Source organism: Burkholderia sp. 22PA0099 (assembly GCF_047497165.1).
Lineage (GTDB): Bacteria > Pseudomonadota > Gammaproteobacteria > Burkholderiales > Burkholderiaceae > Burkholderia.
Window position 1 is genome coordinate 2,452,050 of the sequence record NZ_CP163165.1, and the last position, 56,470, is coordinate 2,508,519.

Annotated in this window: 51 protein-coding genes (2 of these 51 only partly in view); 26 read left to right on the forward strand and 25 right to left on the reverse strand. The window is 67.5% G+C overall.

The window, feature by feature from the left end; genetic code table 11:
• Nucleotides 1-1,247, forward strand: the 3' portion of a protein-coding gene (locus AB4851_RS26290) for an O-acetylhomoserine aminocarboxypropyltransferase/cysteine synthase family protein (protein ID WP_414449427.1). It extends 49 nt beyond the left edge of the window; only the last 1,247 of its 1,296 coding nucleotides appear in the window; the start codon falls outside the window, past its left edge; it ends in the stop codon at nt 1,245-1,247.
• A gap of 99 nt (nt 1,248-1,346) precedes the next feature.
• Here the strand turns inward: AB4851_RS26290 and AB4851_RS26295 are convergent, their stop codons facing one another.
• Together AB4851_RS26295 and AB4851_RS26300 are read right to left on the reverse strand one after the other, a co-directional pair.
• A complete protein-coding gene (locus tag AB4851_RS26295; protein WP_414449428.1) occupies nt 1,347-3,431 on the reverse strand; it encodes an arabinofuranosidase catalytic domain-containing protein in 2,085 nt (694 codons plus the stop codon).
• Nucleotides 3,432-3,624: 193 nt separating this feature from the next.
• Nucleotides 3,625-3,792 (reverse strand): hypothetical protein, encoded by a 168-nt coding sequence (locus tag AB4851_RS26300; RefSeq protein ID WP_414449429.1) that lies wholly within the window; start codon nt 3,790-3,792, stop codon nt 3,625-3,627.
• A gap of 435 nt (nt 3,793-4,227) precedes the next feature.
• Between AB4851_RS26300 and AB4851_RS26305 the strand changes: the two genes are divergently transcribed.
• Both AB4851_RS26305 and AB4851_RS26310 read left to right on the forward strand, forming a co-directional pair.
• Nucleotides 4,228-5,277: a LacI family DNA-binding transcriptional regulator gene (locus tag AB4851_RS26305; RefSeq protein WP_414451954.1), complete on the forward strand. Its 1,050-nt coding sequence runs from the start codon at nt 4,228-4,230 to the stop codon at nt 5,275-5,277.
• Nucleotides 5,274-5,573, forward strand: a complete 300-nt coding sequence (locus AB4851_RS26310) for a hypothetical protein (RefSeq protein WP_414449430.1) — start codon at nt 5,274-5,276, stop codon at nt 5,571-5,573. Before AB4851_RS26305 ends, AB4851_RS26310 begins: the two co-directional genes overlap by 4 nt.
• Nucleotides 5,574-5,595: 22 nt before the next feature.
• On the opposite strand, the gene AB4851_RS26315 is transcribed toward AB4851_RS26310, so the two are convergent.
• The 3 genes from AB4851_RS26315 to AB4851_RS26325 form a co-directional block, all read right to left on the reverse strand.
• Entirely contained in the window at nt 5,596-6,756 is a 1,161-nt protein-coding gene (locus tag AB4851_RS26315; RefSeq protein ID WP_414449431.1) for a porin, read from the reverse strand.
• Nucleotides 6,757-6,897: 141 nt separating this feature from the next.
• Nucleotides 6,898-7,842 (reverse strand): 2-hydroxyacid dehydrogenase, encoded by a 945-nt coding sequence (locus AB4851_RS26320; protein ID WP_414449432.1) that lies wholly within the window; start codon nt 7,840-7,842, stop codon nt 6,898-6,900.
• A 78-nt stretch (nt 7,843-7,920) separates the two neighbouring features.
• Complete coding sequence (locus AB4851_RS26325; RefSeq protein WP_414449433.1) at nt 7,921-8,511, reverse strand: amino acid synthesis family protein; 591 nt, start codon at nt 8,509-8,511, stop codon at nt 7,921-7,923.
• A 142-nt stretch (nt 8,512-8,653) separates the two neighbouring features.
• Between AB4851_RS26325 and AB4851_RS26330 the strand changes: the two genes are divergently transcribed.
• The 10 genes from AB4851_RS26330 to AB4851_RS26375 all read left to right on the forward strand — a co-directional run bounded on the left by AB4851_RS26330 (nt 8,654) and on the right by AB4851_RS26375 (nt 20,573).
• Nucleotides 8,654-10,489, forward strand: coding sequence for a helix-turn-helix domain-containing protein (locus AB4851_RS26330; RefSeq protein WP_414449434.1), 1,836 nt, complete (start codon nt 8,654-8,656; stop codon nt 10,487-10,489).
• Between the two features lie 122 nt (nt 10,490-10,611).
• Nucleotides 10,612-11,595, forward strand: coding sequence for a flavin reductase (locus AB4851_RS26335; RefSeq protein ID WP_414445143.1), 984 nt, complete (start codon nt 10,612-10,614; stop codon nt 11,593-11,595).
• A gap of 27 nt (nt 11,596-11,622) precedes the next feature.
• Nucleotides 11,623-13,134: an aldehyde dehydrogenase gene (locus AB4851_RS26340; protein WP_414449435.1), complete on the forward strand. Its 1,512-nt coding sequence runs from the start codon at nt 11,623-11,625 to the stop codon at nt 13,132-13,134.
• A 31-nt stretch (nt 13,135-13,165) separates the two neighbouring features.
• Nucleotides 13,166-14,254: an LLM class flavin-dependent oxidoreductase gene (locus tag AB4851_RS26345; protein WP_414445141.1), complete on the forward strand. Its 1,089-nt coding sequence runs from the start codon at nt 13,166-13,168 to the stop codon at nt 14,252-14,254.
• A 3-nt stretch (nt 14,255-14,257) separates the two neighbouring features.
• Complete coding sequence (locus tag AB4851_RS26350) at nt 14,258-15,136, forward strand: alpha/beta fold hydrolase (RefSeq protein WP_414449436.1); 879 nt, start codon at nt 14,258-14,260, stop codon at nt 15,134-15,136.
• A complete protein-coding gene (locus AB4851_RS26355; protein WP_414445139.1) occupies nt 15,133-15,489 on the forward strand; it encodes an NIPSNAP family protein in 357 nt (118 codons plus the stop codon). Before AB4851_RS26350 ends, AB4851_RS26355 begins: the two co-directional genes overlap by 4 nt.
• On the forward strand, nt 15,486-16,673 hold the full coding sequence (locus AB4851_RS26360) for a quaternary amine ABC transporter ATP-binding protein (protein ID WP_414449437.1): 1,188 nt from the start codon (nt 15,486-15,488) through the stop codon (nt 16,671-16,673). Before AB4851_RS26355 ends, AB4851_RS26360 begins: the two co-directional genes overlap by 4 nt.
• Complete coding sequence (locus AB4851_RS26365; protein WP_414449438.1) at nt 16,666-17,658, forward strand: ABC transporter permease; 993 nt, start codon at nt 16,666-16,668, stop codon at nt 17,656-17,658. Before AB4851_RS26360 ends, AB4851_RS26365 begins: the two co-directional genes overlap by 8 nt.
• Before the next feature lie 125 nt (nt 17,659-17,783).
• Nucleotides 17,784-18,812, forward strand: a complete 1,029-nt coding sequence (gene proX / locus AB4851_RS26370; RefSeq protein WP_414449439.1) for a glycine betaine/L-proline ABC transporter substrate-binding protein ProX — start codon at nt 17,784-17,786, stop codon at nt 18,810-18,812.
• Between the two features lie 276 nt (nt 18,813-19,088).
• Nucleotides 19,089-20,573 carry an aminotransferase class V-fold PLP-dependent enzyme gene (locus AB4851_RS26375; RefSeq protein WP_414449440.1) on the forward strand — a complete coding sequence of 495 codons (1,485 nt, stop codon included), beginning with the start codon at nt 19,089-19,091 and terminating at the stop codon, nt 20,571-20,573.
• 488 nt (nt 20,574-21,061) lie between these two features.
• Here AB4851_RS26375 and AB4851_RS26380 read toward each other — a convergent pair whose 3' ends face one another.
• The 5 genes from AB4851_RS26380 to AB4851_RS26400 all read right to left on the reverse strand — a co-directional run bounded on the left by AB4851_RS26380 (nt 21,062) and on the right by AB4851_RS26400 (nt 24,843).
• Nucleotides 21,062-21,787 carry a GGDEF domain-containing protein gene (locus AB4851_RS26380; protein WP_414449441.1) on the reverse strand — a complete coding sequence of 242 codons (726 nt, stop codon included), beginning with the start codon at nt 21,785-21,787 and terminating at the stop codon, nt 21,062-21,064.
• Nucleotides 21,788-21,797: 10 nt separating this feature from the next.
• The gene (locus tag AB4851_RS26385) at nt 21,798-22,184 is read right to left on the reverse strand and encodes a DUF1987 domain-containing protein (protein WP_206129001.1); all 387 of its coding nucleotides are present in this window, start codon (nt 22,182-22,184) and stop codon (nt 21,798-21,800) included.
• Between the two features lie 18 nt (nt 22,185-22,202).
• Entirely contained in the window at nt 22,203-22,766 is a 564-nt protein-coding gene (locus AB4851_RS26390) for a SiaB family protein kinase (protein WP_414449442.1), read from the reverse strand.
• A 12-nt stretch (nt 22,767-22,778) separates the two neighbouring features.
• Complete coding sequence (locus tag AB4851_RS26395) at nt 22,779-24,008, reverse strand: SpoIIE family protein phosphatase (RefSeq protein ID WP_414449443.1); 1,230 nt, start codon at nt 24,006-24,008, stop codon at nt 22,779-22,781.
• A gap of 304 nt (nt 24,009-24,312) precedes the next feature.
• On the reverse strand, nt 24,313-24,843 hold the full coding sequence (locus AB4851_RS26400) for an arsenate reductase ArsC (protein WP_414449444.1): 531 nt from the start codon (nt 24,841-24,843) through the stop codon (nt 24,313-24,315).
• Nucleotides 24,844-25,437: 594 nt separating this feature from the next.
• Here AB4851_RS26400 and AB4851_RS26405 point away from each other — a divergent pair.
• From AB4851_RS26405 to AB4851_RS26420, 4 genes are all read left to right on the forward strand, one after another.
• A complete protein-coding gene (locus tag AB4851_RS26405; protein ID WP_414449445.1) occupies nt 25,438-26,616 on the forward strand; it encodes a GGDEF domain-containing protein in 1,179 nt (392 codons plus the stop codon).
• A 99-nt stretch (nt 26,617-26,715) separates the two neighbouring features.
• Nucleotides 26,716-27,150: a MarR family winged helix-turn-helix transcriptional regulator gene (locus AB4851_RS26410; protein ID WP_414449446.1), complete on the forward strand. Its 435-nt coding sequence runs from the start codon at nt 26,716-26,718 to the stop codon at nt 27,148-27,150.
• Nucleotides 27,151-27,267: 117 nt separating this feature from the next.
• Nucleotides 27,268-27,711: an SRPBCC family protein gene (locus tag AB4851_RS26415; protein ID WP_414449447.1), complete on the forward strand. Its 444-nt coding sequence runs from the start codon at nt 27,268-27,270 to the stop codon at nt 27,709-27,711.
• A 54-nt stretch (nt 27,712-27,765) separates the two neighbouring features.
• Entirely contained in the window at nt 27,766-28,305 is a 540-nt protein-coding gene (locus tag AB4851_RS26420; protein ID WP_414449448.1) for a hypothetical protein, read from the forward strand.
• Nucleotides 28,306-28,315: 10 nt separating this feature from the next.
• Here the strand turns inward: AB4851_RS26420 and AB4851_RS26425 are convergent, their stop codons facing one another.
• Entirely contained in the window at nt 28,316-29,029 is a 714-nt protein-coding gene (locus AB4851_RS26425) for a FadR/GntR family transcriptional regulator (RefSeq protein WP_414449449.1), read from the reverse strand.
• 175 nt (nt 29,030-29,204) lie between these two features.
• Here AB4851_RS26425 and AB4851_RS26430 point away from each other — a divergent pair, with 175 nt between their 5' ends.
• The 3 genes from AB4851_RS26430 to AB4851_RS26440 are packed head-to-tail and all read left to right on the forward strand — an operon-like array spanning nt 29,205 to nt 32,112.
• Entirely contained in the window at nt 29,205-29,987 is a 783-nt protein-coding gene (locus tag AB4851_RS26430) for a (Fe-S)-binding protein (RefSeq protein ID WP_414449450.1), read from the forward strand.
• The gene (locus AB4851_RS26435; protein ID WP_414449451.1) at nt 29,984-31,465 is read left to right on the forward strand and encodes a lactate utilization protein B; all 1,482 of its coding nucleotides are present in this window, start codon (nt 29,984-29,986) and stop codon (nt 31,463-31,465) included. Before AB4851_RS26430 ends, AB4851_RS26435 begins: the two co-directional genes overlap by 4 nt.
• Nucleotides 31,462-32,112 carry a LutC/YkgG family protein gene (locus AB4851_RS26440; protein ID WP_414449452.1) on the forward strand — a complete coding sequence of 217 codons (651 nt, stop codon included), beginning with the start codon at nt 31,462-31,464 and terminating at the stop codon, nt 32,110-32,112. The genes AB4851_RS26435 and AB4851_RS26440 overlap by 4 nt, the downstream gene beginning before the upstream one ends.
• A 28-nt stretch (nt 32,113-32,140) precedes the next feature.
• On the opposite strand, the gene AB4851_RS26445 is transcribed toward AB4851_RS26440, so the two are convergent.
• The 6 genes from AB4851_RS26445 to AB4851_RS26470 form a co-directional block, all read right to left on the reverse strand.
• Nucleotides 32,141-32,899, reverse strand: coding sequence for a FadR/GntR family transcriptional regulator (locus AB4851_RS26445; RefSeq protein WP_414445122.1), 759 nt, complete (start codon nt 32,897-32,899; stop codon nt 32,141-32,143).
• 207 nt (nt 32,900-33,106) lie between these two features.
• Nucleotides 33,107-34,354 (reverse strand): L-fucose:H+ symporter permease, encoded by a 1,248-nt coding sequence (gene fucP, locus AB4851_RS26450; RefSeq protein WP_414449453.1) that lies wholly within the window; start codon nt 34,352-34,354, stop codon nt 33,107-33,109.
• 63 nt (nt 34,355-34,417) lie between these two features.
• A complete protein-coding gene (locus tag AB4851_RS26455) occupies nt 34,418-34,756 on the reverse strand; it encodes an L-rhamnose mutarotase (RefSeq protein WP_414449454.1) in 339 nt (112 codons plus the stop codon).
• 30 nt (nt 34,757-34,786) lie between these two features.
• Nucleotides 34,787-35,563, reverse strand: a complete 777-nt coding sequence (locus tag AB4851_RS26460; protein ID WP_414449455.1) for an SDR family oxidoreductase — start codon at nt 35,561-35,563, stop codon at nt 34,787-34,789.
• 13 nt (nt 35,564-35,576) lie between these two features.
• Nucleotides 35,577-36,884 (reverse strand): L-fuconate dehydratase, encoded by a 1,308-nt coding sequence (locus tag AB4851_RS26465; RefSeq protein WP_414449456.1) that lies wholly within the window; start codon nt 36,882-36,884, stop codon nt 35,577-35,579.
• Between the two features lie 190 nt (nt 36,885-37,074).
• Nucleotides 37,075-37,923 carry an amidohydrolase family protein gene (locus AB4851_RS26470; protein WP_414449457.1) on the reverse strand — a complete coding sequence of 283 codons (849 nt, stop codon included), beginning with the start codon at nt 37,921-37,923 and terminating at the stop codon, nt 37,075-37,077.
• A 672-nt stretch (nt 37,924-38,595) separates the two neighbouring features.
• Here AB4851_RS26470 and AB4851_RS26475 point away from each other — a divergent pair.
• Nucleotides 38,596-40,746 (forward strand): M1 family metallopeptidase, encoded by a 2,151-nt coding sequence (locus tag AB4851_RS26475; protein WP_414449458.1) that lies wholly within the window; start codon nt 38,596-38,598, stop codon nt 40,744-40,746.
• Nucleotides 40,747-41,433: 687 nt separating this feature from the next.
• Nucleotides 41,434-43,611 carry a hypothetical protein gene (locus AB4851_RS26480; protein WP_414449459.1) on the forward strand — a complete coding sequence of 726 codons (2,178 nt, stop codon included), beginning with the start codon at nt 41,434-41,436 and terminating at the stop codon, nt 43,609-43,611.
• An 86-nt stretch (nt 43,612-43,697) separates the two neighbouring features.
• On the opposite strand, the gene hutU is transcribed toward AB4851_RS26480, so the two are convergent.
• The 8 genes from hutU to AB4851_RS26520 form a co-directional block, all read right to left on the reverse strand.
• Nucleotides 43,698-45,386, reverse strand: coding sequence for a urocanate hydratase (gene hutU / locus AB4851_RS26485; protein WP_414449460.1), 1,689 nt, complete (start codon nt 45,384-45,386; stop codon nt 43,698-43,700).
• 261 nt (nt 45,387-45,647) lie between these two features.
• On the reverse strand, nt 45,648-46,385 hold the full coding sequence (gene hutC / locus AB4851_RS26490) for a histidine utilization repressor (RefSeq protein WP_414449461.1): 738 nt from the start codon (nt 46,383-46,385) through the stop codon (nt 45,648-45,650).
• Nucleotides 46,386-46,476: 91 nt separating this feature from the next.
• A complete protein-coding gene (locus AB4851_RS26495) occupies nt 46,477-48,087 on the reverse strand; it encodes an HAL/PAL/TAL family ammonia-lyase (protein ID WP_414449462.1) in 1,611 nt (536 codons plus the stop codon).
• A 66-nt stretch (nt 48,088-48,153) separates the two neighbouring features.
• Nucleotides 48,154-48,948: an ABC transporter ATP-binding protein gene (locus tag AB4851_RS26500; RefSeq protein WP_414449463.1), complete on the reverse strand. Its 795-nt coding sequence runs from the start codon at nt 48,946-48,948 to the stop codon at nt 48,154-48,156.
• 26 nt (nt 48,949-48,974) lie between these two features.
• Nucleotides 48,975-49,718: an ABC transporter permease gene (locus AB4851_RS26505; protein ID WP_414445110.1), complete on the reverse strand. Its 744-nt coding sequence runs from the start codon at nt 49,716-49,718 to the stop codon at nt 48,975-48,977.
• 16 nt (nt 49,719-49,734) lie between these two features.
• The gene (locus tag AB4851_RS26510; RefSeq protein WP_414449464.1) at nt 49,735-50,457 is read right to left on the reverse strand and encodes an ABC transporter permease; all 723 of its coding nucleotides are present in this window, start codon (nt 50,455-50,457) and stop codon (nt 49,735-49,737) included.
• A 113-nt stretch (nt 50,458-50,570) separates the two neighbouring features.
• The gene (locus tag AB4851_RS26515) at nt 50,571-51,419 is read right to left on the reverse strand and encodes a transporter substrate-binding domain-containing protein (RefSeq protein ID WP_414449465.1); all 849 of its coding nucleotides are present in this window, start codon (nt 51,417-51,419) and stop codon (nt 50,571-50,573) included.
• 260 nt (nt 51,420-51,679) lie between these two features.
• Nucleotides 51,680-52,570, reverse strand: coding sequence for a LysR family transcriptional regulator (locus AB4851_RS26520; protein ID WP_414449466.1), 891 nt, complete (start codon nt 52,568-52,570; stop codon nt 51,680-51,682).
• Nucleotides 52,571-52,669: 99 nt separating this feature from the next.
• Here AB4851_RS26520 and AB4851_RS26525 point away from each other — a divergent pair, with 99 nt between their 5' ends.
• The 4 genes from AB4851_RS26525 to AB4851_RS26540 form a co-directional block, all read left to right on the forward strand.
• Entirely contained in the window at nt 52,670-53,974 is a 1,305-nt protein-coding gene (locus AB4851_RS26525) for a CitMHS family transporter (protein ID WP_414449467.1), read from the forward strand.
• Nucleotides 53,975-54,029: 55 nt separating this feature from the next.
• The gene (locus tag AB4851_RS26530; protein ID WP_414449468.1) at nt 54,030-55,409 is read left to right on the forward strand and encodes an acyclic terpene utilization AtuA family protein; all 1,380 of its coding nucleotides are present in this window, start codon (nt 54,030-54,032) and stop codon (nt 55,407-55,409) included.
• Nucleotides 55,396-55,710, forward strand: coding sequence for a hypothetical protein (locus AB4851_RS26535; RefSeq protein WP_414445104.1), 315 nt, complete (start codon nt 55,396-55,398; stop codon nt 55,708-55,710). The genes AB4851_RS26530 and AB4851_RS26535 overlap by 14 nt, the downstream gene beginning before the upstream one ends.
• A gap of 140 nt (nt 55,711-55,850) precedes the next feature.
• On the forward strand, nt 55,851-56,470 hold the 5' portion of the coding sequence (locus tag AB4851_RS26540; RefSeq protein ID WP_414445103.1) for an LLM class flavin-dependent oxidoreductase. Its footprint extends 442 nt past the window's final position; 620 of the gene's 1,062 nt are visible here — the first part of the coding sequence; the start codon lies at nt 55,851-55,853; its stop codon lies off the right edge, out of view.

Here is a 56,470-nt window from a genome sequence, read left to right on the forward strand (position 1 = left end):
ATGGCGGCTACCGGCCGGACCCGACGACGCGCGCCGTCGCGGTGCCGATCTACCAGACGGTGGCCTATGCGTTCGACGACACGCAGCACGGCGCGGACCTGTTCGACCTCAAGGTGCCCGGCAATATCTACACGCGCATCATGAATCCGACCCAGGACGTGCTGGAGCAGCGCGTGGCCGCGCTCGAAGGCGGCATCGCAGCGCTGGCGCTGGCCTCGGGGCAGGCGGCCGTCACCTATTCGATTCAAACCATCGCCGAGGCGGGCGACAACATCGTGTCGGCCAGCACGCTGTACGGCGGCACCTACAACCTGTTTGCCCACACGCTGCCGCTGTCGGGCATCCAGACCCGCTTCGCCGATCCGCGCGAGCCCGAATCGTTCGCACCGCTGATCGATGCGCGCACCAAGGCGATCTTCGTCGAATCGGTGGGCAACCCGCTCGGCAACCTCATCGACATCGCCAAGCTGGCCGATATCGCGCACCGCCACGGCCTTCCGCTGATCGTCGACAACACGGTGCCCTCGCCGTTCCTGCTGCGGCCGATCGAGCACGGCGCCGACATCGTCGTGCATTCGCTGACGAAATACCTGGGCGGCCACGGCACCAGCATCGGCGGCGCGATCGTCGATTCGGGCCGCTTTCCGTGGGCCGAGCACAAGGCGCGCTACCCGCGCCTGAACGAGCCGGACGTCAGCTATCACGGCGTGGTCTATACCGAGGCGTTCGGGCCGGCCGCCTATATCGGCCGTGCGCGCGTGGTGCCGCTGCGCAACACCGGCGCGGCAATCTCGCCGTTCAACGCGTTCCTGATCCTGCAAGGCATCGAGACGCTGGCGTTGCGCCTCGAACGGATCACCGACAACGCGCTGCGGGTTGCACACTTTCTGAAGCGGCACGCGCGCGTCGAGTGGGTCAACTACGCGGGGCTGCCCGAGCATCCCGATCACGCACTGGCGCAGCGCTACCTGGGCGGGCGCGGGCCGGGCATCCTGACGTTCGGCGTCAAGGGCGGCCGCGCGGCCGGCGCGGCGTTCCAGGATGCGTTGCAACTGTTCACGCGGCTCGTCAATATCGGCGACGCCAAATCGCTCGCCACCCACCCCGCCTCCACCACCCACCGCCAGCTCTCGCCCGACGAGCTGCGCAAGGCCGGCGTCAGCGAGGAAACCGTGCGCCTGTCGATCGGCATCGAGCACATCGACGACCTGCTCGCCGATCTCGATCAGGCGCTGGCGCACGCCTGAGCGCACGCAATACGGACCCCGAAACGATCGGGCCGCCACCTTCGACGGTGGCGGCCCGATCGGCTGCCTGATCGACTGCCTGAGCGGTACGCCGCGCGATCAGTTGCTCGCGATCGACAGGCTCGGGCAGTAGTGCGTGGCCGACAGATCGTCGTTGACGTTCTGGTTGCCGCGTGCGCCCGATGCGTTGGACGTGCGCGGATCGAGGAACAGATGCGCGTTCGACGAACCGGCCGGCGCGGTGAACGTCATGCTGACCTTCCACCAGTTGCCGACCTTGGTGGCCGCCAGCTGGGTGTTCGGCGAGCCCCACGAGCCGGGCACCACGGTGCCGTTATTGGTGTTCACGACGGTGGCGAACTCCGTGCCGCTGCTGTCGTCGGTCTGCACCGAGAACGCCGGGAAGATCGTCTCGCCCGAGGTGGCCGGCAGGTAGTCGCTGAACGTGTAGCGCTGGCCGCCCTGCACCTTGACCCACTGGTTGATCTGCGCGAACGGGCTGCCGCTCGCGTTGCCGATCACCGCCGCGTGATTGGTGCTGCCGGAAATATCGGTGGTCAGGCCGATCACCGAGCCGCCGCTGCCGGTGAACCACGCCGAGGTGCTGGCCAGCGACAGCGGTTGCGTGACGAGGTTGTTGGTCTGGCAGGCGGCGGCCGTGGTGTCGACCGACGGGCCGTAGAAGCCCTGGATGCTGGTCTGCACCGCGTCGTCCGCCTTGTCCGAACTCATCTTCGTGACGATCGCGCCTTCATAGAACGTGATCGGCGCATCGGAGGCGTCGCCGCCCTCGCCCAGCGACAGCCCGCCTTCCCAACGGCCGATCAGGTGGTGGCCGGTGTCGTTGAAGAAATCCACCGCTTCGGGCGGCACGCCGTCGTACACCGAGGTCAGCGCGCTGGCCGCCGCGTCGCCGCCCTTCACCGAGAAGCGGTTGGCCTGGCCCTGCGGCGAGTATTTCGCCAGCACCGTGACGAAGTCGGCCGTCAGCGGCTGCTTCGGCCCATACAGATAGACGCCCGCCTCGGCATCCACGCCCGGCCAGTTCACGCCGGTGTTGTTCGCCGAATAGGTCGGCCCGCCGTTCTTGTAGCCGGGGCCGTAGCCGAACACGGCCGCATTGCCGCTCGAATACGACAGCCCGAACATCATGCCCTCGATTTGCCCCTTGCTGCCGTTCGCATCCACCAGCACCGAATCGCCCGGGATCGTGCCGCCCGACGGCGCCACCGTGCCGCTGCCCTGGAACTGGCCGCTCGAGTTGTCTTCCATGTTGCCGTAGGTGCCGCAGCAGGCCGAGGTCGAGCCGAACGGCAGCGTCGCGCCGTTGACCATGTATTCGGCGATTTCCGTGTCGCCGATCGACTGGTTGACCGTGCCGATCCGGTTGCGATACGACTGCCGCGCCTGGATGTCGAGCGCCACCGTGGTCCGGCCGCCCGGCAGCGACACGAGCCGGATGGTCGACGGCGATTTGTCGCCCGCGAACGGCAGGTCGTTGCCCACCGTGATCGCCTGATTGGTCGGCGTCGGGTTGTTCAGCAGGCTCGGGAAATTGACCGACGGGCGATGCACCTGCACCGTCAGCTTGGTGCCGTTGGGCAGCGGCAGTTGCGCGAAGCCGGCGGTGACCGGCACGCTCTGGCCGGTGGCGTTGATCGTCAAGGTTTGCGCCTGATTGTTGAGCACGTTCAGCGTGGCCGGCACGTTGCCGTACTTGCCGGACGACTGGAGCGGCGCGACCAGGTCGATCTGGTCGTAGATCAGGTCCACCACGCAGCCGCTCGCGTCGCTGCCGCAGGCCCGCTTGAGCGTGTCGAGGTTGGTCGTGCCGACCAGGTTCGCCGCCACGCCCGAATTGGCCGCGTACGGGAAGATGTTGGTTTGCGCATTGCTGGTGAGATTCAGCACGCGAAACAGCGGGCCAGCATAGCTCTTGGTCAGCAGCCGCGTGACGCTGTGCGCGGCCGAACAGGCCGTGCCGGCCGAGGCCAGCGCGTCGCAAGGCAAGGCCGCGGCGGCGGCCGCGTTACCGGACGTGGCCGCGCCGCTGGTCGAGCTGTCGCTCGGCGGGTTCTGCTTGAGGGACTGCGACACCCCGCCGTCCGAATCGCCGTTACAGGCGGCCAACGCCAGCGTCATGACCGCCGCCACCGCCAGGCCCAATTCGCTTCGCTTCAACATAACCCTACCCTCCGTCCGATCAAACGTTGTGTATTGATAAGTTTTCCGAAATATTCGATACGCGATGCCACTTCACACACTTGCAAGCACTACTGATGAATTTCCTTCAGGCGGACGACCGGCGCGAGGCGGCACGCCGCCCGGTGCGAACACCAGGGCGAGCGGCGCGATGCACGGCGGCGATCGAATCGGGTCAGTCGATGAAACGGATGCGGGAAGGCAGGAACGCCGGCGGCGTTCCCTTGCTGCGCGCCTGGCCGTCAAGCCCCCTCTCCGGCCGCCGCGCGCTGTGTTCGATGTGTGCTGCCGCCCCGCCTTGCGGCGGCGTGACGGCAGCGTGCCGCTTGCCACGGCTTGTCATCCTTGTCTCCATGTCCGGGCGGTGCCGCGGATCAACGTAGTAGGCGATATGTTCTAGCGATATTTGTTGGTAATAATATTTCCTGATGTGCCGACTTTACGAGTCGGGATAATCCCGTAGTCGCACCTGGCACGACTATCGCCGGCAGCCGCGTTGAAATCGACGACCAAGCATGGCGCGGCGGCGGATTCGTCGTTTCGACGCCACGCCGAGCGGCGGCGGCGACCATGGCTTGTGCGGCTGCGTTACCGTGATGGACGCGTCGGACACGGCCATGCGCTACGCTCGATGCTCGGGGGTATCTATGACTAATAATATTAATTCGTTACGGGGTTCATCGATGATCGTATCGATGCAGCGGCAGCCGTCCGGCTGGCCGCGTTCGTTCATGCCGCACCGGTTCTCATGAAGCGCGCCACGCAACGCCGCCCCACCATGACCGACATCGCCAAGCAGGCCGGCGTGTCGCAATCCACCGTCTCGCTGGTGCTCAACAACGCGGTCGGCACCAAGTTCTCGGACGCCACGCGCGACAAGGTGTTGAAAGTGGCCGCCGCGCTCGGCTATCGCTTCGCGACGCGCGTGCCGGCCATGACGCACGGCGGCGAGCGCGACCTGATCGTCTATCTGGCCGACGAGATTTCCACCAGCCCGCACCCGGTGGTCAGCATCGACGGCGCACGCGACGGCGCGTATGTCGAAGGCAAGATGCTTGCCGTGTACTCGACGCATGGCAATGCCGACATCGAACGCCAGGTGCTCGATGCGGTGCTGGCGTTGCCGAACCTGCTCGGCGTGATCTACGCCACCGTCTACACGCGCCGGGTCACGCTGCCGCCCGCGCTGCTGAACGTGCCGGCCGTGCTGCTCAATTGCACGAGCGCCGATGGCGCGCTGTCGTCGGTGGTGCCGTCGGAAGTGGCGGGCGGCCAACTGGCCACCGATCATCTGTTGCGCGCGGGCCATCGACGGATCGGCTATATCAACGGCGAGCCGTGGCAGGACGCGGCGCGCGATCGCCTGAAGGGCTATCGCACGGCACTGGCCACGGCCGACCTTCCGTACGCGCCGGAACTGGTGCGCGAAGGCGACTGGAGTTCCGGCGCGGGTTTCGAGCAGACGCTGTCGCTGCTGCGCGAGCCGCAGCCGCCCACGGCGATCTTCTGCGCGAACGACCTGATGGCGCTCGGTGCGATCGAGGCCGTCAAGCATCGGGGGCTGCGCGTGCCGGGCGACGTGTCGGTGATCGGCTACGACGACCAGGAAATCGCGCGCCACACGCATCCGCCGCTCTCGACCATCGTGCTGCCGAACTACGAGCTGGGCCGCTGGGCCGTGGACATGCTGATGCAGGAGGAGCAGAACCGTGCGGCCGGCGTGCCGGTGCGGCGGCATGCGGTCAAGCTGGACGGGCCGCTGGTCGAGCGCGGCTCGGTGCGCGATCTCGCCGAGGCGGCGGGCACCGACGGGAGCGCATCGCGGTGAAACGCTATCACCGCATCGCGCAGGCGCTCGGCCTGCTGGCGCAGACAGGCTGGTTGATCGCCTATGGTGTGGTCGATACCCGCGCGGCGCAACACGCCGCGTTCAGCGAGGGCGGCCTGGTCCTTTATTTCGGTGTGCTACTGACGGCCGTGATCAGCCTGCACGGCGGGCTCGTTTCGCTGGCGCTGCTGTTGCGCTCGCCTCGCCCCGACGGCTCGGCCGCCGAGGCGAGATGGGCACTGCTGGCCAGCGCGGCGCTGTGGATCGCGATCGCCGCGTGCCTGAGTCGAAACTGAGCCGGCTCAGGCCGCCCCGCGCTCAGAAGCGGTGAATCATGCCGAGCCGCACCAGCGTCTGGTTCTCGCCCGACGACGCGCCGGCCGAGGCCGGCGTGGTCGCGAAGTCGAATGCCGTGCCGGTGTGCGCGCTGACCACGTGCTGATACATGCCCTGCACGTACAACGCCGTACGCTTGCTGAGGTCGTAGTTCACCATCAGCGAGAACTGATGCCACTTCGGCTGGTACGTGCCGATGTTGGCGCTCAGGCGCGCGTCGGTGAACGTGTACGCGCCGAACAGCCACAGGGCCGGCGTGATCCAGTACTTGCCGTTGACTTCATAGTTGTCGAACTTCCACGATTGCCAGCGCCCGCCTACCGGCTGCGTGGCAGCCGCGGCGATATAGGCGCTGGCGGTCGGGTCGTACACGTCCACATGCGAATACGACACGCCGATCTTCGCGGTGGAGAACGTATAGCTGAGGCCCGCCACGATGTTCTGCTCCGACGAGCCGCTGAACGCCGCGTCGCTGCCCACCGCGCCGTTGGCCGAGCCGGCGGAACCGGCCGCGTCGGTGCGCAGGTAGCCGAGCGCCGCGCTCAGGCCGCCCACGCGATACTGCACGGCCGCGCTGTAGAGCCGGTTGTTCGCAAAGCCCGGATCGTTGCTGAAGCCGTACATCGCCTCGGCCTTCAGGCCGCCGAACGTGGGCGACACATACTTGACCGAGTTGTTCACGCGGAAATCGAAATCGGCGTTGTCGTTGTCGAACGGATGCGAGGCCACGTCGCCGCTCACGCCGCCCGCGCCGGTGTAGCCGCTCCACAGGTCGATCGTCGGGTCGTACTGGCGCCCGAAGCTCACCGTGCCCAATCGTTCGGACTGCAATCCAACCCACGCCTGGCGGCCGAACTCGCGCCCGCCCTGCTTCAGCGCCCCGCTGTTCACGTCGAAGCCGTTCTCGAGCTGGAACACGGCGCGGTAGCCGCCGCCGAGATCCTCGACGCCTTTCAGGCCCCACCGGCTGCCGAACGTGTCGCCGCTCTTCATCTGAAACGTGCCCTTGCCGCGCGCGTTGCTCGTGAAGTTCAGGCCTTCGTCGATGATGCCGTACAGCGTCACGCTGCTTTGCGCGTGCGCCACCGCGGCCGTGCCGCCGAACAACACGGCTGCCGCCGTCCATCGTGCTGCAAATCTCATGATTTCCCCTGGGTGGTGTGGTGTGACATGAAGCGAAACGGAAGCCATCGAAAACATTCGGCAGCACGAATCCGCGCGCTCGATGTAACGGCGCGGAAGTTTCTTGCGGGAACTGCCGGTGAGGCGGGTCTTGCTGCCGGCCTAGTAGCCGCGCGATCGATCGACCGCGTCGGGCATGCGCCCGGTGGCGCGATAGGCGGCCACGTTCGCCGCGACCACGGCGGCCGAAGTGGCCACGTCGGTGGGCGCGGACACATGAGGCAGCACTGTCAGCGCCGGATGCGCCCAGAGCGGCGAGGCGGCCGGCAGCGGTTCGACGTCGAACACGTCGAGCACGGCATGCGACAGGTGGCCCGTGTCGAGCGCGGCGAGCAGGTCGCGCGTCGCCACCACCGGCCCCCGGGAAAAATTGATCAGCGCCGCGCCGCGCTTCATCGCGCCGAGCCGCTCGCGATCGAGCAGGCCGCGCGTGGCGTCGGTCAGCGGCACGAGGCACACGACGATGTCGCTGTCGGCCAGCATCCGCATCAGCCCGTCGGGGCCGTGGCAGGCCTGCACGCCCTCGACCTGCTTCGGCGTGCGGCTCCAGCCGGCCACCCGAAAGCCCGCCTCGATCAGCCGTGCCGCCGCGCACGCGCCGAGCGTGCCGAGCCCGACGATGCCCACCCGCGTATCGGCCGGCTTGCGGTACGGGCGCTGCAGCCAGTCGCGCGCCTGCTGCTGCGCGCGGTAGGCCGGCATGTCGCGTTGCAGGTAATAGGTCCACGCCAGCACGGCCTCGGCCATGGTGCGCGACATCTCCGGATCGACCAGCCGCACCACCGGCGGCGCGCCGGGCGGCAGGCTGGCCACCAGTTGTTCGACGCCGGCCCACAGGCTCTGGATCCAGGCGAGCTTCGGCAGCGCGGCCAGCTCGGCCGGATCGGGGCGCGCGACGATCGCGATGGTGCTGCGCGCGCGCTGCGCCGCGTCCGCCTGCCGGAACGGCACGACGGTTTCGTCCGGCATGGCCGCCGCCAGCGCGGCAAGATATTCGGATTCCTGATCAGCCGGCAGGCGGGTGATCAGCGTGATGACGTCGGACATGGCATCGGAACCGCAAAGTAGGAGGAAACCGCCTGGGGCCGCGTCATCCAATGGCGCGGCCCCGGGCGCGGAGCAGGCTCAGGCCTGCGCTTTCTCTTCGTCCATTTCGGCCATGTCCGTGAAGCGGTCGCCGATGCGCGGGTGCGCGCGGCCGCCGTCGGCCGCGCCGATCGCGATCAGGATTTCGTCGGGCGCGGGCGCGTCGGCAATCTGAAACGTTGCCGTCAGGAAGTGCGAGCGCTGGCCGGTGGCCGATTTGTGGATCATCGGCATCGACAGCATCGCGCCGGGGCCGACGCGCGTGTTCGTGAAGCTCAGGAACGTGGTGCCGTTCACCGCCTCGCGGAACATGTTGCCGAAGCGCAGCGTGTGAATCAGCGCCGAGGCATGCTCGATCTCGCCGTTTACGCCCACCACCGCGGCCTTGCCGTAGGCCTGCACGCGTTCGGCCGGCATCAGCGCCACCAGGCGGCTGGTCAGTTCCTTGCCGAGCGTGGGCGCGAGCCGCAGGATCTCGGGGCGCAGGTCCTCGCAGAAGCCCTTGCCGGCCCACGGGTTGCGCAGCACGGCGGCCACCACCACCGTGGTGATGGGCTGCTCGGCGGGCTTGCCGCCTTCGATCATCAGGGTTTCGACAAACGTGGCGATCTTGCGAACTTCGGTATTCATCTGCGTTCTCCATCGGGTGAGTGACGATGGAGCGAATCCTATGTAGCGTGAAATCGAGCGTCTTCCTCCGATTCAGCGGAAGCCCGACTTTTTTGACACTGCGATAAGTCGTATAGTCCGTCACAACCCAAGGGAGGTCTCGATGCCTGACACGCTGGCGCTGATGTCGTCGCTGCGCGACATTGCGAGCCGAATCAGTACGGATGCCGAAGCGGATGCGCTGCTCAACAGCGTGATCGAGCTGGCATGCCGCCACGGCGGCTGGGACATCGGCGCGATCATGAGCGTCGACAGCGCGCACGGTTACGCGCACGTGATCGCGCGGCGCGATCCCACCCTGCTCAAGAAGCCGCTGGCCGACCGCTGGGAGCTGGCCACCAGCCCGGCGCTGGTGGCGCTGCAACGCAACGAGGCGGTGTATATCCGCGATGCGCTCGAAACCACCGAATTCCTCGGCTACCGGCGCGAGGCGCCCGAGCGCGGCTACCGCACCGTGCTGGTGCTGCCGATGGCGAGCCGCGACATCGAGGGCCGGCCGATGGTGCTGTCGGTGTCGTCGCGGCAGGTGGTGGACCTGCCGCCCGAGCTGCTCGCGTTCATGGAATTCATCGTGCACCTGGGCGCCATCGCAATCGAGCGCGCCCATCAGCAGCGCGCCCAGCGCGCGGCCGCCGAGCGCATGCAGCGGATCGCCGCCGTGCAGGGCGCGATGCTCCAGGAGGTGCTGGCCGGCGGCTCGATGGCCACGCTCACGCGCATGCTGGCCGACCTGCTGGAAGCGCCGCTGCTGGTGATCGATTTCTACGGCGGCGAGATGATGGCCTCGCATTCGCCCGACGCCGCGCTCGACGAAGCCGGCTGGCGCGCGCTGCTCGACGGCGACACCGGCCTGCAGATCCGCGCCGACGTGCAGCAGGCGATCGAGCGGCGCGCGCTGCGGCGCGTGCGCTTCGACCTGCCGTCGGGCGCGGCGCTGCATGCCGACATCGAGCCGCTGCAGGTGGATGGCGAAACGGTGGGCGCGCTGCTCGGTTTCGGTTTCGGCGATCGCGAGCCGGGCGAGCTTGGCGAACTGCGGGCCGTGGCGATCGAAAACGCCAAGTTCGCGATGAGCGTGCAGTTGATGCGCGGCGTGATCCGCTTCCGTTCCGAAAACCGTACGCTGACCGAACTGTTCTTCGAGGTGGTCGAACGCCGCTGGCGCGACGAGCAGGACCTGCTCGCGCGCGCGAGCCGCCTGGGCGTGGCGCTGGCGGCGCCGAGCCGGCTGCTGGTGATCGACTATCCGGCGCGCGACGGCGCGGCGCTCGACCGCTCGCACGAGTGCCACCGGATCGCCACGCTGCTGGCCGCGCAACAGAAACTGACGATCCATCCGGTCACGGTGGGCAGCGGCCTGGTGTGCCTGCTGCCCGAGGCGGCGGCGCGCAGCCCGGCGGCGGTGGCCGCGTTCTCGCGCCAGCTGTGCGCGGCGCTGGTGCCGCTGCTCGGCCGCGAGCCGACGCTGGTGGCGGGCGACCTGGTGGCCGGGCTCGACGCGCTGGCCAACGAATGGGACCGCTGCTGGCGGATGATTCGCGTGGCGCGCGCGTTCGGCAAGACCGGCGTGCTCAGCGTGCCCGACCTCGGCCCGCTGCCGATGCTGATCGGCGCGGCCGATTCGTCGGACGTGCGCGCGTTCATCGCGGGCACGATCGGCCCGGTGGTGGCCTACGACGAGCAGCATCGCGCCTCCTATATCGATACCCTCGCCACCTACATCCGCCACGGCTGCCGCAGCCAGGCCTGCGCCGACGCGATGGGCCTGCACGTCACCACGCTGCGCTACCGGCTCTCGCGCATCGGCGAACTGTTCGGCATCGATGTCGAAACGCCCGAACGGCGCTTCTCGATCGAACTCGCGCTGCAACTGCACCAGTTGCTCGAAGGCGGCCACCCCGCCCGCCTCGCCACCCACGCGGCCCACGAGGCCCATTAGCGCGGCGACGTCCGACAGACCGAAGGGGAATCGGCGCGCCTTCTCCTTCGTTCCGCAGGAAGCCATCCCAATTTCCGCCACATACATTCATCTCAACGCAACACTGTTCGAGGTGAATGGCCATGCAAGCGGCAGTATCCGATATCCGCAACACCCTCGACCCGATCGCGCTGCGCCGCGCGTTCGGGACCTTCGTCACCGGCATCACGGTGCTCACCACGATCGATGCCGAAGGCCGCCCGCGCGGCATGACGGCCAACTCGTTCGCCTCGGTCTCGCTCGATCCGCCGCTGCTGCTGGTGTGCGTCGGCAAGGGCGCGTCGAGCTACCCGGCATTCGCGGCGGCCGAGCGCTTCGCGGTGAACCTGCTCGGCGACGCGCAAACCGATGTATCGAACCTGTTCGCCTCGAAGGCGGCCGACAAGTTCGCCTCGGTCAATCATGACGTGGTGCACACCGGCGCGCCGGTGCTGACCGACTGCATGACGTGGTTCGACTGCACCATGCACGACCGCGTGGATGCCGGCGATCACGTGATCCTGATCGGCCGCGTGCAGGCGTTCGGCACCAGCCCGGCCGCGCCGCTCGGCTTCTGCCGGGGCCGCTACGCGCAGGTCAAGGACCCGCTGCCGGCCGGCTGGCTGTCGTCGAACGACATGATCGTGGGCTATCTGATCGAGGCGCAGGGCGATCTGCTGCTGGTGTCCGACGGCAAGGGCGGCTGGGTGCTGCCCACCGCGCCGCGCCGGCGCGCCAACGGCCGGCTGCCGCTGGCCGGCGGCGGCGAGCTGGCGCTGGTGGCCGACGACACCTTCCTCTATTCCGTGTACGACGTGGACGGCCACGATTCCGGCTACCTGATCTACCGGGCGCGCCTGGCCGAGCCGCGTGGCGCGCTGGCGCTGCCGCCCGGCTTCCGCCTGTTTCCGATGGCGAACCTTCCGTACGACGAAATCGAATCGGTCGAGATGCGCGCCATGCTGCGCCGCTTCGTGCTCGAAACCACCGGCGGCGCCGGCTACTCGATCTATCTGGGCGCCCACGACGGCGGACGCGTCGCGGCCGTGGGCGCCGCTCAACCGTGGGCGGCGCGCGCGCCGCAGTGACGAACCGACAGGACTCCGGAACACTTCATGAATACCACCATCGACACCCTGCAAGGCCGGCGCATCGGCAACTTCATCGACGGACGCTTCGTCGAGCCGGCCAGCGGTGAATACGCCCCGAGCTTCGATCCGACCACGGCCCGCCCGTGGTACGAGTTCGCCCAATCGAACGAAGCCGACGTGGACGCCGCCGTGCGCTCGTCGCGGGCCGCGCTGAAGCACCCGAGCTGGCGCCGCATGACCCAGACCGAGCGCGGCAAGCTGGTGCGCCGGCTCGGCGAGCTGGTGCTCGAGCACGCCGACGAACTGGCGATGATCGAGTGCCGCGACAACGGCAAGCTGCTCAAGGAAATGCGCGTGCAGATGCGCGCCATTCCGGATTCCTACCTGTATTTCGGCGGCATGGCCGACAAGCTGCAGGGCGACACGATTCCGGTCAACAAGCTCGACACGCTGAACTTCAACCTGCGCGAGCCGATCGGCGTGGTCGGCATGATCATCCCGTGGAATTCGCCGCTGATGATGCTGACCGGCACGCTCGCGCCGTGTCTCGCGATCGGCAACACGATCGTCGCCAAGCCGTCCGAGCACGCCACCGCTTCCACGCTGGCGCTGGCCGAACTGGCGATCGAGGCCGGCATTCCGCCGGGCGTGTTCAACGTGGTGACGGGCGACGGCGTGCGCACGGGCGATGCGCTGACGCGCCACCCCGGCATCGCCAAGTACGTGTTCACCGGCAGCACCGTCACCGGCCGCAAGATCGCCGGCAACGCCGCGCAGAACCTGGTGCCGTGCCAGATGGAACTGGGCGGGAAATCGCCGCACGTGGTGTTCGGCGATGTGGATATCGAGCGCGCCGTCAACGGCGTGGTGTCGGGCATCTTCGCGGCGGCGGGCCAGACTTGCGTGGCCGGCTCGCGCTGCTTCGTCGAGGCGTCGATCCACGACCAGTTCGTGGAGGCGCTGGTCGAGCGCACCCGCCGCGTGCGGGTCGGCCACCCGATGCACGACGACACCGACATCGGCCCGCTCGCGCTGGCCTCGCAACTCGACAAGGTGCAGCGCTACGTGGCCTCCGGCATCGAGGAAGGCGCGAAGGTGGCGGCAGGCGGGCGCACGCCGGCCGCCGCCGAGCTGGCCGACGGCTGGTATTTCGAGCCGACCGTGCTCACGAACGCCACCAACCAGATGCGCTTCATGCGCGAGGAAATCTTCGGGCCGGTGGTGGGCGTGGTGCCGTTCTCGACCGAGGACGAACTGATCGGGCTGGCCAACGATTCGGACTACGGCCTCGCCTCCGGCATCTGGACCCGCGACATCGATCGCGCGATGCGCTTCGCGCGCGACATCGACGCCGGCACGGTGTGGATCAACACCTATCGCTCGGCGGCCTACATGTCGTCGAACGGCGGCCTCAAGCACAGCGGCTACGGTCGACGCGGCGGCTTCGAGGTGATGCGCGAGTTCTCGCGCGTGAAGAACGTGGTTCTCGATTACTCCGGCGCGATGCACGACCCGTTCGTGATTCGTCTGCGTTGAACGCGCAACCTTCTTCCGATTTGAGGCAAGCATGAAATTCGCCGTATCGCTCAGCATGGAGCGCTTTTCTCCCGACGATTCGATGTCCGACGCCCGCGCGCAACTGCTCGCGCTGGCGCGCGTGGCCGACGCCGGCGGCTTCGAAACGCTGTGGACCGCCGAGCATCACACCATCGAGTGCACGATCTCGCCGAACCCGTTCACGATCCTGACCTGGCTTGCGCAGCACACCGAACGGATCCGGCTCGGCACCGCGACCCTGGTCGCGCCGTACTGGTCGCCGATCCGGCTGGCCGGCGAAGCCGCCATGTGCGACCACCTGACCAACGGCCGGCTCGAATTCGGCATCGCGCGCGGCGCGTACCAGTACGAGTTCGACCGGATGGCCGGCGGCATGCCGCAGCAGGAAGGCGTGGCCTACATGAAGGAACTGGTGCCGGCCGTGCGCAGCTTGTGGCAAGGCGATTACGAGCACGACGGCCATTACTGGAAATTCCCGCTCGCCACCTCGGTGCCGAAGCCGCTGCAACAGCCGCACCCGCCGATCTGGGTCGCCACGCGCGATCCGGCGAGCTTCGACTGGGCGGTGGGGATCGGCGCGAACATCCTGTCGACGCCGCTGTCCGCGCCGGCCTCGGAGGTGTCGGTGCTCGGCGAGAAATTCCGCAAGGCGGTGGCCGACCATCCCGAGCATCCGCGCCCGCGCTTCATGATGCAGCGCCGCACCTGCGTGTACGACCGCCAGGAAGATTGGGAAACGGCGGTGCGCCACAGCGTGGACTACGGCCGCTACTTCGAGAACCTGATGCAGAATATCGGCACGGTGCGCAACGGCTTTCCGGAAGCGGTGCCGTACGAAACCGTGTCGAACCGCGCCAACTACGATCCGCAGGCGGTGCGCGACAACCTGATGTTCGGCACGCCCGACGAAGTGATCCGCAAGCTGAAGATCTACGAAGATGAAGGCGTCGATCAATTCTGCCTGGGCCTGTCGTTCAACCTGCCGTTCGCACTCCAGATGAAAACGCTGCGCCTGTTCATCGACGAGGTGATGCCGCATTTCACGGCGCGCGAGCCGGCCGCCGGCGCGGCCCTGAGCACCACCGCGGCGGGGGCCTGAGCGATGCGCGACGCCCTTCCCGCCGCCCCGCTCTCGGCCATCGACGCGCACTTCGTGCGCGGCGACGTGGCGCTCCACTACCGGCTGCAAGGCGACGGCCCGCGCGCGCTGATCTGCGTGCACGGCGTCGGTTCGTATCTCGACGCGTGGCAGGCCACCATCGACGCGCTCGGCAGCGGCTTTCGCGTGCTGAGTTTCGACCTGCGCGGCCACGGCGGCTCGACGCGCGTGCCGGGCCGCTACGAGATCGACGAGTTCGTCGGCGACGTGATCGCGCTGGCCGATCATGCGGGTTTCGCGCGCTTCGACCTGGCGGGCTTCTCGCTCGGCGGGCTGGTCGCGCAGCGTCTTGCGCTGACCGAGCCGGCGCGCCTGAACCGGCTGGTGCTGCTGTCCACCGTGGCCGGCCGCACCGATGACGAACGCACCCGCGTGCTGGCGCGGCTGGCCGCGCTGCAGGCCGGCGAGCGCGGCGCGCACTACGACGCGTCGCTGTCGCGCTGGCTGACCGAACCGTTCCAGGCCGCGCACCCGCAGTTGGTGGCGGAGCTGCGCCGACGCAACGCCGAGAACGATCCGGCCTGCTACGCGGCCGCCTACCGGCTGCTCGCGCAGACCGATTTCGGCGGCCTGATCGACCAGATCGCCGTGCCCACGCTGATCGCCACCGGCGAGGACGACCTCGGCTCGAACCCGCGCATGGCGCGCTACATGCACGAGCGGATCGCCCGTTCGCAACTGGCGATCCTGCCCGGCCTGCGCCATTCGATCCTCAACGAAGCGCCCGATGCAGTGGCCGCGCTGATGCGCCGCTTCCTGCTCGACGCCACGCTCGATGTTTCGTCGGATGTTTCGCCGGATGTGCAGGAGGACGAACGATGATCGTCGAGGAACGCATCTACAAGATCCGCAACGGCGGCATGGCGCGCTTCCTGGCGCTGGTGCGCGACGAGGCCTTGCCGCTGCAACAGCCGGTGCTCGGCAACCTGCTCGGCTATTTCACCACCGAGATCGGCGTACTGAGCCAGGTGGTGCACTGGTGGGGCTACGCCGATCTCGAAGATCGCCGCGCGCGCCGCCAGCGCCTCGCCGACGACGCGCGCTGGCAGGCGTTCGTGCCGCGCCTGTCGGAGTGGATCGAACACGCGGAAAACCGCATCCTGGTGCCGACCGCATTCTCGCCGCTGCGCGCGCTGCCCGGCGCCGGCGAACCGTCGAAGGAGCTCCGAGCATGACCCCACGCCTGACCATCGAAAACCTGTACAAGGTGTTCACCGACCGCCCCGAGCGCGCGCTCGGCATGCTGCGCCAGGGCGCGACCAAGGCCGACGTGCTGCGCGACACCGGCCAGGTCGTCGGCCTCGACGACGTGTCGCTGAGCGTGCCCGCCGGCGCGATGTACATGATCATGGGCCTGTCCGGCTCCGGCAAATCCACGCTGGCGCGCTGCGTGAACCGCCTCAACGAGCCGAGCGCCGGGCGCATCCTGCTCGACGGCGAGGATCTGTGCACGCTTGACGAGCGCGCGCTGCGCGAGGTGCGCCGCAAGCGCATCTCGATGGTGTTCCAGCATTTCGCACTGCTGCCGAACCGCCGCGTGATCGAAAACGTCGAGTTCGGCCTGAAGCTGCGCGGCATGTCGGCCGAGGCGCGCCGCAAGCGCGCCTCGCAGGTGCTGGAGGTGGTGGGCCTCGGGCGCTGGGCCGAGAAGATGCCGCACGAACTGAGCGGCGGCATGCGCCAGCGCGTCGGCCTGGCCCGCGCGCTCGCCACCGACGCCGACGTGCTGATCATGGACGAGGCGTTCAGCGCGCTCGACCCGCTGATCCGCGCCGAGATGCAGGACGAATTGCTGCGCCTGCAACGCACGCTGAACAAGACCATCCTGTTCATCACGCACGACTTCCAGGAAGCGCTGAAGCTCGGCACGCGCATCGCCATCATGTCCGAGGGGCGGCTGGTGCGCGAAGGCACGCCGCAATCGATCGTGACGGAGCCGGGCAGCGATTACGTGGCCGGCTTCACGCGCGAGGTGGATCGCGCCAGGTTGTTCTGCGCGGAGGCGTCGATGACCGCGCTCGACACGCTGGTGCAACGCGACGGCTGGCGCGTGCTCGGCGACGGCGCGGCCGGCCCGGCGTTCGTGGTGGACGCCGACACGCGCCTGCTCGGCACGCTGGCCCGCCGCGACGCCGCGCAACTGGCCGCGCTGCGCGACGGCGGCGCGCTGCCGCCGCTCGAACGCGGCATCGCCTGCGTGCCCGCCTCGGCGCGCCTGATCGACGCCGCGCCGCATTTCGGCAACCACGGCACGATCGGCGTGACCGACGAAGCCGGCCGCCTGGTCGGCCAACTGGAGGCGGCCCGCGTGCTCGCCCGCATCGGCGCGCAGAGCGCCAACGGAGTCCATCATGCTTAAAGCCGACGACCTGGCGGTGTTCCCCGTCGCGGACTGGATCCAGACCTTCGTGCAATGGGTCGCGCTGCATCTGCGCCCGCTGTTTTCCGTGATCAAGTGGCCGATCCAGAAGCTGCTGGAGGCGAACGTCGATGCGCTGCACGCGCTGCCGTTCCCGGTGTTCGTCGTGCTCGCCGCGCTGGTGGCGTGGCGCGCGGCCGGAAAGGCGATCGGTGCGTTCACGCTGGCCGGGCTGGTGGCGATCGCCGCGCTCGGCGTGTGGGCCGACGCGATGACCACGCTGGCGCTGATCGTCACGGCGATCGTGTTCTGCGCCGCGATCGGGATTCCGGTCGGCATCGCCTGCGCCCGCAGCGAGCGCGTCTGGCGCATCGTGCAGCCGCTGCTCGACGTGATGCAGACCACGCCCACCTTCGTCTATCTGGTGCCGGTGGTGATGCTGTTCGGCGTCGGCACCGTGCCGGGCGAGGTGGCCGTGGTGGTGGCCGCGATGCCGCCGCTGATCCGCTTCACGCATCTGGGCATCCGGATGGTCGATCACGAACTGGTGGAAGCCGGCCTCGCGTTCGGCGCGGACCGCCGGCAACTGCTGTGGGAGGTGCAACTGCCGCTCGCGGTGCCGACCATCCTCGGCGGCCTGAACCAGACGGTGCTGACCGCGATGGTGATGTCGGTGGTGATCTCGATGATCGGCGCCGAAGGGCTCGGGCTGGTGGTGCTGCAAGGGCTCGGCCGGCTCGACGTCGGGCAGGCCGCGATCGGCGGCATCGCCATCGTGCTGCTCGCGATGATGCTCGACCGCATCACGCAGAAGCTGGCGCGCGCCCGCCCCTCGGGCGGCAGCGGCTGGCGCACCGTGCTGGGCCGCTTCGTGCGCGGCGAGCGCGCCGCCCGAAGCGGCGCCGGCGGCACGGCCCCGGCCTCCCCGCCGTCCCATCCGGGCCACCCGCTGCCGCAGGACAGCGACAGCCGGCAGGCGCTGTAAGCGCGCCGCGCCGCACGCCGTGGCATTGCGAAGTTTCGAAGTAAAACCAACCGGCCCGGCACCCCGTGCCCGGGCCATCCGGCGGCAACGCCGGACGACGATCCTACCCATGCAGGAGTGGCTTGATGAAGACGTTGGCGGCAGCATGCGGCGCGGCAGCGCTCGCGGTGATGATGATGGCGGGCCTGCCCGCCGGGGCGCAAACCTTGCCCGGCAAGGGCAAGACCGTGCATTACGCGCAGGGTGACAGTTTCGGGGGCAACTACGTCGCCACCCAGATCGTCATGCAGGGCATCAAACAGCTCGGTTACGACGTGAAGCTGACCACCATGAACACGACGCTGTTCTTCCAGGCGGCGGCGCAGGGTGACGAGGATCTGGCGACCGACGTGAACTTCCCGCAGCGCGAGCTGGCGTTTCGCTCGGTCGAGAAGGACGCGCAGGTGGTGGGCACCGGCATGATCATCGGCGGCGGCATCAACGGCTATCTGATCGACAAGAAGACGGCCGACGCCTACAAGATCACCAACCTCGCGCAGTTGAAGGACCCGAAACTGGCCGCCCTGTTCGGCAACGACGGCCGCGCGCAGTTGATCAGTTGCGACCCGGGCTGGAGCTGCGGCGACGTGGTCGATTACCAGTTGAATCGTTTCGGGCTGCAGAACACCGTGCGGGCCGTGCGCGGCAAGTACGAGGCGCTGATGGTGGATACCGTGGCGCGCGTGCGCCAGGGCAAGCCGGCGTTCTTCTACGCCTGGAGCCCGTCGTGGACGGTCAACGCGCTGGTGCCCGGCAAGGACGTGGTGTGGCTGCCGACGCCCGAGGCCGCGCTGCCGCCGAACGTGAGCAACACCGGCTCGCCGCTCGTCAACGGCGTGCAGGGCTGCGCCGGCAACGCCGACCCGTGCCGGATGGCGATGGCCTCGTGGAACTGGACCTCGGTGGCGAACCGCGCGTTCATCGCCGCGAACCCGGCGGTGCGCGTGCTGATCGAGCAGATCAAGTTCCCGTCGTCGACGTGGTCCGGCTGGGAATACGCGATCAGCCGCAACGGCGGTTCGCAAACGCTGATCCGCAAGCTCGCGACCGATTGGCTCGACGGCAACAAGGCGCAGTTCGAGCAGTGGGTCGCCACGGCGAGCGCCGCGCACTGAAGTGCCGTACGCCGCGCATCGGGCGGCCGATGCGTGGCGCGGGCGTGGGCGACCGTCTGGCGGCACGACGAAGGAACGGCGCGCCCCCGTCACCGCGCAACGGCGGCCCGCTCCCGCCGTCGCGCCTCCGCTGCTGCCGCTGCCACCAATGCCGCACACCGCCACGGCGGAGAAATTTATTCCCCTGATCGGCGATTTCAGAACAAAGTTTGGAGATTTTTTCCGGGCTGCCCCACGTATCATTTCTTCCACTCAGAAAGGGGCAGAAGGCCAGACATGAACACCTTGCATTACCTCGACTACGCCGCCACCACGCCGGCCGACCCTCGCGTGATCGCCGCGATGGCCGATTGCCTCGGCCTCGACGGCGTGTTCGGCAACCCGGCGTCCAGCTCGCATGCGGCCGGCAGCGCGGCGCGCGTGCGCGTCGAACAGGCCCGCCGGCAAGTGGCCGCGCTGATCGGCGCACAGCCCGACGAGATCGTCTGGACCTCGGGCGCGACCGAATCGAACAATCTCGCGCTGAAGGGCTATGCCGAACGGGCGACCGACCGGCGCCACCTCGTCACGAGCCGCCTCGAACACAAGGCCGTGCTCGATACGATGGCGCATCTGGCCAGGCAGGGCCTGGCGGTGAGCCACGTGGCGCCCGAAGCCACCGGCGCAATCACGGCCGATGCCGTGGCGGCCGCCATCGGCCCCGACACCGGCCTGGTGTCGCTGATGCTGGTCAACAACGAGATCGGCACGCTGACCGACATCGGCGGGATCGCGCGCGTGGTGCACGCGGCCGGCGCGCTGCTGCATGTCGACGCCGCGCAGGCGCTCGGCAAGACGGCGATCGACGTGCGGGCACTCGGCATCGACCTGCTGTCGATGTCGGCGCACAAGGTATATGGCCCGAAGGGCATCGGCGCGCTGTACGTGCGCCACGAGATCGCGGCCCGCATCGCGCCGCAGATGCACGGCGGCGGCCACGAGCAGGGCCTGCGCTCGGGCACGCTGGCCACCCATCAGATCGTCGGCATGGGCGTGGCCTGCGAGTTGGCGGCCAGCGAGCTGCAAGCCGAAATCGCCCGTATCGCGGCGCTCAACGCGCGCCTGAGCACGGCCATGCGGGCACTCGGCAACGTGGTGCAGAACGCCGAAGCGGCCACGCGCATTCCGCACACCTTGAGCCTGCGCGTCGACGTGCCGGGCTTCCTGCCGTTCATGCTCGGCGAGTCGCTCGCGGTGTCGTCCACCTCGGCCTGCAATTCGGCGGCCGGCACGCCGTCGCACGTGTTGAGCGCGATCGGCCTCGATGCCGGCGCGGCGGGCCGCACGGTGCGCCTGAGCCTCGGGCGCTTCACGACCGAACAGGATATCGATTTCGCCGTCGCCTGCTTCCGGCAGGCGATCGAGCAATGCCGCGCCGCTGAGGCCAGCGGCTTCACGGCGTCGCGCCAGATCGCGCCGGCCGACCTGAAGGCGATCCGCGACGCGGGCTTCCGCTCGATCCTCTGCAACCGGCCCGATGGCGAAAGCGCCGATCAGCCGGCCTTCGAGACGATCGCCGCCAGCGCCCGCGCGCTCGGCCTCGAGGCACGCTATCTGCCGATCGCGTCGGCCAGCGGCATCGGCGAGCCGGAACTCGATGCGTTCGCCGCGCTGGTCGACACGCTGCCGAAGCCGGTGTTCGCGTACTGCCGCAGCGGCAACCGCGCGAGCCTGCTATGGGATCGGCTCGCCACGCGGCGCGCGGCGGCGGCGCACGCATAAGGCGTTCACGGGGCGCGGGTGCGGGCGTCGCCAAACGCCGGCACCCGCGCCGAACCTGCGGCCGTGCAACGCGGTCCGCCGCTTTTTCCGTCCTTCGTACTGCCGATTCCCTCTTCGTTTTCACGCGCCCCACCCCGGCCTGGATATGTGCGCGGCGCGGCAAGCATGCCTCGTCGGTTTTCACCGGCCCCCTGGTCGTACGCGAGGCGGCATGGCCGGCATGCGGTCGAGCGGCGCGGCAAGACTCTCCCATCGTTTCACCGGCACCGCCCCGCCCTTGGCGCATGCGCAGCGCGGCATGACCGCGCGCGGTCGAGCCGCACGGCAAGTCGGCCAGGGAAATCGGCCCAGAGGAAGATGGGATGCGATGCGCCGCAAGCCGCGGCACGACAGAAAGAGCCGGACAAGCCAGCCATGGGAAACCACGAGAAAAACCGGGAAACCCGAAGAAAAACCCGGACGAGGCAGCCCACGGCCGCCCTCGCCCCTTACTGCTCGGCGAACTCCACGCGATTGCGCCCGCCGCGCTTGGCCCGGTACAGCGCCGCGTCGGCCAGCCCGTAAGCGGTATCGAAGCTGGTACCGGCCACGTTGACGCTGACGCCGAAGCTGGCCGTGATGCGCCGGGGCACCTGCGGCACCGAGAGCGAATCGCTGATGCTCTGCCTCATGCGCTCGGTCAGGTCGGCCGCGTGGGCGAAATCGCTGCGCGGCAGCAGCACCGTGAATTCCTCGCCGCCCACCCGCCCGATGAAACCGAGCTCGCCCACGATGCGCCGCAGGCAATCGACCACGCCGAGGATCACCAGGTCACCGACCGGGTGGCCGAAATCGTCGTTGACCCGCTTGAACTCGTCGATATCGAGCACCACCATCGCGGCGTTGCTGGTGCGCAAGGTCTTGGCGGTCAGCTCGATCACGGCGCTGCGATTCAGCACGCCGGTCAGCGCGTCGTGCGAGGCGCGGTGCGCCAGTTGCTGCGCCAGCGCCTGCATCTCGCGCTCGGCGCGATCGCTGCGGCCGATCAGCCGCCGCGTCTCGCGCATCAGCCGCTCGTAATGCTCGATCAGTTCGCCGAGCGAGCGGCGATAGGTATCGGCATCGGCGTCGCCCGCCAGGTGCGTGGCGCGCGCGCGTTCGAGCGCGGCGCTCTCGTTCTGGAACAGATCGGGCGCGGCGCCCGTGGACGTGTCTCGTGAAGACGTCGAACTCACCTTGCCTTCCTTAATGCGCGACTGGACGATCGGTGAACTCGATGGCGCCGAAATCCGCCTTCAGTTCCTCGCCGAATTCGGCGATCGTCTCGTCTTCCTCGTCGCGATACCAGTTCAACGCCACATGGCTGCCCGACTGGGCGGCCTGATCGAGCGAATCGAAAATGCTGAACAGCATCTTGGTGCTCGAACTGTTGAAATAGGTCAGCGCGACATCGATTGTGATTTCGGCCCCGGAGCTGGCGTCGAGGTACTGACCCAGTTGCTCGATGATGGGGGCATAGAATGCAGCCGCGTTTTCGGGGTAAGACTCGCCCTTGATCGCCAGCTGATGTTGATCGAAACGAAAATCGATCTCAGGCGACGTCGTCGTGGCGGCAATGTAAAGGTTATCCATGGATCGAGTGCCTCCTACTCAGATGATGGCCGTGAGACAAAACAGCGTGATCCCGGAATCGTCGTCACGCGGATAAAAAGCAAATTCCAGCGGCGCGCTGGCATCGCGCGCCATGGTGAGGAAGCCCAGGCCTGCGCCCTTGCTGTCCTCGGGTGTTTCGGCGCGCAATGATACCTTGTATGCCTGCCGAATTTCTTCCAGCGACATGGTGCGCAGCGGTTCGAGCTTGTTGCGCAGGAGTTCGACCTGGCTGGTCGCCACCGGATTGACGCACCACATCACATGGCGGTCGCCGTCCTTCGAGACGCATACCGCGCCTTCCCGGATCGCGCCCTGCCCGTCGCCGCCGGGCTGCAGCGCGTCGAGCGAGTAATGAATGATGTTCTGCGACAGTTCGATGAACGACGAGAACAGCTTGCGGCGTGTCGGGCCGGCCACGCCGGCCACTTCCAGCTGCAACTTCACCACCTCGCCCATCGCGGCGACGATGTTATGGGAGAAGTAACCCTTGTGATAGAACAGCACGTTGCGGCGCTGCGCCAGGTCGAAAAATGCGCTGTCTTGTTCGAGCATGTGAGACATGGTTACGGTTGACTAGATACGGGCACAAAAAAACGTCACGTCGTCGCGGCGCGGCTGCCGGCCCTGCCATTCGGCCAGCGCCTCGTTGATCCGCTCGCAGATCGCCGCCGGGGCAGCATCGCGATGCGCGCGAATCGTGTCGAGCGCGCGGCGGCGGCCGAAGGCGATCTTGCGCGGGCCGCCGATCTGGTCGGTCAGGCCGTCGGTACAGACGAACAGCACGCTGCCCGCGGCCACCGGCAGCGAATGCAGCTTCCAGGCGTAATCGGCGCGGCTGTCCACATAGCCCACGCCCATCCGGTCGGCGGCGACGGTGTCGAACTGCTCGGCGCCCGGCGCGAGGATATGCAGGCCGATCTTCGCGCCGGCGAAATGCAGCACGCTCTCGATGGCGTCGAACCAGAAGAACGCCGCGTCGAGCCCGTCGTCGGATTCCGTGCGCTCGGCCGAACCCTTGGCCTGCCCGAGCAGGCTCTTCACGCTGCGGTTCACGGCGGCCAGCAGCGCCGCCGGGTCGCGCGGGCCGATCTGCTCCAGCTCCTTCGACAGCGAGGCCGACGCCAGCATCGTCATGAACGCGCCCGGCACGCCGTGGCCCGTGCAATCGGCCACCGCGCCGAACCAGCCCTTGTCGTTCGCCGAGAAATGGTAGAAATCGCCGCCGACCACGTCGCGCGGCTGCCAGGCCATCGCCGCGCCCTGCAGCTTCGACAGCGTCTCGCTGGAGGCACTCAGCATCGCGCGCTGGATCACGCTCGCATACTCGATGCTCTGCATCACCTCGCGATTCTTCTCGGCCTGGATCTCGGCCACCGCGCTGACCAGTTGCAGGCCGCTGCCGAGGCCCACGAAGCGGCCCTCGCGCGTCACCACGAACCCGTCGACCAGCGCCTTCTCGCCCGCCTCGACGGTGCGGAACGCCAAGGCCTCGATGCTGATGTCGGCATCGACGATCAACGGCTCCTTGTCCATGAATGCGATGCAGCTCTTCTTGTCGTACAGCTCGCGATGGAACGGCTTGCTCATCTGCGACATGAAGATATTGCGGTTGATCAGGCCGATCGGGCGATCGGCCTCGATCACCGCCAGGCTGCCCATGTCGCGTCGCGACGAGAAGATCTCCATCACCACCGAGTTCGGATCCCCGGCATCGACGCAAGGCACGTCGTGGCAGAGATCGCCGGCCGTGCGCGGGTTTCCGGATGCTGAGGAACGGCGGAACCTCGAGAAAGCAGGATGCATGGCAACGCGGCGGGTGAGGAGGAAACAACGGACGCTAACGAGTCTACGTGTACACAATGTGACAAAACACGTACGACATCGGGTGCATTTGCGAAAGCCCGGAAAGTGGATTTCCGCAAACGTTTCCTATCGTCAGAGGAATTCGAATCGCCCGTGCGCATGGGACTGTCGCGCGTGGCACGTCGAATTTTTTTGTCGACGCGCTGTGGGCCGATCCCGGGTCGCCGTGTGCCCGCAACGGTAAAAAACGGGCAGAAACGGCGGCGACTCGCACATGGGTTTACGGCACGACACGCGCAACTCTTCAGGGTGCGGGCTGAAGTTCGTTCGCCTGATCGATCGCGCCGCCCTGCGCGGCGGTGTCGATCGCATCGCGCTGCGCGTCGCGGCGCATCGAATCGAGCGGCAGCGCCACGAACACGCTCATGCGGCGCAGGATCTGCCGGAACACGCGTTCGAATTCGCGCTGCCGCTCGGCCTCGTTGCCTTCGGCCTTCAACGGGTCCGGGTAATTCCAGGTGCAGAACAGCGGCGCGCCGTGAAAGGCCGGCGCATGTTCCTCGGCCACTTCGGGGCTCATCGAGATGATCACGTCCATGCGCGGTGCGTCGTCGGCCGTGTAGGTCAGCCAGCTCTTGGGCCGCAGCTTGCCCAGATCGCCGATCGTCGCGCGCAGTTGCGCGATCGCCAGCGGATGCACGTCCTGCTCCGGCTCGACGCCGGCGCTGAACGCCTCGAAACGGCCCGGCGCCAGTTGCCGCAGCAAGGCCTCGGCCATGATGCTGCGTGCCGCGTTTGCCCGGCACAGGAACAGCACGTTGAACTTGCGATCCATTTCGCCTCCCAGTTGTCGCGATCAAGTCATCAATCGCACTCATTGTTAAGAGGAAATTTTTCGCGCTCGTGACCGAATTCGGTAATTGTTACTTTTATCATGATTTATCTCATCGATTATTCGATAAATCGAGGGATTTACCTAAGTCCTTGCCTGGCTTGGCTGTCAGATCGGTCATGTGAATGGCCATCGAGCTTCGGCGGCGCGTTCGCCATTGACCGTCCGCTTTCCGCCGCCTGACGATCGGAAAAAATAACTGCCTATGCTTGGCATGCCAGGCACTCAAATCGCATATTGTTTGCAAAATTTGCACAAATCCATGCGCGCGCTGTGGCAAGTCCGGTTTTGACCCCCTACAATCACGCGACGCAGTGTCCTGGCAGCCATCCGGCGAAGCCGCCGGGCCGGGCACCGCACGAACAGGATCACTCAATCAGCGGGATCGAGACCAAGCATGTCCGGGGCAGAACGTCCGACCGGTGAGCCGATGCGTGCTGGCAGCGCCGCGCCCCACCGCGTCGGCCGCTATCGCTCGACGGCCCTGTGCGGACAGCCGGTGCGCCGCCTTGACGATCTGCCGACCTAGCCCACGCCATGCCCAATCCAACCGTCGCCCTGGTGTCGTCCGCGATGATGAGCCTGCTCCTGCTGGCGCTGCTCGGCTCGCTGGCGCACTCGCGCGTGCGCGGCGTGCGGGAATGGATGGCCTCGAACCTGGTGATGGCGCTCGGCTTGAGCCTGATGCTGCTGCGTGGCCACGTGCACGACGTGTTCGTGATCGTGCCGGCCAACCTGCTGATGGCGGTGGCGGCCACCTGCTTCTTCGCCGGCTGCGCGCGCTTCATGAACCGCCAGCCCGGCTGGCCCGCCTGGCTGCTGGCGCTGATCGTGCTCGGCGGCGTGTTGGGCTACTGGCGCTTCGTGGTCGACAACATCCAGGTGCGCGTGTTCGCGGTCAGCATGTATTTCGCCGCCACCAGCCTCGCCACCGTCTACGCCATCACCCGGCCGCGCCAGCCCGGCCGACGCCGCTATCCCTATCTCGCGATCGCCACGCTGGCCGCGTTCTGCGCCGCCATGGAGCTGGTGCGCGGCTTCTGGTTCCTGCATCTGCACGCCGCGTCGTCACCGGCGCTGCTCGCCACGCCGGGCAGCGTGATCCTCTCGACCATCGGTTCCGCGGTGCTGCCGATGCTGTCGATGGCCGCGATGATGCTGGTGCACGACGAGCTGCTGGCCGACGCCAGCGAGGCGTCGAACCGCGATTACCTGACCGGCCTGCTGTCGCGCAAGCGCTTCGAGCTGATCGCGCGCAACCAGTTGAAGAAGCGCACGTCTTGCCGCAAGGTCGCGCTGCTGTTGATCGATTTCGATTACTTCAAGGCGATCAACGATGTATTCGGTCACGCGGGCGGCGACGCCGTGCTGCGCGATTTCGCGGTGCTGGCGCTCGAGAACCTGCGCGCCGATGCAACGTTCGGGCGCGTGGGCGGCGAGGAATTCGGCGTGCTGTTGCCGGGGCTGTCGGAGCGTGAGGCCTGGCAGGTGGGCGAGCGCCTGCGCATCGCGGTGGCGGCGCACACGGCCGATACGCCGTCGGGGCCGTGCCGCTACACGATCAGCGGAGGCGTGGCGGTGGCCGAGGACGGCGACACGCTCGAACGCCTGTATGTGCGTGCCGACCGGGCGCTGTACGACGCCAAGCAGCAAGGCCGCAACGCGATCTGCACGGCGCGCGCGCCGCTCGAACAGGCAGCGGCCGTGCCGGCTTGATGCCGCTCGGTACGCCGGGGCCCGGCCGAACGGGGAACGCCGCTGTCACACAACCCACGCAGCCTATGCAGTCTTCGATCCGGATAAGGTGAGCACGGCATGAATCACGGCCCGTTGAAACTCGATTGCCATTGCGCCACCTTGCGGCAGGCCGCCCGCGCCGTCACGGCGATCTATGACGCACGGCTGTCGCGTCATGGTGTGCGGGTCACGCAGTTCACGATCCTGATGGCGCTGTTTCGCGCCGAACCCGCCTCGATGCGCGCGCTGTCCGACGCACTGCTGCTCGACCAGACCACCCTGAGCCGAACGCTCGCCACGCTGCGCACGCGCGCGCTGGTGCGCTCGCAGCCCGATCAAACGGACCGCCGCGTGCATCTGTGGTGCCTGACGCGCACCGGCCAGGCACTGTACGAAACCTGCCTGCCCGACTGGCAGGAAGCCCAGCGCGAGCTTGAACGCCAGGGCGGCAAGCCCGACCTGCAAGCGTTCAGCGACGGTATCTATCAATTGACCGAAGCGCTGGCCGGTTGAATCCGCCGCACCGATTGTTGATCGCGGGGCAAGGGAAATTCGATCGACGGCGGCTGGCAGCCCGCGCGCCGCGCCCGCATACTCGACGCTCCTTTTCGATCATCAGGACAGCGCACCATGCCCACCCAGCCGAATGTCAGCCAATCCGTCGAGATCGCCGCGCCCGCCGAACGCGTGTGGGCCATCGTCGGCGGCTTCAATGCCCTGCCCGCCTGGCTCGCGCCCGTGCTGGCCTCGCGCCTGTCCGACGACGGCCGCACGCGCCACCTGGAAATCCGGGGCGGGCTGGTGGTGGTCGAGCAACTGCTCGAACACAGCGACGCCGAGCGCCGCTACAGCTACACGATCCTCGAAGGCCCGGACCCGGTGACCGACTACATCGCCACGCTGTCGGTCGAACGCACGGGCGACGCGAGCGCGAAAGCCACCTGGCAAAGCCGCTTCACGCCGAACGATCCGCAGGGCGCGGCGCGCATGATCGCGCACTACGAGGGCTTGTATGCGCTGGGGCTGGCGCGCGTGAAGGCGCTGGCCGAAGGCGAACACGACGCGGCGCGATAAGGCCCGTTCGACAAGATTCCACGACACAATCGCAACGGCATCGAGGAGACCTCCATGAGCCAACTGACGTTCCTGAACACCACGCCGTATATCGCGCAGTTCGTTGTCGCTAAAGGGCAGCAGATCATTGCCCGGCCGCCGGGCCTGGAGCCTCAGGCACGCTTTACGATGGCGGCCAACGACAGGTTCGAAGTCGCCGCCTCCACGCTGATCGACGGCAACACGTATACGTCGGCGCCGGCCACCATCGTCGGCAACGCCAGCTTTCTCGCACAGATCAAGCAGGACGCGCAGCAAGGCACGTACGAATTCGAAATGGCAGTCATGGCGAGCACCGTCGCCGATCAGTGGCAGTTCTATCAAACCACGCTCGGCCCGGTGACGTTCTCGATATCGCAATACGACACGCTGCTGCAAAGCGTGGTCGTGGAGCGTTCGTTCGACGCCCAGACGTTGACGATCGGCGACACGTATTCGTTCTATGCCGTCATCGAAGGCGTCACCACCGCGACGGTCACCACCACGAATCCGAATGCCCAGGTCACGGCGGAAATGGATGCCACCACCGGCTTCTTCACGCTGGCGATTGCCTGAACCGCACTTCTCACATCGCCGTCACCGGCAGATCGGGTTCGAGCTTCTGCCAGACGAAGCCGATATGCTCCACTATCCGCCGCCGCGCCTCCTCGGGCTGGCGCGCGCGGATCGCCTCCCACAAGGCCAGATGCTGCGCGAGGATCTGCTCGCCCACCTGCTCGCGCAAGGCGAACAGGTTGCTGTTGTTCAGCGAGATATGGGTATGCAGCATCTTCGCGAGGCTGCCTTGCAGATGCCGCAGCATGGCGTTGTGCGAGGCGCTGGCCAGCGCCGCGTGGAAATCGCCGTCGAGCCGCGATTCGCGTTCGTGGTCGCCGTCGCGATGCGCGGCCACCATGCCGTCGAGCACGTCCTGAATCCGTTGCAGATCGTCGGGGCCGGCGCGCAGCGCGGCCAGATACGCGGTGGTGCCCTCCAGCATCAGCCGGAATTCGAGCATGTCGGGGCGCAACTCCGGATGGTCGCCCACCAGTTGCCGCCACGGCGAGATCAGCCCCGTCTGCAGGCTTTCCGATACGTAGAAACCCGACATCGGCCGGCTCGTCAGCAGCCCGCGCGCCACCAGCCGCTGCAAGGCCGTGCGCACCGTCGAGCGCGCCACGCCCATCGCGTCCGCCAGCTTGCGCTCGCCCGGAATGCGCTCGCCGGGCGACCAGACGCCCTCCAGCAATTGCGTTTCGATCTCGCGCTGGATGCGGTCGGTCCGGGTGGCTGTCTTCATGAAGGGTCGAGGTAGGTAAACTGGTCGTACCAGTTTGCCGGATCGCCCTCCGGCTGTCGATCATGGCGCTTGTGCAGTCCGACGCACGCGGCACCGCCCCGCGCCCCGGCCCGCGACTCCCCGAACAACACGGCCCGCCCCGACGCGCGCCTCGCATCCCCCGCAGGAGAATTCCATGAAGGTGGCCCTGTTCGTGCCTTGTTTCATCGATGCGCTCTACCCCGAGGTCGGCATCGCGACGCTCGAACTGCTCGAAAAGCTCGGGCTCGACGTCGATTACCCGCGCCGCCAGACCTGCTGCGGCCAGCCGATGGCCAACAACGGCTGCGACGCCGACGCGGCCGGCGCGCAAGCGCTGTTCGTCGACAATTTCGCGGGCTACGACTACGTGGTCGCGCCGTCGTCGAGCTGCGTCCACCACGTGCGCCAGCATCTGACGGCGGCGGGTGAATCGCCGCGCATCGCGGCGGTGCGCGCCAACACCTACGAGTTGACCGAATTCCTGCACGACGTGCTGAAGGTGCGCGAGTTCCCGTGGGCCGCGTTTCCGCACACGGTGGGCCTGCACAACAGTTGCAGCGCGATCCGCCATCTGCATGCGGCCTCGATGAGCGAGATCCCGGGCGAGCCGTGGTCGAAGGCGCGCACGCTGCTCGACGGCGTGCGCGGCATCCGCTTCGCCGCGCCGGCCCGGCCCGACGAATGCTGCGGCTTCGGCGGCACGTTCTCGGTGTCGGAGGCGGCGGTGTCGGTGCGGATGGGCCAGGACAAGGTGCGCGACCACCTGCAGGCCGGCGCGCAGTTCATCGTGTCGGCCGACATGTCGTGCCTGATGCACCAGCAAGGCTGCGCCGCGCGCGAGAAAACGCCGATGCGCTTCCTGCACATCGCCCAGGTGCTGAACGGCATCGACGCCGCGCAACTCGCGCCGGCCGCCGGCCAGGAGGCCCACGCATGAGCAAGCCGACCCGCAACCTCCCCAAGGTGGATCACGCGAAGGCCGCCGAGGCGTTCCTCGCCAAGACCGATCACGTGGCGTTCCATGACCGCCGCCTGTGGGACATCCGCAAGAAGCGCGACGCGCAGGCCGCCTCGATCGAGGAATGGGAAACGCTGCGCGCGCTGGCCTCGCAGATCAAGGAGCACACGCTGTCGCGGCTGGCCGATTACCTCGACCAGTTCGCCACCAACGCCGAGGCGAACGGCGTCAAGGTGCACTGGGCGCTCGACGCCGAGGCGCACAACGAGGCGGTCTATCGCATTCTCGAATCGCATGGCGTGACCTCGCTGGTCAAGAGCAAATCGATGCTGACCGACGAATGCGAGCTGCGCGAATATCTGGCGCCGCGCGGCGTGAGCGTGATGGAGACGGACCTCGGCGAGCGCATCCAGCAGCTCGACAACGAGCCGCCGTCGCATGTGGTGATGCCGGCCGTGCACAAGCTGCGCGGCGACGTGGCCGAACTGTTCGGCCGCACGCTCGGCACCGATCCGACCAATCACGACATCCACTATCTGGCCGAAAGCCAGCGCGTCACCACCCGCCCGGCATTCCTCGAAGCGGGCGCGGGCATGACCGGCTGCAACTTCGCGGTGGCCGAAACCGGCACGGTGGTGGTCTGCACCAACGAGGGCAACGCCGACCTGTCGGCGAACGTGCCGCCCGTGCATATCGTCTCGATCGGCATCGAGAAGCTGATCCCGCGCGTGGCCGACCTCGGCGTGTTCGTGCGGCTGCTGTCGCGCAGCGCGCTCGGCTCGCCGATCACGCAGTACACCTCGCATTTCCGCCAGCCGCGCCCGGGCACCGAGATGCATTTCGTGATCGTCGACAACGGCCGCTCGGCGCGCCTCGCGATGGACGACTTCTGGTATTCGCTGAAATGCATCCGCTGCGGCGCCTGCATGAACACCTGCCCGGTGTACCGGCGCAGCAGCGGCCTGTCGTACGGCAGCACCTACGCCGGGCCGATCGGCGCGATCCTGAACCCGGCCTACGATCTCAAGCGCTTCAGCACGCTGCCGTTCGCCTCCACCATGAACGGCAGTTGCACCAACGTCTGCCCGGTCAAGATCAACATCCACGAACAGCTTTACCGCTGGCGGCAGATCGTGGCCGAGGAAGGCGAGCTGCCGCGCGTCAAGCGCGGGCTGATCAAGGTGGCCGGCAAGCTGCTGGCGAACCCGGCGCTCTATCGCGCCTCGGTGCGCTCGATGCAGACCGCCCTGCACCGCCTGCCGAACCTGGTGCTCTACAACCCGCTGAACACCTGGGGCAAGGGCCGCGCGCTGCCCGACGCGCCGCGCCAGACGTTCCGCGACTGGTACGAAGCGAATCGCGGCAAGGGCGCGACGCCGCCGAACCCTCCCGGCCCCACCGAAGACACGTCGGCCGACGCGAATACCCCGGCCGCCGATAAGGAGACGCAACGATGAGCACCACCCGCGAGGAATTCCTGTTGCGCGTGCGGGCGGCGCAGCGCGTCGCCGTGCGCGAGGACGGTGGCGCGGCACGCGCGCCGTTCGCGGCCGCCAGCGGCGACGATCCGCATCCGTTGCCCACCCTGCCGGTGTTCGACACGCCGCCCGGCGACCGCCGCGAACGCTTCTGCGCGAGCCTCGCGACGATGGGCGGCAAGCACGTCGCGCTCGATTCGGTGCAGGACCTGCCCGGCTGGTTTGCCGAGCGCTTCCCGGGCCATGTGCCGCTGTCGGCCGCGCCCGAAGTGCCGGGCGCCGCGCCGCTCGATCCGGCGCGCGCGCCGGCCTCGCTGCACGAGGTCGAGGTGGGCGTGGTGCGGGCGCGCTACGGCGTGGCGGAAACCGGCTCGGTGTGGTTGTCGGAGGCCGAATACGGCGTCAATGCGCTCGGCTATCTGGTCCAGCACCTGGTGGTGCTGCTCGATCCGGCCGATCTCGTCGACGGCTTGCAGGATCTGTATCGCCTGCCCGATTTCCAAGCCGCGCGCTATGCGGCGCTCGTCACCGGGCCGTCGGCCACGGCCGACATCGAGGGCGTGCTGATCCAGGGCGCACAGGGCGTGCGCTCGCTGACGGTGGTGTGGCTGGCAAAACCGGCCTGAGCGGCCTGAGCGAACCCAGGCCGACAGATCACGCCGACTGCCGCGAAAAGATCCGGATCACCGAATTGAGATGGGTCAGCATCGCGCGGCGCGCGCCCTTCGCGTCGCGCGCCTCCAGCGCGTCGAGAATCGCGCGATGCTCGACCTCGGAGCGATGCGGCATGTCGCGCGGCGTATAGAGCGTTTGCAGGCGCTGGAACAGCAGGTCGTAGCGATGCGCGAGCAACTGCTTGATCATCATCGCGTAGGCCTCGTTGCCGCTGGCCTCGGCGATGCGGATATGGAACAGCCGGTCGCCGGGGTGGGTGGTCGAGCCGCTGCGGTTGTCCTGCTGGTTGCGCAGGAACGCCTCGCGAACCGCCGCAAGCTGCGCATCCGACGCCTGGAGCGCGGCCAGCTCGGCCGCCTCCGGCTCGATCAGCTTGCGCGCCTGCAACAGCGAGAACGGCGGGATCTCGGCGTCGAGATCGAATTCGATGCCGAGTTCCGGATCGACTTCGAGCACGCTCGAACGCGCAGCGGCGCGCGCCGGCGGCGTGTCGCCCGCAGGCTGCTCGCGCTGGCGCACCGACACGCCGTCGCCCACGCGCACGGACACCATCCCGATCACCTCCAGCGCGATCAGCGCCTCGCGCACCGAGGTGCGCGACACGCCGAATTGCGCGGCCAGCTCGCGCTCGGGCGGCAAGTAGCTGCCGGGCGGAAAGCTGCCGGATTCGATCATCGCGCGAAGCTGGTCGGCGATCTGCTGGTAGAGGCGGCGGTTCTGAATGGGTTGGATCGGCATACGTTCGCTGGCGGGACCCGTCGGGATCGAAACGGCTCGCGGCCGTTGCCGTTCAGGCAACGACCGCGAGCCAGATGCCGATTCTAATACGTCCGCGCTGCCGGGCCGCCGCCGCTGCGGCGCCGGGCGCGCGCGACGCCGTGTATCGGGCCGGGGCCAGCGGCCCGCGCGCAGCCGGACCATGCGCGCTCGCCCCGCCCCACGCGCTCAGGCATCCACCACGCGGCTGCCGCGCCAGCCATACCACGCGACGATCGCGAAGCACACCAGCGGCAGCGCGTAGGCGATGCTCACGCCCGAGGTATCGGCCACCCGGCCCATCGCGTAAGGCATGATCGCGCCGCCGACGATCGACATCACCTGATACGACGCGCCGCGCTTGGTGTGCGGCCCGAGATCCTTGACGCCGAGCGCGAAGATGGTCGGGAACATGATCGACATGAAGAAGAACACGCCGATCAGCGCCAGCACCGACACCACCGGAATGCCGGCCAGCACCACCGCCGTCAGCACCACGTTGGCGAGCGCATAGACGGTCAGCATCGCGGCGGGCGACACCTTCGCCATCACGGCGGTGCTGATGAAGCGCCCGGCCATGAACAGCAGCAGCGCCACCGACAGCATGAACGAGGCGCGCTGCGCCGTGAGATCGGGCCAGTGGACGATCGCGTAGTTGATGAAGAACGCGCCCACGCCCACCTGCGCGGCCACGTAGAAGAACTGCGCGACGATGCCGCCGACGAAGTGCGGCCGCGACCAGACCGAGGCGCCCGCCGCCCGCTGCGCCGGCGAGGCCGCGCGGCGGATGTCGGGCATCGGGGTGCGCGCGATCAGCAGCGCCAGCAGCACCACCACGGCGGCGATCGCCACGTAGGTGATCCGCACCGAGCCCAGCCCTTCGCTGGCCGCCTGCGGCGCGGCCGACGCGCGGAAGAAGAACGCACCGCCGATCAGCGGCCCGAGAAAGCTGCCGAGGCCATTGAAGGACTGCGAAAGATTGAGCCGCCGCTCGGCCGTCTCGGGCGTGCCGAGCTCGGTCACGTACGGGTTGGCGGCCGTCTCCAGGCAGCCGAGGCCCGAGGCGATCACGAACAGCGCGAACAGGAAGAACGGAAAGCTCGCCACCGACGAGGCCGGAATGAACAGCAGCGCGCCGATCGCGTAGAGCGCCAGGCCCAGCAGGATGCCGCGCTTGTAGCCGAAGCGCTCCATCAGCATCGCGGCCGGAATCGCCATCACGAAATACGCGCCGAAATACGCGCCCTGCAACAGGCCCGACTGCGCCTTGCTGACGTGCAGCACATCCTGAAAGTGCTTGTTCAGCACGTCGAGCAAACCGTACGACAGCCCCCACATGAAAAAGAGGCTGGTCACCAAAATGAACGCCGTGCGCCAGTCGCGCGAACGTTCGGCCGTGCCGGCCGGCGCTAGGCCGGCTCCCGATGCCTGTTGCATGATTCCTGTCTCCTTCCGTGTCAGTCTCGATGTGCTGTTACGGGGTGCCGTCGCCGGCTGTCGTCATTGCCCGGCCAGGTCGAAAACGCGCGCCATCGGCGTCCATTTGGTTCCGGCCGGGGTCCACGGGGTCGGCTGCTGGAACGTGCCCATCAGCGTCTCCCACTCCACTACCTTCGGGTCGGCGAGGCTCGACGCCGCCATGCGGGCGGCGTCGAACACCGCGTCGTCCGTTTCCATCACCATCGTCAGGCGGTTGCCGATCCGCCAGATTTCCATCTCGCGCACGCCCTGCCCGCGCAGGTGCGCGGCGATCTCCGGCCAGATCCGCGCGTGATGCGCCTCGTAGCGCGCGATCGATTCGGGATCGTCCTTCAGGTCCAGCGCCAGACAGTGCCGCATCGTCATGTCTCCTTGTGCGTGGGGCCGCCCTCAGCCGAGCGCGCGATCCAGGTGCGTGTAGCCGCCATCGACGAACAGCCACTGGCCGGTGGTGTGCGAGGCGCGCGGCGACAGCAGGAACACGGCGGTCGAGGCGATCTCGGCCGGCGTGGTCATGCGCTTGCCGAACGGGATGCGCTGCGTGATCGCGTCGAGCTTGGCGGCCGGATCGTCGAAGCTGCCGAGCCAGGTTTCGTAGAGCGGCGTCATCACCTCGGCCGGCACCACGGCGTTCACGCGCACGCCGTCGGCGGCCAGCGACGCGGCCCATTCGCGCGTGAGCGACAGCACCGCGCCCTTGGCCGCGCAGTAGCCGCTGGTGCCGCCCTGCCCGGTCAGCGCCGTCTTCGACGAGATGTTGACGATCGCGCCGCGGCTCGCTTTCAGGTGCGGCTCGCAGTAGTGCGCCATCGCGTAGTAATGCACCAGGTTGCGTTCGAGCGAGGCCACGAACGCCGCGCGGCCCGCGCCCAGGCCCACGCCGTCGTTCGCGCCGGCGTTGTTGACGAGGCCGTCGATGCGGCCGAATTCGGCGATTGCCGTGTCGACGGCCGCGCGGCATTGCGCGTCGTCGAGCAGGTCGGTGCGCAAAAAGCGCGTGCGCGGCTGGCGATCGCGCAACCGCGAGGCGAACGCCTCGGCCGGCGCGTTGCGATCGAGCACGACCGGAATCGCGCCCTCGGCCGCCACGGCCTCGGTGATCGCGCCGCCGATGCCGGACACGCCACCCGTGATCAACACCACCTTGCCATCGAGATCGAGATGCATGTCGTTATCTCCTTCAGGCCAGCGCGTCGGCCGGCTGCGCCTGCGCGCCGCGGAACCGGTAGCGTTCGAGCGATTCGGGCTTCATGGTGATCGAGAAGCCCGGCGCGGCGGGCGGCAGGTAGGCCGCGTCGCGAATCACGCACGGATCGACGAAATGCTCGTGCAGGTGATCGACGTACTCGATCACGCGCCCCTCGCGGGTGCCGGCGATGCACACGTAATCGATCATCGACAGATGCTGCACGTACTCGCACAGCCCCACCCCGCCCGCATGCGGGCACACCGGCAGGCCATACTTGGCGGCCATCAGCATCACGGCCAGGATTTCGTTGACGCCGCCGAGCCGGCACGCGTCGATCTGCACCACGTCGATCGCTCCGCGCATGATGAACTGCTTGAACAGCACGCGGTTCTGGCACATCTCGCCGGTGGCCACCTGCACCGGGCCGATCGCCTCGCGGATCTTGCGATGGCCTTCCACGTCGTCCGGGCTGGTCGGTTCCTCGATGAACCACGGCTTGGCGAACGCCAGCTCGCGCACCCAATCGATCGCCTCGTCCACTTCCCACACCTGGTTGGCGTCGATCATCAGCTTGCGATCCGGGCCGATCACCTCGCGCGCGATCGTCACGCGGCGGATGTCGTCCTCCAGGTTCGCGCCCACCTTGAGCTTGACGTGGTCGAAGCCGGCCTCCACCGCCTCGCGGCACAGGCGGCGCAGCTTGTCGTCGCTGTAGCCGAGCCAGCCGGCCGAGGTCGTGTAGCACGGGTAGCCCTCGCGCCGCAGCGTCTCGATCCGCTCGGCCTTGCCCGGTGCCTGGCGCTCCAGCAGTTGCAGCGCGTCCTGTTCGGTCAGGCAATCGCCGAGGTAGCGGAAATCGATGCAGCGCACCAGTTGCGCCGGCGTCATCTCGGCCACCAGTTGCCACAGCGGCTTGCCTTCGGCCTTGGCCCACAGGTCCCACGCGGCGTTGACCACCGCGCCGGTGGCGAGGTGGATCGCGCCCTTGTCCGGGCCGATCCAGCGCAGTTGGCTGTCGGACGTGACGTGCCGCCAGAAGCGGCCCATGTCCTCGCGAATCCAGTCGAGATCGAGGCCCACCACCAGGTGGTGCATGGCTTCGATGGCCGCGCAGCAGATCTCGTTGCCGCGCCCGATCGTAAACGTCAGGCCGTGGCCTTCGAGGCCCGGGCGATCGGTTTCGAGGATCACGTAGGCGGCCGAGTAATCGGGATCGGGGTTCATCGCATCGGAGCCATCGAGCCGTTGCGAGGTCGGGAAACGCACGTCGAGGACGCGCATCGAGCGAATGATCGTCATGGTCGGTTGTCTTGTTTCGTGTTGCGTACTGCCGGGTTTCGAGAGGGCGAACGGCGCGGCCGGCGTGCCGGCATCGCGCTTATTGGTTTAATGGTCCAACCAATTTGATGGCCATCATACGTCGGTTGCCGGGCGGCGTCACGCCATCCGCGCTGCGGGTTTTCCCTCGGCGGCCTGCGCCGCCGGGGCTTCAGCCGATGCGGTAAAAGCGTTGCGCGGTGCCGCCGAAGATCGCGTCGAGCGCGGTCGCGTCCTCGCCGAACAGGCGTGTGCAATGGCGGTGGCAGGTGTCGAACCAATCGGCGTAGCCGCCATGCGCCGACGCGAGCCGCAGCACCGGCCAGTCGCTGCCCCACATCAGGCGCTCGGGGCCGAACAGCGAGGCGGCCGCATCGATGAACGCGCCGATCTGTTGCGCGCTGGTGTGTGCATCGGCCTCGGTCCAGAGGCCCGAGAGCTTGCAGAACACGTTCGGCAATTGCGCGAGCCGTGCCATCGCGTCGTGCCACGGCGCGAGTTCGCCGCGCGCGATCGGCGGCTTGGCCGCGTGGTCGATCACGATCGGCAGCGCGCGATGGCGGCTTGCGAACGCATGCAGCGCATCGAGTTGCGCGGGCGTGACGAGCGCGTCGAAACACAGGTCGTGCGCGAGCATCGCGGCCACCGCGGGTGCGAGCGCGTCGTCGTCGATCCAGCGGTCGTCGAGCGCTTGCAGCATCGGGCGCAGGCCGCGAAATTTCGGTTCGGCGGCGAACGTGGCGATATGCGCGGGCGCGTCGGGCGCTTTCATGTCGACCCAGCCGACCACGGCCTTTACGCTTGGCGTGGCGTTGGCGAGCGCGAGCAGTTCGCGCGTGTCGTCGAGCGTCGGCAGCGACTGCACGAGCACGGTGCCGTCCATCTGCCTTTCATGTAAGTGCGGCGCAAGATCGGCCGGCCCGAAATCGCGATGAATCGGTGCGAGGCTCGGCGGCGGCCACTCGCCTTCGCGCGCGGCGATTCGCCAGTAGTGCTGATGGGCGTCAAGACGCAAGGGCATCGATCGCGTTCCTTATGGGTGATGTCGTGAATCCAGGGGTGGCCAAGCCTTGGCCGCCCATCGGACCAAAGGTCCAACCAATCCAGTGAAGATCGACGAGGCCGGCAGGCCTGACCATTCGGGCTAACCCGGATTCGTCCGATGACGCCGCCGATTCAATCCGGAATCAGCAGTTTTTTCATGCGTCGCATCTCATTCGGCAATAAATTCATCCTGAATTATTTCACCAAACTTTTTTAACCATTACAAAAAATTACGCTGTATATTCAGCCTCGGATTGGATTGTCAGGCAGTTGTTCAGAGATTGTCGGCAAGCCTTCCATTTGAACCGTCCGGATCAAACCGTCAGGCTTCCGGATCAATTCGTCATTGGCAGAAAAGATCGCGCGGCGTGTCCATTGCCGCGTGAAAACGCATGGCCACGCCATGCTTACCCGCGTACGAATCGGCGCCATAGAGCGCGGATCGTTGCTGCTCGCTTGATAAACAACAGGGCCTTCAGACATGCAGAACTTTACTTAAAAGCGCCAGCGCTTTAGCCGGCGCTTCCCCGCGTTTCATTCAAACCTCGATGCCATTTCATTTCGCTGCGAAATACCGGCGACGGCATGTTATTGCCCGCGGCATTTCAACCAGCCATTCACCGTTCATTCCACTTTCAAAGGAATCGGTATGGAAATCACGCTTCGCCATTTTCGTCATTTCCGCCTGCTGCCGCTCGTGGCCGCGCTCGCCCTGGCCGCCTGCGGCGGCGACGACGGCGGCTCCGGCTCGGCCGTCTCGTTCGGCGCCGTTGGCAACCAGACGGCCAATACCACCGCGCCCGTCGCACCGGCCGCGAACCGCAGCACCGCACCCGTCGAAATGCCCGACACGGTGGTGCCGGTCAATTACCGGCTGTGGTTCCGCCCGAGCGCGGCGCTCGACCAGTTCCAGGGCCGCGCCGATGTCGAGATCAACGTGCTGAAGCCGGTGGACGCGATCGTGGTGGCCGCGCACCGGCTGCAATTCACCAATGGCCGCATCACGCTGCAGCCGGGCAACATCCAATTGATCGCCACGCCGCAGGGCCAGGGCGATTACGTGCAACTGCGCCCGGCCAGCGGCACGATCGCGCGCGGCAGCTATTCGTTGCACATGGAATGGCAGGGCATCATCAATTTCGATACGCACGGCGATCCCACCAAGGGCACCGTCGGCAGTTGCGACAACGATCCGTACCCGGGCTGCTCGGCCGCCGAGGGCATGTTCCGCGTCGATCTGGTGGGCACCGACGGCACCAGCAGCGGCGCGGTGCTCACGCAGGGCGAATCGGACCTGTCGCGGCAGTGGTTCCCGGGCTGGGACGAGCCGGCATTCCGCCCGACCTACGAGGTGTCGGCCGAGGTGCCGCAGGAATGGCGCGTGGTGTCGAACGCGGCCGAGAAGCCGGCGTCGAACGTGGGCGGCGGCTACAAGCTGGTGTCGTTCGACAAGACGCCGCCGATGCCGTCCTACCTGGTGTTCTTCGGCGGCGGGCGCTTCGACGTGCTGGAGGACGACTTCACGAGCCCGCTGCCCGACGGCCGGGGCATGCACCTGCGGATCTTCACGCCGCCGGGCATGAGCGAATGGGCCAAGCCGGCGATGCAGGAAACCAAGCAGGCGCTCGACTACTACTACCGCTACACCGGCATCCCGCTGCCGCTGACCAAGTTCGACACGGTGGCGGCCAACGACAAGTTCAAGGCGCAGAAGGACCTGAACTTCGGCGGCATGGAGAACTGGGGGGCCATCCTCGAATTCGCCGACGACATCCTGCCGAAGCCCGGCACGACGATGTCGAAGTACGGCATGGAAGTGCTCACGCACGAGGCCTCGCACCAATGGTTCGGCGACCTGGTCACGCTCGACTGGTGGGATGACGTTTGGCTGAACGAATCGTTCGCCACGTACTTCGAAACCCGCACCTCGATCCAGTTCCACCCCGACCGCTTCAGTTGGGTGCAGGACGTGGGCGACAAGGCGGCCGTGATCCGCGCCGATATCGGCCCGAATGCGTTCCCGGTGCAGCCGAACTTCAACGCGTTCGGCTCGAACGACTTCGTGGTGAACGCGGGCGCGTTCGTCTACAACAAGGGCGGCCACGTGCTGAAGATGCTGGAGGGCTATCTCGGCGACGACGTGATGCGCCGCGGCTTGCAGCAATATCTGGCCGACTACTCGTTCGGCAACGGCACGCCGCAGCGGCTGTGGGATGCGCTGTCGAACGCCAGCGGCCAGAAGGTCGGCCCGATCGGCGACAGCTTCGTGCGCCAGACCGGCGTGCCGCTGCTCACGCTCGACGCGCAATGCGATCTGACCAAGAACCAGAACGTCGTGACGATCAAACAGGCGCCGTTCCCGAACACCAATGCGTACCCGGGCACGCAGTGGACGGTGCCGGTCACGCTGGCCTATGGCGACGGCCTGATCAAGCGCACCACGCTCGCGCTGAAGGACACGCAGGCGCAGGTGCGGCTCGACGGCTGTTCGGCCGTGCTCGCGAACCCGAGCGGCTTCGACTACTACGTGACGAACTACAGCGATTCGGCCTGGAGCGCGTTGCTGCCGCAACTGTCGAAAACCACCGACCCAGTGTTGCTGACCAACCTGCGCAACGACGCGAACCTGCTGGTCTCGAAGCAGCTCGCGCCGGCCTCGCGCACGGCTGCCCTCAGCTCGATCACGCCGCCGGCCGCGGTTGCGCTGCGGCAGTTGGCGGTGGGCGAATCGGTGGTGCGCCAGACGCGTCCGGTGCTGCGCTACAACGGCAAGTTCGTGGCGCGCAAGCGTAGCGAATAAGCGCTGGCGGCCTCGCGGCCGCGATCCGTTCGCAACAAGTTGGCCCCTCGTCGGCATGCGTGCCGGCGAGGGGCTTTTTCATGGTGGCGCGTGGCGCCGCACCGCGTGGCCAATGGCGGCGTTCCGTCATCCGACCTCCTCGCTCTCACGCCATCCGCCCCGGCGAACCTCGTCGGCGCCGCCCCGCCCAGCAATGATGACGACGTCTGGTTATCCCCGACAGGCATCCTGCGTTCTACGAGATAGGATATCCGACAACAAATCAGTAAGCCTGCAGTCAGTCGTCCGTCACCGTGCCCGAACGGACGACAGCCCGCCCCGCCACACGACCGCTGTGGCGAAACGGCCGGCGTTTGACGACGTATCAGAATCATGCGAATCCGCAATCGAGGGGGAGATGGATCGCGATGCCGCCCACAACGCGCGCGTCGGCCGATGCCTTTCTATGTTGTCCGATAACTGATGATTTAAAACCCTGCACGCTGGCACGACCGGTTTCCGACCGGCCGTCGCTTGGCTGCTGCCTGGCCGCGACCGTTTCCGAAACGCCGTCGCGCGGGACCGTTCGTCCCGCGTCGGGCCGCATCGGGCAGCAAGCGCAGCCGGCATCACGAGGAGGTCGCACATGGATTGACGTTCGCCGCGCAATTGTTTCGTATACCACAACATTAAAACGATGGAGATACCATGCTTTCGATAACACGGACGCGATCCGCACTCGCCGTCAGCACCGCCGTTGCCCTGCTCGCCCTTGCCGCCTGCGGCGGCGAAACCAGCACGCCGCCCGCATCGGGCTCCGGCGGTTCGACCGGCCAGGGCAACGTGTCCACGCTGGCCACCTCGCTGCAGGGCATCGTGTACGGCACGGCCACCACCTCGGTGCCGAGCGGCGCGAACGTGCCGATCACGATGATGGGCCAGATGCGTGCGCTGTTCGACCGGATCAAGGCCGCGCCCGATTTCACGCAAGTGGTAATGGACCTCGGCGACGGCAGCCCCGTGCATGTGCTCGACACCAACACCGGCGACAAATTCCTGCCCGGCAAGCTCGCGCTCGGCCTGTCGTGGATTTTGATCGACATGAAGTCGAAGAACGATCCGCAGTACGCCGATTACCTGGCCGCCTACCAGAAGGTGACCACGGCCATGATGGCCATGAACGGCAGCAACTATCTGTATGCGAACACGTCCTGGGGCGAGTACTACTACCTGGTCGCGCTGAACAACTTCCAGGCGCACGGCATGCTCGACGAAGTGTTCAGCGGCACGATGCTGGCCACGCTCCAGCAGCGCCTGATGTTCTGCGACATGTTCGGCGCCGACGCCAGCGGCAAGACCAACACCTGCCCGGCCAGCGGCACGCCGATCGACATCGCCTCGCTCAACACGGCGCAGAACTACTACGCGGTGTCGTACGGCATCGCCGGCCTGCGTCAGAAGCTCGGCTGGAGCAGCCCGAGCTTTTCATCGAAGACGGATGCGAGCGTGGCCGCCATGAACGCGCGCGACGCCCTGCTCTACACGCTGACCAACCATATCCGCAACGATTCGTCGGGCGGCTTTTCCGACGAGGCTTCGAACACCAGCAAGACCTACTACGATCAGGCGCGCTTCGACCGCTACAGCACGCTGCTGATCGGCGAGGTGACGGAGCGCACGTTCGAGATGGGCAACGAGGCGAACCTGACGCCCGAGTTGAAGGGCTACTTGCGCAAGTCGGTGGACCTGATCCTGCCGCAGCTCAACACCGACGGCGAAGGCTTCAACTACGGCCGCTCGATCGGCCCGTACGGCGATTCGGCGTTCATGGAGGTGCTGACGGCGGCCGCCAATGCCGGCGTGCTGACCGACGCCGAGAAGCAGGCGGCCTACGCGTATATCTACCGCGCCGCGCTGCGTTTCGAGAACTACTGGTACGACCCGACGCTGCCCACGCCGTCGGTCAACATGTGGGTCAAGGGCCGCGGCACCGATACCTATCGCGGCAAGCCGCGCGCGATGGGCGAGAACTTCAGCCTGCTGCACCAGTATCTGTATGTGAACGCGTGGTGGAACAAGCTCGGCTTCGGCGCGGCCGCCCCGCTGACCGACACGCAGTTCCAGTCCTGGCTCGACAGCACCCAGCCGCACGTCAAGCTGACCTGGTACAACCAGCCGACCGATACCGCGCACCCTTACAGCGCGGCGCTCGTCACCGTGCGCGACGGCAAGCGCGTGATCAACCTGAACCTGAGCCAGGCGCCCGACTACAACTCGTTCACGCCGTACTACCCGGTGCCGTTCTCCGACAAGCTGATCTACGGCACCACCGATCTAGCCTACGCGCTGCTGATCCCGCAGGTCAGCTACAACGGCAAGACCTACCAGCCGGTCACGTACTACCAGAACCTCAACGTGCAGGAGAGCAACGGCCAGGTGGTCGTGAGCTTCGACACGACGAAGTTCCGCGTGGCGTCGAAGAACGCCGCCGCGTCGACCGACCTGGATTTGCAGACGCATACGGTGCTCACGTTCGCGCACGGCTCGATCTCGCGCACCGACACGCTCGGTTCGGCCACGCTGACCGGCAACCTGGCGGTGGAAACCGATTACACGGCGTTCAACGATCTGGCGAGCACCACGGCGAACGCGGACGGCGTGTCGATCAATTACGGCAACGGCGCGGCCACCGGCTATGCGACCACGGGCTTCTCGAGCTGCGCGCTGTCCGACTTCAGCACGGTGAACAACGCGACCAATCCGCTGTCGACCACGCCGATCGGGCAGTTGCATTCGAAGTTCGCCTGCACGACGCAGCCGTTCACGCTCGGCTCGGGGCAGAGCCGCACGTTGAGCTGGACGCTGAAGTACGCCGACCCGGCTTGATGAGCGGGATGGTGGTGTAAAAGAAAAACGCGACGCCGAAGTGGGCGTCGCGTTTTTTATGAACTCGGCGTTCTGCTTATGGCGCGTTATCGGCCCAGCATCGGCAGCTTCAAGCCGGCCTCGCGCGCCGTGTCACGCGCGAGTTCGTAGCCGGCGTCGGCATGCCGCATCACGCCCGTGGCCGGATCGTTGAACAGCACGCGGCCGAGGCGCTCGTGCGCGGCATCGGTGCCGTCGGCCACGATTACCACGCCCGAGTGCTGCGAGAAGCCCATGCCCACGCCGCCGCCGTGATGCAGCGACACCCACGACGCACCGCCCGCCGTGTTGAGCAGCGCGTTCAGCAGCGGCCAATCGCTGACGGCATCCGAGCCGTCCTTCATCGCTTCGGTTTCGCGGTTCGGGCTGGCCACCGAGCCGGTATCGAGATGGTCGCGGCCAATCACGATCGGCGCCTTCAGTTCGCCGTTCTTGACCATCTCGTTGAACGCCTGGCCGAGACGATAGCGATCCTTCACGCCCACCCAGCAGATCCGCGCCGGCAGGCCCTGGAACGCGATGCGCTCACGCGCCATGTCGAGCCAGTTGTGCAGATGCGGATCGTCGGGAATCAGTTCCTTGACCTTCGCGTCCGTCTTGTAGATGTCCTCGGGATCGCCCGACAGCGCGACCCAGCGGAACGGCCCCTTGCCTTCGCAGAACAGCGGGCGGATATAGGCCGGCACGAAGCCCGGGAAGTCGAACGCGTTCTTCACGCCCATGTCGAGCGCCATCTGGCGGATGTTGTTGCCGTAATCGAGCGTGGCCGCGCCGCGCGCCTGCAACGTGAGCATCGCCTGCACCTGCTTGGCCATCGATTGCTTGGCCGGCAGCACGATGCTTTGCGGATCGACCTTCTGCGCCTCGCGCCACTGCTCGACGCGCCAGCCTTGCGGCAGGTAGCCGTTGATCGGATCGTGCGCGCTGGTCTGGTCGGTCACGCAATCGGGCACGATGCCGCGCTCCACCACTTCGGCGAACACGTCGGCCGCATTGCCGAGCAGGCCGATCGACACCGGCTTGCCGGCGCGCTTGGCCTCGTCGAGCATGGCCAGCGCTTCGTCGAGCGTGGTGGCCTTCTTGTCGACGTAGCGCGTCTTCAGGCGGAAATCGATGCGCGACTCGTCGCATTCCACGGCCAGCATCGAGAAGCCGGCCATGGTGGCTGCCAGCGGCTGCGCGCCGCCCATGCCGCCGAGGCCGCCCGTCAGAATCCAGCGGCCCGACGGATCGCCGTTGAAATGCTGGTTCGCCACCGAGAAGAAGGTTTCGTAGGTGCCCTGAACGATGCCCTGGCTACCGATGTAGATCCAGCTGCCGGCCGTCATCTGGCCGTACATCATCAGGCCCTTGCGATCGAGTTCGTTGAAGTGATCCCAGGTGGCCCAGTGCGGCACGAGGTTCGAATTGGCGAGCAGCACGCGCGGCGCGTCGGCGTGGGTGCGGAACACGCCCACCGGCTTGCCCGATTGGATCAGCAGCGTTTCGTTGTCCTCCAGATCCTTGAGCGAGGCCAGGATCTGGTCGAAGCAATCCCAGTTGCGCGCGGCGCGGCCGATGCCGCCATACACCACCAGCGCATGCGGATGCTCGGCCACTTCGGGATCGAGATTGTTCTGCAACATGCGATAGGCCGCCTCGGCCAGCCAGGTCTTGCAAGTCTTCTCGCTGCCGCGCGGCGCGCGGATCACGCGGGTCGGATCGAGACGCGGATCGATATGCTTCGGATGGTTCATGACGGCCCCAGGAAGGAAAGAAGGAATGGCCTGAGTCTATCCGCCTCATGTTGTCTAGACAACTCGTTTTCAATAAAAAACGACGGGTTCGGCCGCCACTCGGTGTTTATCCCGATACGGCATCCGGTCCTTTAAAAACGATATGAAATGAAAACGAACGACATCGTCGCACCCGGCACCACGGAGCGATCCTGTCTAGTCAAGCAGAGAAGAAAAGCCAAGGCGCGCCACGAACGGGCGCGCGCGATCAGACACCGGCGCTCAGACGCTTCCGGCCAGATGAAACCGCGAGGCGGGATGCCAGAGCTGCACCGAGGTGGCGACCAATTCGCCCACCCACGTGCGCCGCCACATCATCAGGCACGGCTCGCCGATCTCCATCGCGAGATGGCGGCGCACCGGCGCGTCGGGCTTCTGCGCGTAGATGCGGAAATCGGCGCGCTGGATCGGCGCGAGCTGCACCATGTAATGGTTCGGCGTTTCGGTCGTGAAGTCCTGCTCCAGATAATGCGGGAAAACTTGCGGATTGACGTAGCGATCCTCGTACTGGATCGGCTCGCCTTCCTCGCAGTGCACGATCAGCGAGTGAAACACCGGCCCCTTGACCAGGTTGAGGGCGGCCAATGCTTCCGGGTCCTGGCTGATTTCGAGCGCGAGCACCCTGGCCGTGTGCCGATGCCCACGCGAGACGATTTCATCGGCGATGTTGCGGATGTCGAGCACGGTCGATTCGATGTCGCGCGGCGCGACGAAGGTGCCCGAGCCCTGCACGCGCTTGAGCACGCGGTCGGCCGTCAACTCGCGCAGCGCGCGCGACACGGTCATGCGCGCCACGCCGAACTCCTTCACCAGTTCGGTTTCGGACGGGATCATGTCGCCCGGCTTCCAGGTGCCGTTCTCGATATGGCCGATCACGTAGCGCTTGATCTGCTCGTAGGCGGGTGCCAGCTTGCGCGCGGCCTGCGGCTGCGCTGCATCGTCCACTGCGTTGGTTGTCATCGTTATTCTCGACTTCTTTCGTGAAGGGCCATCGGCCAGCCCTGCCCCGCGCGGCTCATTACGCTGCTTATTACACGGCTTGCCACGCTCATCAGGCGCCGATCGCAGCCGGCAGCACGTCGTTGGCCGAGGCCACCGGGCCGCCCGCCACCGACGGCGCCGCGTCGTGCATCAGGGTGCCGTCCACCGGCCGCACCTTCACGGGATCGGGCAGCGGCGGCGGCGCGTCATGCGCGATCAGCCCGAAGGCCAGCGTGATGTCGTCGGCCAATGGCCGATCGTCGCGATAGGTCGCCACGTCGTGGCGAATCCGTGTGTAGAGCGCGTTCGTGTACACGGCACGCGGCGCTTCGACCGGCTGCAGGTCGTAGGCCTGCGCGGCCGCGAGCAATTCTATCCCAAGTATCCGGCAGCTATTTTCGATCACCAGCAGCGCTTTGAGCGCGGCCGGCGTGGCATGACACAGGTGATCTTCCTGCAGGCCCGATGTCACGCCGCCGTCCAGGCTGGCCGGCGCGGCTTCGCGCCGGTTGTGCGCCACCAGCGATGCTGCGGTGTACTGAGCGATCATGAAACCCGAACGCGTGCCGCTCGCATGCGCGAGGAACGCCGGCAACCCGCTGACGAGCGGATTGACGAGCCGATCGATGCGCCGCTCGGCCATCGCCGCCACCTGCGCGACGGCCACGGCCAGGCTGTCCATCGCCAGCGCGATCGACGCGCCCACCGCATGCGCCTGCGAATAGACGCGCGGGGCATCGGGCGTGCCCGTCACGATCGGGTTGTCGGTGGTGGACGCCAGCTCGCGATCGACCACTTCGCCGGTGGCCGCCAGCACGTCGCGCGCCGCGCCATGCACATGCGGAATGGTGCGCAGGCTGAGTGGGTCCTGTGTGCGCCGGCCGAGCGCGGCGGCCAGCAGGCCGCTGCCGTCGAGCGCCGCGCGCATGCGCTGGCCCACCCGTGCGAGCCCCGGCGACACGCGAAACGCGAGCGAATCGGCATCGAACGCGGCCATCTGGCCACCGAGGTTTTCGAAGCTCATGGCCGAGACCGCATCGGCCCAGTCGAGCAGCCGCCCGGCGCGTTGCAGCGCGAGCGCGGCCAGCCCGGTCACGCACGGCGTGCCGTTGACGAGGCTCAGGCCTTCCTTCGCTTCGAGCGACAGCGGCGCGAAACCGAGCCGCTGCAAGGCGTCCGCGCCCGTCAGCCGTTCGCCGTGCCAGTGCGCGTGGCCCGCACCGACGCACACGAGTGCGATATGCGCCATGTGGCTCAGGTAGCCGACCGAGCCGTTCGCCGGCACTTCGGGCAGGCAATCGGCATCGAGCAAGGCCACGAGCCGCTCGACCACTTCGAGCCGCACGCCCGAATGGCCGTGCGCGAAGTTGTTGATCGCGGCGGCCATGATCGCGCGCGTTTCCTCGCGCCCGAGCGGCGCGCCCACGCCGACCGCGTGGCTCATCAGGATGTTGTGCGACAGATCGTGCTGATCGGCCGGCGACACCACCACGTCGCACAACGCGCCTACGCCCGTGTTCACGCCGTAGGCGCGGATGCCGCGCACGACGATCTGCTCGACCAGTTGGCGAGCGGCCATGATGCGCTCACGCGCGGCTTCGGAAAGATGCAGCGGTTCGCCGGCCGCGACGGCGGCGATGTCGTGCCAGTCGAGCGGGCGGTCGGTACGGAGAATGGCCATGATCGTGCGTGCCTGCGGATCGTGCGTTGGAAACGGTTGAACGGTTAACCGGTTGAAACAAGGGGCTCAGTTGTTCGTGTTGCGGTCTTCGTGACCGGACACGAAACGGCGGAAGTGCTCGGATTTGTGTTCGCCGAACACCTCGTCGGGCGTGCCGTCCGAATCCACCTGACCTTGATGCAGGAACATCACGCGGTTCGACACATGGCGCGCGAAGCCCATTTCATGCGTGACGACCAGCATCGTGCGGCCCTCGTCGGCCAGCGCGCGCATCACGCGCAGCACTTCGCCCACCAGTTCGGGATCGAGCGCGGAGGTGGGCTCGTCGAACAGCATGACCTTCGGATGCATGGCCAGCGCGCGGGCGATCGCCACGCGCTGCTGCTGCCCGCCCGACAAGTGCGCCGGATAGTGGCCGCGCCGTTCGCCCAGCCCGACCTTGGCCAGCAGCGCCTCCGCCTCCTCCACCGCCTCGGCGCGGCTGCGCTTGAGCACGCGCATCGGCCCTTCGATGACGTTTTCGAGCACCGTCATGTGCGACCACAGGTTGAAGTTCTGGAACACCATGCCGAGCTGCGAGCGCACGCGATCCACCTGGCGCGGGTCGCCCGGCTGCAGCGTGCCGTCGCGGCGGCGCTTCATCTTCAGTTCCTCGCCGGCCAGCGTGACCGAGCCGTCGTCGGGAATCTCGAGCAGGTTCAGGCAGCGCAGGAACGTGCTCTTGCCCGAGCCGCTCGCGCCGAGGATCGAGATCACGTCGCCTTCGTGCGCGTCGAGCGAGATGCCCTTGAGCACGTGATGCGCGCCGAACGATTTGTGGATGTTGCGGGCGGACAGCGCGACAGGGTTGGCGGATTGCATGCGGTTCTCCAGAGTGAGGCTGCCGGTCACGGCGCGGCGCGGGTTTCGAGCGAGGCGGCGGCGCGCGGCGCCACGGCGGGCGCGGCGCGCAGGTGGCGCGACAGCCGCGTTTCGAGCAGGCCGAGCACGCGCACCACGACGAAATTCAGGAACAGGTAGATCAGCGCCGCACAAACAAACACTTCAGTAGTGCGATAGGTCTGCTGAATGATTTGCTGCGCCACGCCCGTCACTTCCCAGACAGTCACGAGGCTCGCCAGCGCCGTCGATTTGACGAGCAGCACGGCTTCGGTGGAATACGCGGGCAGGCACTGGCGCAGCGCGATCGGGCCGATGATCCGGCGCAGCAGCGAGAAACCCGACAGGCCGATTGCATAGCCGGCCTCGATCTGGCCGACCGGCACGGCCATCAGGCCGCCGCGGATGATTTCGGCCGTATAACCGGCCGTGCACAGCGCCAGCGACAGCACCGCACACACATACGGTTCGCGCAGCACCGGCCACAGAAAGCTCTCGCGGATCACGCCGAATTCGCCGAGCCCGTAGTAGACGAGGAACATCTGGATCAGCAGCGGCGAGCCGCGAAACACCAGGATATAGCCGCGCGCGAAGCGGTTCGGCAGCCAATGCGGCGACACGCGCATCGTGACGATCACCAGCGACAGCAGCCCGCCCAGCACCAGCGACAGGAAGAACAGGCCCAGCGTGGTCGGCACGGCGGCGATCAGTTGCCGCATCGTGTCGAGCAGGAACGGGAAATCGATATGCATGATGGAAAGCCCCGCGTCAGTTGCGTGCGAAGTTGCGCTTGAACGAGCGGCCGACACGCGCCTCGGCCTTGCCGAAGATGCGGTTCGACACGCCCGTCATCGCCAGGTACAGCACGCCGCCCGCCACGAAGAACAGGAAGTAGTCGTGCGTCGAGCCCGCCGCCACCTGAGTGGCGCGCAGCAGCTCGGCCAGGCCGGTGACGGAAATCAGTGCGGAATCCTTGAGGCTCAACTGCCACACGTTGCCGAGGCCCGGCAACGCAAAGCGCAGCACCTGCGGGATCAGGATGCGGCGCGCGGCGGTCAGGCGCGGCATGCCGATCGCGCGCGCGGCTTCCAGCTCGCCGCGCGAAACGGCCAGCACGGCCGCGCGGTAAACCTCGGCCTGATAGGCGCCCGAGATCATGCCCACCGCCACCGCGCCGATCAGGAACGGCGGCACGCCGACGAAGCCGTCGGCGCCGAACCACTGGCCGATGGTGGTGACCAGCGTCGAGCCGCCGAAATAGAACAGGTAGATCACGAGCAGCTCGGGCACGCCACGAAACACCGTGGTGTAGCAGTCGCCGAGCACGCGCAGCGCGCGAAAGCGCGACAGCTTGGCGGCCGCGATCAGGCCGCCGAACACGGAGCCGATCAGCAGCGCGGAGATGGTCAGCACGACCGTCATCAGCGCGCCGAGCAGCAGCACGCTGCCCCAGCCTTCCGATCCGAAACCGAGCATGGTGATGATTGACATGACGCCCCCAGGCAAATCCGGCTACAGGTGTAACGGGTCAAACAACGGGTCAAACGACCGATGCAACGAAAACGGCGCCGTGGGCAACACGGCGCCGCGACACGGCGAAACGCTCAGGGCGTGACGTCCGTCTTGAACCACTTCATCGACAGGCTCTTGATCGTGCCGTCGGCCTTGGCCGCCGCGATCGCCGCGTCGAACTTGGCCTTCAGGTCGGTATCCGTCTTGCGGAACGCGAGGCCTTCGCCCGGGCCCCAGATCGGGCCGGCGACCACCGGGCCGGCCGGCGAGACGTGCGACTTGTCGGCGTTCGCCGTGTAGTAGGTGATGTCGTCGAACGAGGCGTCGATGCGGCCGTTGGCCAGATCGAGGTCACGCTCGGGCGCGCTCTTGTAGACGCGCACCGAGGCGACATCCTTGAAGTTGTTGTTGACGAAGGCCGTGTAGATCGTGCCCGACTGCAGGCCGATGGTCTTGCCCTTCAGTGCCTTGCGCAGCGCTTCGATGGCCGGCGCGTTGCTGCGCGCGTCGTTGTCGAGGCGCAGCGCGGCGGTGTTCGGCGCCGACTTCGGCAGCAGCTTCGGATCGGAGGTGGCGAACGTGGCCGGCGTGGCCGCGTACGGTTGCGACAGCGCGAGGATCTTCTCGCGGTCGGGCGTGATCGAGATCGCATCCATCAGGACATCGAACTTCCCGGCCTGCAGGCCCGGAATCATGCCGTCCCAATCCTGCGTGACCAGGTTGCACTTGAGCTGCGCGTGCGCGCACAGCTTCGCGACCAGCTCGGGCTCGAAGCCGCCCAGCTTGCCGCCCGGCAGCGTCAGGTTCCACGGCGCATAGCTGCCGTCGAGTGCGATCGTGACGGTTTTCCAATCTTTCGCCTGCGCGGCGCCGGCCATCATCGCGGATCCGAACACCGCGCCGATCAACAGCGAAACGAGACGGCTGTGCTTACTCTTCATGTCGACATTCCCCATAGGTTTGGAACTACCAGCCAAGCTAACGAGCGATCTTGTATAGACAAGAATGAGTTAACAAAAACGCATTGGCAAGCAATTTCGCCAAAACGAACGGCGACCTAGGGGATACCCTGAACGCTTTATTCCATATAGGTTTCAGACGAATCAGGATGCGCGATCGCGGTGCATGATTGCGACTTGCCGGGGAATCGATGCTTCGCACCACCAAGTTAACTAGTCAACTTGGTGCACGCCCGCGACGCTCACGACAGCCCGCGCGCGATCACGCGCTCGGCGAACGTCTCGACCACGGCCGGCAAGGTCCGGCCACGCCGCTTGATCAGCGCCACGGGCCGCACGAACGCCGGATCGTCGATCGGCCGCGCCACCAGCTCCGGCTCGGCCAGCACCTCGCGCGCCGAGGCCGGCAGGATCGTCAGGCCCAGCCCGCCGCGCACCATCGCCACCGCCGTCATCATATAGGTCGGCTCGCAGGCGATCTCGGGCGCGAGGCCGGCGCCGGCCAGCGCGGCGTCCACCACCGCGCGCACGCTGGTGCCGCGCGCCGTCAGCACCAGCGGCGCGGCCGCCACCTCGGCGGCCGTCACGCTGCGGCGCCTCGCCAGCGGATGATTGCGCGGGCATACCGCCACCAGCCGGTCCGCACCCGTGTGCAGCACTTCGAGCGCGGGGTCGAGCGCCTCGCCGCCGGTCAGGCCGAGATCGGCCTCCTCGTTGCGCACCAGCGCCTCCACGGCGCTCGCCACGCCGTCGCGGATCTCGAAGCGCGCGCGCGGCACCTGCTCGCGAAACGCGCGGATCAGTTCCGGCAGTGCGCTCGCGGCGAACGTCGGCAGGCAGGCGAGGCGCACCGTGCCGGCCGTGCCGTCGCCCAGCGCGCGGGCGTCGCGCAGCACCCGCTCCATGTCGTCGAGCGAGCGCTGCAGCAGCGGCAGCAGCTCGCGCCCGGTTTGCGTCAGCGCGACGCTGCGGCTGTTGCGGTCGAACAGCCGCGCGCCGACGGTGTCCTCCAGCCGGCGGATCTGCACCGTCAGCGCGGGCTGCGAAAGATTGAGGCGCGCCGCGGCGCGCGTGAAGTTGCCGGCCTGCGCGACGGTCACGAAGGCACGCAATTCGCGGAGATTCAGATCCATAAAAGTTCGTGATTGCTGCAATCAAATCATTTCAATTGCGTTATCGCGTTTGCGAACTTACGCTCGGCCGAATCAAAAGACAAGACCGGAGACACCATCATGCTGCCGTTACTGGGGCTGGCCACCATCGTCGTGCTGCTCGGCGCGATCCTCTCGAAACGCATGTCGCCTCTGGTCGCGCTGATCCTCGTGCCGATCGCGGCCTCGCTGATCGGCGGCTTCGGGCTGCAAACCAGCGCGTTCGTGGTCGGCGGCCTGAAAAGCCTGGCCCCGGTGGTCGGCATGTTCGTGTTCGCGATTCTGTATTTCGGCGTGATCACCGATGCCGGCACGCTCGATCCGATCATCGACCGCATCCTGCGCGCGGTCGGCACGCGGCCCACGCGGATCGTGATGGGCACCACGCTGCTGGCGCTGCTGATCCACCTCGACGGCTCCGGCGCGGTTTGCTTCCTCGTAACGATTCCGGCCATGCTGCCGCTCTACGACCGGCTCGGCATGGACCGCCGCGTGCTCGCGGCGGCCGTGTCGATGGCGGCCGGCATCAACTTCCTGCCGTGGACCGGCCCGATGATCCGCGCCTCGGCCTCGCTGCACCTGCCCGTCTCGGCGCTGTTCAATCCGCTGATTCCGGTGCAGGCGGTCGGCCTCGCGTTCGTGTTCGGTGCGGCCTGGTGGCTCGGCCGCCGCGAGGAACGGCGGCTCGGCGCGAACCTGGCCGGCGGCGCGATCCCGATGCCCGAGCGCGTGTTGAGCGCCGACGAGCAGGCGCTGCGCCGCCCTCGCCTGTTCGGGTTCAACCTGGTGCTGACGGTGCTGGTGCTCGGCACGATGGTGGTGATGGGCGAGAAGATCCCGCCCGCGCTGATGTTCATGGTGGGCTTCTGCATCGCCCTGCTCGTCAACTATCCCGACGTGGACATGCAGCGCAAGCGCATCGACGCCCACGCGCGCGCCGCGCTGATGATGGCCGGCATCCTGCTCGCGGCCGGCGTGTTTACCGGCGTGATGCAGGGCAGCGGCATGCTCAAGGCGATGGCGAGCGCCGCGGTGGGCTTCGTCCCGCCGTCGATGGCCGGCCATATTCCGGTGGCGCTCGGCTTGCTGTCGATGCCGTTGAGCCTGTTGTTCGATCCGGACTCCTTTTATTTCGGCGTCCTGCCGGTGATCGCCGAGGTGGCGGGCCAGCTCGGCGTGCCGGCGCTCCATGTGGGCCAGGCCGCGCTGCTCGGACAGATGACCACCGGCTTCCCGGTCAGCCCGCTGACGCCCGCCACGTTCCTGGTGGTCGGGCTGTGCGGCATCGAGCTGGCCGAGCACCAGAAATTCACGTTCCCGCTGCTGTTCGGCGCGTCGATCGTCATGACGATCGCCTGCGTCGCGTTCGGGATCTTCGCCCTGTGACGCGGCGCGTGGCGCCGTTGCTCATTTCGTCGCGCAAGCGACCGGACACCTCGTCATGACCGATCTTTCCTCCGCCCGGCGCGTGCGGCTCGGCGCCGGCGCCGGCTACTCGGGCGACCGCATCGAGCCGGCCGTCGAACTGGCCGAGCACGGCGCGCTCGACTATCTGATCTTCGAATGCCTGGCCGAGCGCACCATCGCGATCGCGCAGCAGGCGCGGCGCGGCAACCCCGCGCTCGGCTACGACCCGCTGCTCGGCGCGCGCATGCGCGCGGTGCTGCCGGCCGCCGCGCGCCACCGCGTGCGGATCGTCTCGAACATGGGCGCGGCCAACCCGCTGGCCGCCGCGCGCGAGACGGCGCGCATCGCCGCCGAACTCGGCGTCGGCCCGCTGAAAGTGGCCGCCGTGACCGGCGACGACGTGCTCGACGCCGTGCTGCGCGGCGCGTTCCGTTTCGTCGAATCGGGCGACGACGTGGCCGCCTACCGCGAGCGCATCGTGTCCGCGAACGCCTACCTAGGCGCGGCGCCGATCGTCGCCGCGCTGGCCGCCGGGGCCGACGTGGTGCTGACCGGCCGGGTTGCCGATCCGTCGCTGTTCGCCGCGCCGCTGATCCACGAATTCGGCTGGCGCATGGACGACTGGGCCACGCTCGGCCAAGCCACCGTGGTCGGCCATCTGCTCGAATGCGCGGGCCAGGTGACCGGCGGCTATTTCGCCGACCCGGGCTGGCTCGACGTGCCGGACCTCGCGCGGCTCGGCTTCCCGATCGGCGAGGTGGAGGCCGACGGGGCGGTGACGATCACCAAGGTGGCCGGCTCCGGCGGGCGCGTGGGCCTCGACACCTGCCGGCAGCAGTTGCTGTACGAGATTCATGATCCGGCGCGCTACCTGCAACCCGACGTGACGGCCGATTTCAGCGCCGTGACGATGGCCGACGCCGGCCCCGACCGAGTGCGTGTAACGGGCGGGATCGGCCGGGCGCGGCCCGACACGCTGAAGGTGTCGGTGGCTTACACCGACGGCCATATCGGCGAAGGCCAGATTTCCTACGGCGGCCCCGGCGCGCTGGCGCGCGCGCGGCTGGCCGGCGAGATCGTGCGCGAGCGGCTGCGCCTGACCGGCGTGCCGGTAAGCGAGTTGCGCATCGATCTGATCGGCGTGGATGCGTTGTACGGCGCGACCGATATCGGCGGCAGCATTCGCGGCGAACCGGCCGAGGTGCGGCTGCGCGTGGCCGCGCGCACCGCCACCGCCGCCGACGCGGTGCGGATCGGCAACGAAGTGGAAACGCTGTATACGAACGGCCCCGCCGGCGGCGGCGGCGCGACCAAGGCCGCCCGCGAGGTGCTGGCCGTGCAATCGGTGCTGCTGCCGCGCGAGCAGGTGCGGGCCGGCTTCGAAATCGTGGAGGACAACGATGCAACTGCGTGAACTCGCGCATTCGCGCACGGGCGACAAGGGCAATACGCTGAACGTTTCGGTGATCTGCCGCGATGCGCGCGACTACGCGCACCTGCGCGAGCATCTGAGCGCCGAGCGGGTGAAGGCCTGGCTCGGGGCCTTCGTGCACGGCGAGGTGCGCCGCTACGAACTGCCCGCGCTGGCCGCGTTCAACTTCGTGCTCGACGATGCGCTCGGCGGCGGCGTGACGCGCTCGCTCGCGCTCGACGCGCACGGCAAATCGGTCAGCTCGGCGCTGCTGGCGATCGAGGTGCCCGCGCCACCGCGCTGATCAACGCCGATATCAACGCCGATGCCGATGCCCGCTCCCGCATCCACCGCCAGGAACATGCTTAGCTGAATAACTTGGTTGGTGCGGGCCGCCGGCGGCGCGAACATGACCGGTTGCTTCGACCCGATCGAGAAACCCGTATGTCCGCTTCCCTTCCCCGCTTCGGCGTGTGGGCGCTCGTGCATGGCAGCCGCGCCGCGCTGCAGGACCCCGACGAGCCGTACGACGCCTCCTGGGCGCGCAACAAGGCGCTGGTGCTCGAGGCCGAACGGCTCGGCTACGATTCCGTGCTGGTGGCCCAGCACACCATCAATCCGCATCGGCCCTCGCTCGACCAGCTCGAGGCGTGGACCGCCTCGGCCGCGCTCGCCGCGCTGACCGAGCGCATCGAGATCATCGCCGCCATCAAGCCGTATCTCTACCATCCCGTCGTGCTGGCGAAGATGGCGCAGCAGATCGAGCACATCAGCGGCGGGCGCTTCGCGATCAATCTCGTCAATGCCTGGAACCGGCCCGAGCTGGAGCGTGCCGGGATCGGCTTCGCCGAGCACGATGCGCGCTACGCCTACGGGCGCGAATGGATCACCGTGGTGGACGCCCTGCTGCGCGGCGAAACCGTGCGCTTTGCCGGCGAGCACTTCCGCATCGACGATTACGCGCTGCGGCCCACCGACCCGTTCCGGTCGCGGCCGCGCATCTACGTGGGTGGGGAATCGGAACCGGCGCGCGCGCTGGTGGCCGACAAGGGCGACGTGTGGTT

Excerpts from the sequence above, each read along its gene's own strand:
- AB4851_RS26455 (WP_414449454.1), bottom strand. The coding sequence starts at position 34,756 with ATGCGGCACTGTCTGGCGCTGGACCTGAAGGACGATCCCGAATCGATC.
- proX (WP_414449439.1), top strand. The coding sequence starts at position 17,784 with ATGAAGACGTTGGCGGCAGCATGCGGCGCGGCAGCGCTCGCGGTGATG.
- AB4851_RS26480 (WP_414449459.1), top strand. The coding sequence starts at position 41,434 with ATGCTTTCGATAACACGGACGCGATCCGCACTCGCCGTCAGCACCGCC.
- AB4851_RS26535 (WP_414445104.1), top strand. The coding sequence starts at position 55,396 with ATGCAACTGCGTGAACTCGCGCATTCGCGCACGGGCGACAAGGGCAAT.
- AB4851_RS26315 (WP_414449431.1), bottom strand. The coding sequence starts at position 6,756 with ATGAGATTTGCAGCACGATGGACGGCGGCAGCCGTGTTGTTCGGCGGC.
- AB4851_RS26475 (WP_414449458.1), top strand. The coding sequence starts at position 38,596 with ATGGAAATCACGCTTCGCCATTTTCGTCATTTCCGCCTGCTGCCGCTC.
- AB4851_RS26440 (WP_414449452.1), top strand. The coding sequence starts at position 31,462 with ATGAGCACCACCCGCGAGGAATTCCTGTTGCGCGTGCGGGCGGCGCAG.
- AB4851_RS26525 (WP_414449467.1), top strand. The coding sequence starts at position 52,670 with ATGCTGCCGTTACTGGGGCTGGCCACCATCGTCGTGCTGCTCGGCGCG.
- AB4851_RS26465 (WP_414449456.1), bottom strand. The coding sequence starts at position 36,884 with ATGACGATCATTCGCTCGATGCGCGTCCTCGACGTGCGTTTCCCGACC.
- AB4851_RS26395 (WP_414449443.1), bottom strand. The coding sequence starts at position 24,008 with ATGCATCCTGCTTTCTCGAGGTTCCGCCGTTCCTCAGCATCCGGAAAC.
- AB4851_RS26365 (WP_414449438.1), top strand. The coding sequence starts at position 16,666 with ATGCTTAAAGCCGACGACCTGGCGGTGTTCCCCGTCGCGGACTGGATC.
- AB4851_RS26510 (WP_414449464.1), bottom strand. The coding sequence starts at position 50,457 with ATGTCAATCATCACCATGCTCGGTTTCGGATCGGAAGGCTGGGGCAGC.
- AB4851_RS26460 (WP_414449455.1), bottom strand. The coding sequence starts at position 35,563 with ATGCATCTCGATCTCGATGGCAAGGTGGTGTTGATCACGGGTGGCGTG.
- AB4851_RS26445 (WP_414445122.1), bottom strand. The coding sequence starts at position 32,899 with ATGCCGATCCAACCCATTCAGAACCGCCGCCTCTACCAGCAGATCGCC.
- AB4851_RS26410 (WP_414449446.1), top strand. The coding sequence starts at position 26,716 with ATGAATCACGGCCCGTTGAAACTCGATTGCCATTGCGCCACCTTGCGG.
- AB4851_RS26375 (WP_414449440.1), top strand. The coding sequence starts at position 19,089 with ATGAACACCTTGCATTACCTCGACTACGCCGCCACCACGCCGGCCGAC.
- hutC (WP_414449461.1), bottom strand. The coding sequence starts at position 46,385 with ATGACAACCAACGCAGTGGACGATGCAGCGCAGCCGCAGGCCGCGCGC.
- hutU (WP_414449460.1), bottom strand. The coding sequence starts at position 45,386 with ATGAACCATCCGAAGCATATCGATCCGCGTCTCGATCCGACCCGCGTG.
- AB4851_RS26470 (WP_414449457.1), bottom strand. The coding sequence starts at position 37,923 with ATGCCCTTGCGTCTTGACGCCCATCAGCACTACTGGCGAATCGCCGCG.
- AB4851_RS26505 (WP_414445110.1), bottom strand. The coding sequence starts at position 49,718 with ATGCATATCGATTTCCCGTTCCTGCTCGACACGATGCGGCAACTGATC.
- AB4851_RS26325 (WP_414449433.1), bottom strand. The coding sequence starts at position 8,511 with ATGAATACCGAAGTTCGCAAGATCGCCACGTTTGTCGAAACCCTGATG.
- AB4851_RS26435 (WP_414449451.1), top strand. The coding sequence starts at position 29,984 with ATGAGCAAGCCGACCCGCAACCTCCCCAAGGTGGATCACGCGAAGGCC.
- AB4851_RS26335 (WP_414445143.1), top strand. The coding sequence starts at position 10,612 with ATGCAAGCGGCAGTATCCGATATCCGCAACACCCTCGACCCGATCGCG.
- AB4851_RS26415 (WP_414449447.1), top strand. The coding sequence starts at position 27,268 with ATGCCCACCCAGCCGAATGTCAGCCAATCCGTCGAGATCGCCGCGCCC.
- AB4851_RS26320 (WP_414449432.1), bottom strand. The coding sequence starts at position 7,842 with ATGTCCGACGTCATCACGCTGATCACCCGCCTGCCGGCTGATCAGGAA.
- AB4851_RS26390 (WP_414449442.1), bottom strand. The coding sequence starts at position 22,766 with ATGTCTCACATGCTCGAACAAGACAGCGCATTTTTCGACCTGGCGCAG.
- AB4851_RS26520 (WP_414449466.1), bottom strand. The coding sequence starts at position 52,570 with ATGGATCTGAATCTCCGCGAATTGCGTGCCTTCGTGACCGTCGCGCAG.
- AB4851_RS26295 (WP_414449428.1), bottom strand. The coding sequence starts at position 3,431 with ATGTTGAAGCGAAGCGAATTGGGCCTGGCGGTGGCGGCGGTCATGACG.
- AB4851_RS26385 (WP_206129001.1), bottom strand. The coding sequence starts at position 22,184 with ATGGATAACCTTTACATTGCCGCCACGACGACGTCGCCTGAGATCGAT.
- AB4851_RS26340 (WP_414449435.1), top strand. The coding sequence starts at position 11,623 with ATGAATACCACCATCGACACCCTGCAAGGCCGGCGCATCGGCAACTTC.
- AB4851_RS26530 (WP_414449468.1), top strand. The coding sequence starts at position 54,030 with ATGACCGATCTTTCCTCCGCCCGGCGCGTGCGGCTCGGCGCCGGCGCC.
- AB4851_RS26495 (WP_414449462.1), bottom strand. The coding sequence starts at position 48,087 with ATGGCCATTCTCCGTACCGACCGCCCGCTCGACTGGCACGACATCGCC.
- AB4851_RS26350 (WP_414449436.1), top strand. The coding sequence starts at position 14,258 with ATGCGCGACGCCCTTCCCGCCGCCCCGCTCTCGGCCATCGACGCGCAC.
- AB4851_RS26515 (WP_414449465.1), bottom strand. The coding sequence starts at position 51,419 with ATGAAGAGTAAGCACAGCCGTCTCGTTTCGCTGTTGATCGGCGCGGTG.
- AB4851_RS26305 (WP_414451954.1), top strand. The coding sequence starts at position 4,228 with ATGACCGACATCGCCAAGCAGGCCGGCGTGTCGCAATCCACCGTCTCG.
- AB4851_RS26430 (WP_414449450.1), top strand. The coding sequence starts at position 29,205 with ATGAAGGTGGCCCTGTTCGTGCCTTGTTTCATCGATGCGCTCTACCCC.
- AB4851_RS26300 (WP_414449429.1), bottom strand. The coding sequence starts at position 3,792 with ATGACAAGCCGTGGCAAGCGGCACGCTGCCGTCACGCCGCCGCAAGGC.
- AB4851_RS26420 (WP_414449448.1), top strand. The coding sequence starts at position 27,766 with ATGAGCCAACTGACGTTCCTGAACACCACGCCGTATATCGCGCAGTTC.
- AB4851_RS26360 (WP_414449437.1), top strand. The coding sequence starts at position 15,486 with ATGACCCCACGCCTGACCATCGAAAACCTGTACAAGGTGTTCACCGAC.
- AB4851_RS26425 (WP_414449449.1), bottom strand. The coding sequence starts at position 29,029 with ATGAAGACAGCCACCCGGACCGACCGCATCCAGCGCGAGATCGAAACG.
- AB4851_RS26405 (WP_414449445.1), top strand. The coding sequence starts at position 25,438 with ATGCCCAATCCAACCGTCGCCCTGGTGTCGTCCGCGATGATGAGCCTG.
- AB4851_RS26345 (WP_414445141.1), top strand. The coding sequence starts at position 13,166 with ATGAAATTCGCCGTATCGCTCAGCATGGAGCGCTTTTCTCCCGACGAT.
- fucP (WP_414449453.1), bottom strand. The coding sequence starts at position 34,354 with ATGCAACAGGCATCGGGAGCCGGCCTAGCGCCGGCCGGCACGGCCGAA.
- AB4851_RS26330 (WP_414449434.1), top strand. The coding sequence starts at position 8,654 with ATGCCTGACACGCTGGCGCTGATGTCGTCGCTGCGCGACATTGCGAGC.
- AB4851_RS26500 (WP_414449463.1), bottom strand. The coding sequence starts at position 48,948 with ATGCAATCCGCCAACCCTGTCGCGCTGTCCGCCCGCAACATCCACAAA.
- AB4851_RS26355 (WP_414445139.1), top strand. The coding sequence starts at position 15,133 with ATGATCGTCGAGGAACGCATCTACAAGATCCGCAACGGCGGCATGGCG.
- AB4851_RS26400 (WP_414449444.1), bottom strand. The coding sequence starts at position 24,843 with ATGGATCGCAAGTTCAACGTGCTGTTCCTGTGCCGGGCAAACGCGGCA.